Genomic DNA, 43,969 nt, shown 5'->3' on the forward strand with positions numbered 1-43,969 from the left:
ACGGCCCAAACCCCCTGTTGGGAGACCCCCGGTTATGTGGCGCGGAGGACCCCTGGCGGCCTTTCCTCCTTGTGGGGCCTTGGGGGGGAGAACCCCCCTCCCCCCCCCCCCCACCGGAGCCGTGCACCCTGGATCATCCGCACGCCGAGGACGGCCAGGGGCGCTGACTCGTCAGCAGAATCACGGGCCGCTGGGCGGCGTCACCCCGGGGAATGGTGTCGGGCCGAACGCTGTGGGCCGGAGTCAAACCCGTGAGCCTGCGGGTTCGGGCGCCGCAGCGGGCTCGGGCGCGCTTTCGCTGAGGCCGAACCGGCTGTGGAACCTGCGCAGGAAGCCGGGCGCGTACCAGGCTGAGCCGCCGAGCAGGTGCATCGCGGCCGGGACGAGGACACCGCGGATGGCGACGGCGTCGATGAGGATGGCCAGCCCGCTGCCCAGGCCGAACATCTGCATGAAGCTGAGCTTGGCTGTACCGAAGGCGAAGAAACTCACTGCGAGCAGGCAGGCGGCGGCGGTGACGATGCGCCCGGTGTGCCCGAGGCCGTTGGTAACGGCGGACTCGGTGTCCTCGCCCTGGTCGTGGAGTTCCTTGATCCGGCTGGTGACGAACACCTCGTAGTCCATCGACAGACCGAAGACGATGCAGAACATCAGCACGGTCATCGACATCTCCATCGGCTGCGCGGTGAAGCCGAGCGGGGAGGAGAGATGGCCGTCCTGGAAGATCCAGGTCATGAGGCCGAGCGTCGCCACAAGGGTGATCGCGTTCAGGGCCAGGGCGCGCAGCGGCTGCACGATACTGCCGGTGAACAGGAAGAGCAGGATGAACGTGGTCAGGACGACCAGCGCGATGGCGAGCGGGATTTGGCCGCTGATGGAGTGCTTGGCGTCGACCAGTTCGGCGTCGAGGCCGCCCACGAGCGGGTGGGTGCCGGGGGGTGGGGTGAGCGCTCGTACGTCGCCGACCAGGCTCTGTGCCGCGTCGGACTTTGGCGTCAAGGAGCTGACGATGCTTATCCGTTGGTCGTCCGGGCGGCTGAGGTTGGCGCTGCCGGGACCGGCCGCCGATTCTTTCCCGTGGGTGTACATGCCGTTGCCGGTCTCTACCCGTACCACGCCCTTGAGCTGGGACAGTTGATCGGCGTACTTATCCAACGGGGCCTTGTCCACGTTCCGGCCGATGACGATCTGGAGGGCGGCGTTCTCGTTGCCGTTGAAGTTCTTCCGGAGCGTCGCGGAGACACGGCGGCTCTCGGCGTGCTTGGGCAGCACGCGTTCGTCCGGGGTGCCGAAGGTGATGCCGAGCAGCGGGCTCGCCGCCACCAGCAGGACCGCGAGGACGGGCAGCGCGGTGAGCGCGGGCCGCCGCATGACGGTACGAGCCAGCCGCGCCCATATGGAGACGCGCGTGGCGACGTTCGCGGTCTTCGCCCAGGGCATCTGCCCCTTGTTGACCCGGTTCCCCAGGACGACGAGCAGCGGCGGCATGACGAACAGCGCGCTGACGGCCGCGATGGCGACGACGCCGACCCCGGCGAAGCCGAACGAGCGCAGGAAATACTGCGGGAAGACGAGAAGCGCCGCGAGTGCGGCGGCCACGGTGGAGGCGGAGAACGCGACGGTGCGGCCGGCGGTGTGCACCGTCTGACGCACGGCGTCCTCCACGCTCGCGCCGGTCGCGAGCTGTTCCCTGAACCGGCTGATCATCAACAGGCCGTAGTCGATGCCCAGCCCCAGACCGAGAGCCGTGGTGAGGTTGGTCGCCGTGTTCGAGACGTTGGTGACGTCGGCGAGCAGGGACAGTTCGGCGAACGACCCCAGGATGGCGATGACGGCGATGACCAGCGGCAGCAGCGCGGCGACCACGCTGCCGAAAACGAACAGCAGCAGTATGAGGGTCAGCGGGATCGCGATCAGCTCGGCCAGTTCAAGATCCTCGACCACCTGCGTCGACATGTCGTTGCCGACGGCGGCCACCCCGCCGGCCCGTACCGTGAGGGCTTTGTTGTACGTGCCGTCGTAAGCGTCGAGCAGGCTCGTGGCGTTCTTCTGCTGCTGGGTCGGGTCGCCTTTGACGTGGGCGAGGACCATGGCCTCGCGACCGTCTTCGGACAGGAGTTGGGCGCTCCGCGTGTCCCAGTACGAGAAGACGTTCGCGAGCGTCTTCTCCTTCTTCAGGCTCGCGACCAGTGCCTTGCCGTTCTGCTCGGCAGACGGGGTGTCGACCCGGCCGTGGCCGGCGCGGACCAGCAGCACGAGGTTGGTCTCGCCGCCGAAATTCTTGTCGATGAGATTGCGTGCCCGGGTGGACTGGGAAGCCGGGTCATCGAAGCCGCCGCCAAGCAGTTTGGTGAATGCGCCGCTACCGAGGGCACCCACGAGAGCTGTCGCCACGACGGCGACGACGAGTACCAGCCGGGCCCGGCGGATCGCCAGCTCGGCTATGCGTTCGAACACGCGGAATCTCCTTTACGTTCAATGATCTGCGGGAACGCGATGAAGCTAGGGGAGGCCATGGGGAGGTTGGCAGTGCGAGATTTCCTTGACAGTGCTCGGTTTATGTTCAGGTGCCAGAGGCGCACCGTAGGGTGGGTGCATGCCTGTACCCGAACGGCCGAAGACCGCCGTCCCGCCGACTCCGTACGCGCCGTCTTCTCCGCCCACGCTGCGTGAGCGGCGACGGGCCGCGGCGGTGCGGGAGATTCTGGACGCCGCCGAACTGCACGTCACCGAGCACGGTCCTGAGGGGTTGTCACTGCGGGCCGTCGCGCGCAGCCTCGGCATGACCGTGCAGGCGCTCTACCACTATTTCCCCAACCGGGATGCCCTCGTTACGACGCTCGTCACCAAGGGGTACGAGGACCTGTTCGCCGCCGTCCAGGCCGCCGTCGATTCGACGGCCGACTCGGCTGCGGGCACTGCGGCGGACTCGGTGACGGACCGGCCGTTCGGGTCGCGTCTGCTGAACGCGACCGAGGGCTACCGGGCATGGGCCATCGCCCACCCCGAACGGTTCAAGCTCCTGTTCGGGACACCGCTGCGGGGCTACGCGGCCCCGGCCGACGGCGCCTCCACCATTGCCGCCCGCCGGATGGGCACCATATTCCAGAACGAACTCTTCGGCGGCTTCAGCCCGGAGCAACTCGCGGCAGCCGACATCCCTTCGCTGTCGCCCCAGCTTCGGGCCCACCTGCACCATCTGCCCCCGGACGGACCAGGAGTCCTCCCGCCGCCCGCGATCACCCTGCTCATGGAGGCGTGGGGACGCATGCACGGCATGGTCCTCCTTGAGGTGTTCGGACACACCTCGTTCCTCGGAGACCACCAGGCCGAGATCTTCCACCTCGCGATGCGCAACATGCTCGCGGACATCCACCGCCGAATCCCGTTGGGCGCGGGCGCCGTTGAAGCCGGGGCGGTGTGAGGTGCGTCCAGGTGTGACGTCCGGGCGTGGCGTCAGACGCGCCGTTCGTGCGGCAACGGCGTGCACGGGCGCGGAGCGGACCCGAGGATGTGTTCAGCACGGCTCGCCCGAACGGGACGGGACACCGCGTGGATGTGGCCGGTGACCCGCCGGCCTGGGCGCAGCTGGCCTCTCCCAGCCGCGTTTGCCTGCCTACCAGGGCACCTCCCCGTTTTCGTCCTGGAAGGTGCCGGTCGGGCCGTCCGCGTCGAGTGTGGCGAGACGTACGACGACCCTCGCGCTCTCCTCCGGCGTCCTGCCGACACCGAAGGCCGCCGTCAGGTCCGTCGCGGTGGTGCCGGGTTCGACGGCATTGAACTTGATGCTCGGATGGGCCTTGGCGTACTGGACGGTGAGCATGGTGGCGGCGGCCTTGGACGCCGAGTACAGCGCCAGCGGCAAGGCGTACTCGGGACGGTCCGGGTTCGTCACGGCCCAGAAGGATCCGGCGCTGCTGGAGACGGTCACCACGGTGGGGTTCGCGGACTTGCGCAGCAGGGGCAGCGCCGCTTCCGTGACCCGCACGAGGCCGACCGCGTTGGTGTCGAAGGCGCCCAGGGCGGTGGGGCCGTCAAGGGCTCCGCTCCCCAAGATGCCTGCGTTGTTCACCAGGACGTCGAGCCGGCCCTCGGCTGCGTCGATGGCCGCCAGCGCGCTGTGCACGGAGACGTCATCGGTCACATCGAGCTGCACGAATCTCGCGTCCAACGTCGCCGCGGCCTGCTGTCCGCGCTCGACGTCCCGCGCGCCGAGGTAGACCACGTGGCCCTGCGCCAGCAGCTGTCGGGCGGTCTCGAAGCCGATGCCCTTGTTGGCCCCGGTGATCAGTGTGATGGTCATGCAGATCCTCGCAAGTGAAGTACCCGAGCGGATTGTTCTCGGTGTGCGGACATGTCTGAGTGGGGCAGGCGCGAACTTGCAGGTCAGCCGGTCAGCTGCCGGCGCAGTTCACCGGCGTCGTGCAAGGCGGTCATGTGCACGAACCGCCCGTCGCGGACCTGGTAGATGGCGTACTCGACGATCTCGAACGAGGCGCCGGTGGGAGCCACGCCGAGCCAGGGCTGCACGGGGGTGCCGGTGTTGATCAGGCGCGCAGCCAGACGGTCACCGTCGAACAGCAGCTCCTGCAAGTCCCAGTGCAGGTCCGGTACCGCGTCCACGTCCTGCCGTTGCACGGCCAGGAGGTCGTCGCGGGTGGCAAGCTCGCCGTTCAACGTGGTCCTGTCGTTGATGAATGCGTCCATGGCATCGAATCGGTGGGCGTTGAGCGCTTCGAGGTAGCGCCGGTAGAACGTGCGCAGATCACTGTCGGACATGTAAGGGCCTTTCAATGGGGTGGCTCCGGAGCGGGCCGCGCGTGGAGGGCCAGGGCGGATGTGCCCCGCCGCGACCGTGCCGGACGGCCGCGGCGGGGGCCCGCCGGTCAGCGTCACGTCGGAGCAAGACGCTGTGCTCGGCTCCGGTTGGCGTTGAGCTCGTCGCGCGTTTCGTGCGCCGGCGCGGTCCAGAGGGTTGACCGGGGGACGTGCGTCACAAGGCGCTCAGTGGACTGTTGTTGACGGCGAAACCGAACTGGTCGCAAAGCCGGGGTCACGAGGCCGACGGCGTCGGGACGTTGCTGGAGGTCGGAAGCGCCAGCCGGTCGGGGCGCCCGCGGGCGGCCGGCTGGCGAGGCGGGCGAAGTGACCGTCGCACCAGATCATGTAGTTGTTCGTGTCCAATCTCGCTGCTTACTTTCGAAATCGGGAGGCGGATCAAGGGCCGGCGGCACTCACCTGATCATTGATTATGATGTCTAGGTCGGTGGCGGTGAGACCGAAGGCGTCAGCCGTTTTTGACGCGTCCACGAGAAACGGGGAGTACCACTGATAGTCCATTTCGGCCATTTCACGGGCTGTCGGCACGAAGAGCCCAGCTGTGCGCATTGCCGCGCGTGGCAGCGGGATCAGCTTGACCGGGGGCCGACCCGCAGCCGCGGCGTAGCGCCGCGCCAGTTCACGGATGGTGATGGCCGACGGCGACGGCACATGCCATGCCTGACCCCACGCACGCTCATCATTTCCCAGTGCGACCAGGGCCTGAGCCATGTCTCCGTTGAAGGTGAAGGTATGTGGCGCGTCTAGATCAGCAGGCACCCAGGCTACTCGGCCCGTCTTCATTGCCGGCTCAATGATTATGGAATACAGGCCATTCGAGTCCCTACCGATGTAGTCGGACCCGCGAACCTCCACAGTGCGGACTCCGGCGTCAAGGGCCTGCTCCCACAGCCGTTTACGGAGACGGCCTTTAGGTCCAGTGGCGGCCATGGGGGTGTATTCGTTCATCATGCCGCCAGGCTGCGGGCCATAAGCGTACATGCTGCCAGTAATTGCCAGCACGGCGCTGTTTTCTTTCGCAGCTGTGATGACCGCATTCTGTATGGGCGGCAACAGCCGTTCCCACATTGTGTAGGACGTCGGGTTTGCGCAGTGATAGATTACCTTTGCGCCGCGAGACAGTTCGGTCAAGCGCCCCGGGTCGGAAGCATCTGCGGCGACCCTTTCTACCTGCGGATACATCGGGCCCGAGCCGCTGCGCGTGACGACGCGGACGCTTTCGCCGCGGTCGGCGAGTAGGCGAGCGACATTCGTGCCGATGGAACCGGCGCCAATAACGACATGTGTGGCCATGATGGGCTCTTTCGTATAGATAGGCGTCCCTCAAGCAAAGTTCGCCGAAAAGCCGTATGGAAATGGGTAAGGGCTCGTGGCAATCTCGCGGTCCGTCTTCGTACTTCGTCACCGGTGGTGTCGACGAGTCGTGACGCTAGCCGGGCCTCACTGCGATTTGGCAGGGATAGATTTTTCTAACACTGTCAGGTACCACCTCAGATCTTGTTACTGGTGATCGGTGTTGACCGTTGTCCGGTCCCGCTGATGGATGTGAGCGTGGAGCACGTTGAGGGTGGGCAGCGGAACTGGCTGCCCTGACGGGCGGGGTTGGGGGCATCTGTTCGGCCGGCCGGAGCCGCGGGAAGTGTTCGTCGATCTGATCGAGGGGCTGCTGTGACCTGGGCCGAAAGAACGGCTGGACGATGACCGGGGGAGTCGGGCATGTCGCCCCGCACCGGATCCAGAACTTTCGGGGCGAGGCGTCTTGGAGCGCGGAGGGGCCGTTGTCCGAGGTTCAGGCTTACGCAGCACGGGAGTGGGCGGCTCCGAGCGCGCTAATGCTGGACGACACTCAGGTGATCACTCGAGGTCCCCTTCGTCACCAAGCCGCAGCTCGGCATCGCCATGCTGCAGGGTGCGGTGGCCGGGCTTCCGTTCTCCTGGGTGGCTGCTGACGCGGACCCCGCTCTGAGGTCCTGGCTGCACGGGCAGAGAAGGCTCGTCGCCTTGATCCGTCCGAAGGCTCCCCGTGCGGGCACCGCCACGTCACCTGCGCGATGCTCGCCCTGGCATTCCTGACCGCCCCGCGCGCCCGCCGCCCCGGGCGCGGGGCTTCGAGGTGCAGCGTGAGCCGGTGGGCAAGCGCATCAGCTCTTTAACGTCCGCTGGCGAATGGTGCATCGAGCTTGATCATTCGCGTGTCGGCTTGTGGGGAACGCGTGTTGGCACGCGGGAGGGGTCAGCGGGTGCGTTCGTAGTGGCGGCGTGCCTTTTCGCGGTTGCCGCAGACAGCCATTGAGCACCAGCGCGCACGGTTGGCGCGGCTGCGGTCGAGCAGGAACAGCCGGCACTCGGCGTTGGCGCAGGGGCGGAGTCGGCCGGGTAGTCGCTCCTCGGTGGCGGCCCAGGCGAGGACCACCTCGACGGCCAACCGAGCGTGCGGGGCAGTCTTGACCGTCCACTGAAGGCCATCCGAAGTGATCTCCGGAATCTGGTGGACCCCTTCGAGCAGCGGGCTCAGCACGGCGGGCGGGCTTTGTCCGCGCACGACGTCTCGCAGGGCGTCCCGTGTCTCGCGCAGCAACGCCAGTTCCGCGAAGCTGCCGTCGCCGCCGCGCTCCCGCGCCCAGCGCCGGCCGTTGGCCGGGTCTCCGAGCATGTCCTGTTCCTCGCCGTTGACCAGTGGCCTGCTGTTGAGCAGGTCCAACAGCACGTCCATCGGCCGTCATCCTCTCTAACCAGATTGAATCCTTTGACAGGTTAGTTCATCTCATGCTTGCATGGCGAGGAAGGAACTAACCGGATCGAGCATCTGAAGGGGTTATAATGAGGTTAGTGCACCACCGGACCGCCACCGTCGACGGCCACGAGATCTTCTACCGCGAAGCCGGCCCGGCCGACGCCCCCGCGATCGTCCTGCTGCACGGTTACCCGACGAGCTCGTTCATGTTCCGCGAACTCATCCCGTTGCTGGCCGACAACTACCACGTCATCGCCCCGGACCACCTCGGCTTCGGCCACTCCGCCGCCCCCCTCGTAGGGAAGTTCACCTACACCTTCGACGCCCTCGCCGAACTCACCTCAGCACTGCTCGACCAGCTGGGCCTGGACCGCTACACCCTCTACGTCCAGGACTACGGCGCTCCCATCGGATGGCGCCTCGCGCTCAGGCACCCCGAACGGATCTCCGCCCTCGTCACCCAGAACGGCAACGGCTACGAGGACGGCTTCGTCGAGTCGTTCTGGACCGACGTCTGGGCCTACGGGGCGAACCCCGGCCCCGACACCGAACCCGCCGTCCGCGCCGCGCTGGGCATCGACGCCATCCGCTGGCAGTACCAGCACGGCGTGCCCGACCCGAGCGTAGTCAGCCCGGACACCTGGGAGCACGACTTCGCCCTCGTCTCTCGCGAGGGCAACGACGAGGTCCAGCTGGCGCTGTTCCGCGACTACCGGAACAACTGCCCGCTCTACCCGCTACTGCACGAGTTCCTGCGCACCCGCGAGGTCCCGGTGCTCGCTGTGTGGGGCCGCAACGACGAAATCTTCGGCCCGGCCGGCGCGCAGGCCTTCGCCCGCGACGCCAAGGACGCCGAGGTGCACCTGATCAACGGCGGTCACTTCCTGCTGGAGAGTCACCTGGACGTCGTCACGGGTTACCTGCGCGGCTTCCTCGGGCGGGTGCTGGGCTGACGTCGCGGCTCAGGCCGCCCGCTGGGGCTCTGAGGCCGACGCCACACCGCAGGGCTGAGCGCTGGCAGCGGGCACTTCCGACGGGCCGCAGTGCATCAGATCTGCGCGGTCGAACCCTCACGCGGTGTCGGGGCGTCGGGCTAGCCGATGACTTGAGTACGGTCTCACGGGAGCAGGCAGGCGACGCCGTCCGTGGACGAATACGGAGGTCAGCGGTGAGGCATCAGCACGAACCGACGGGGTCACTCCGCGCAGACGTCGGCGCGGCCCGGGCTGCGCCGATCCACATGATCGTGCTCCCCGGCGGCGGGTACGCGACACACTCGGTACACGAAGCGGAGCCGATCGCATGCTGGCTCGGTGGGCTGGACATCTCGGCGAGCGTGCTCCGGTACCCGCTCCATGCGCGCCATCCCGAGCCCCTGCTGGCGCTGAGCCGAGATTCGGCGCCGCCGGGAGCAGGGCGCCCGGCTCACCGCTACAACGGCATCGACCACAGCTGGAACGGCGTCACGTCCGGCACCGTTACCCTCCTGCCCGACCTGACCGTCTACAGGGCTGCCAATAGCAACTGACCATCCGCCTCCGACTCGCTGAACGTCGCGGCACTCGAATGCCGGAGTCGCAACGTAGCCAGACTGCAGGACCGTTCCGCCTGGGGATTCCTCTGTCATGCAGGTGTAGACGCTCAAAGAGGTTCTCTGTATGAAGCCAGGCAGTAGACCCCGTCCGGCGCTCGATTGCGGTCGCGAAGGGTGAGTCGCGAGGTCCACACAGTCGAATCCCTACCTAGATGTTGGTCGAACCGCCGTCGCGCGGCTGCCCTTCAACGGCCAGCCCGACGACATGTGAGGAGGAGCATGAAGCCGAACCGCGGCCCGGGCCAAGACCGAGTACCCAGTTTCGTGTACCCGGAGCTGACCCGCCGTCTGCCCGCCGCCCGCATACACCGTGACACCGCCCAGGTCATGGCACGCAGCGAAGCATGGTGCCGGGAACACCTGCGCTGCCTGCTCCCTGACACGCGTGATCTGGAAGCGCACCTCGCCGATCAGAACGCCCTGATGAACATGTTCATCTACCCTGACGCCTCCCCCGATCGCCTCACGACCATTGCCGAGTTCTATGACCTGGTCTTCGCTCTGGACAATCTCCTCGACCAGGTCATAGCCGCGGGCGGTGACGGAGCAGCAGGCCTGGAAGCGGTCTTCGGTCCCCTCGCTTCGCTGCTGGAGAACGCAAGCACGGTTCGGCAACCGGGCTACCTGGGCGAGGTCCAGGACATGCTGGACCGCCTCGACGCAGGGCTGTCCATCCGGCAGCGGGACCGGCTGCGCCGGGGCATCCTGGAGTTCGCCGAGGGCTGCCTGAGCGAGGCCCACCTGCGCGCCAACGGCGGTATCACCGATGTCGCTACCTATCGTCGCGCCCGCATGGCTTCCAGCTTCGGGCGTGTATCAATGCTCATGGTCGAGTACGGGCTGGGAACCGACGTCAGCCAGGACATGGAGTCCTGCCCGTCCCTGCACACCCTGTCGAAGGCCGCCATCTGGTATGCGCTGCTCGTCAATGACCTGGTCTCCTATCGCCGGGAACTCGCCGACGGTGACGACAGCTTCAACCTGCTCGGCGTGTACACCCGTCATCAACGGCTCCCCCTGCAGCAGGCCGTGGACCGCCTGTGCCAGCTCATCCACGAAGCGGAGGAGGTGTTCTACACCGACTACGACGCGGTCCTCGCCTCACCTGCCGGATCTTGCGAACAGGTGCAGGCCTATCTCCGCGGCGCCGAGATGTTCTGCTCGGGATGGGTGCGCTCCGCGCTGGTATCCAGCCGCTACCACGGCTCCGAGTACTTCTGGCGTGGCGTTGGCCCAGTCCGCGATGCGGTCACCTCCGGGACCATGCACCTCTACCCGGACCACACCGAATTCCTGCCCGCTTCATTCAGGGCGACCACCTGACATCCCTGCCGACGTCGCCTCTCGTTCCCTCGCGCACGGCCCCAGAGGTCCGAGAGTTGGGGTCGTAGCGGATACTCATGAGGGCAGACATGTAGAACACGCGTTTGAGGCCACGGTGGTAGTGGCGGCCGGTGAAGGTTGCCGGTCTTCCTCCCTGAGTCGTGCGGGGCCGGCGCCAGCCCGGCGAAGGCGGCCAGCCGGTCCGGAGTCGCGAAGAAGGCGAGGTCACTGCCGACCCCTGCGAGGAACTCGGCACCGAGAAGCGGGCCGATCCCGGGCATGCTGGTGATGATTTCCGCGAGGTCGTGGGCGCGGAAGCGGTTCTCGATAAGCCGGTCGATCTCCGCCACCTTCTCGTTCAACACTCGTACGTTGGCGGCGAGGGTCTGCACCAGCTGGGCGATGACCGCTTTGCCGGGTACCGCGCTGTGCTTCTGTTCGGCGGCTTCGACTGCCGTCGTCGCGAGGTCGCGGCGGATGCGTGCCTGGTCGGCGATCACCAGGGCATCACGGGCGTCGGTCTTGCCCTCGCCGCGGTAGCCGTCGCTGGCCCGAGTAGTTCCTTCGGGGCCCTGGTGCCATAGGCACCAGGGCCCCTCCACGTGTTCCACGGGAAGGTGTGATGACCGCAGACGATCCGTTCGGCCGTCTCGATGACGACGACTACCCCGCCTACACCATGGGCCGGGCCGCCGACATGCTCGGCACCACCCAGGGCTTCCTCCGGGCCATCGGCGAGCACCGCCTCATCACCCCCCTGCGCTCGCCGGGCGGGCATCGCCGCTACTCCCGCTACCAGCTGCGTATCGCCGCGCGCGCGAGCTCGTCGACCAGGGCACCCCGATCGAGGCGGCCTGCCGGATCGTCATCCTCGAAGACCAACTCGATGAAGCAAAGCGCATCAACGCCGAATACCGCCGCACCGCCCAATCCCCGTTCCCTCCGGCCGCGGCCTGAAGACCGGCCGGAACCGCCGTCACGCCCGGCGACCCGCCGCACCCGTCCCTGGGTGGTCGTGCGGCGGCCGTGTTGCGGAACCGATTCTGCTCCCGCTCGCCGAGAATGGGATCCACCCCGCCCCGGAAGGCCCCGAGCGTCCGGGGCGGCCCCATGTACTGCCGCGTTCCATGCAGCCGTCGGGTTTCGCCGCAGCCGGGGGAGCCGCGCCGTCCCTGGGACAACGCCGGCAGGGCCTGCCCGGTCGGTGTCGGATACGCCCGGATAAGGCGACCCCGCTGAGTGAGGTCAGCGGAGCTCTGGCCCCTCGCACCAGACGAAGACCGAGGCGAACGGTGCGTGCGTGTGCGAAGAATTCCACAGAACGGTTGTTACCCGATCGGCTACTCCGCGTGAGTGAGAGGGGTCAGGAGTGCGCCTGGTGGTGCGCCGGAGTGCACTGTCTTCGGTTGCCGTTTGCGGGGCCGGTGAGCGTGGAGGCAGCGAATGTCAGGGTCACGGCAGGTGGATGTGGGTGGGGTGTACAGGCAAGCGTGACGGAAATATCCGTAGCCGGTAACCGCCTTCACGGGGCGATGCGCCCGGGTGGGGGCGGGGTCGAGAGTGTGGGCCTCGGCTCGCTCCGGGCCGGGATTCCGCACCGGTTGCCGTCACCCGCTTCGGCGGGTCGGGCACTGTTGTTGAGGGAGCGTCACCCATGTCTTCTGCTTCTTCCTCGGTTCGTCGTATCGCCGCGACCGTTCTGGCCGCCGGGGCCCTGGTGGGGGCTGCCGCCCTGCCGGCCACCGCGCAGGACCGTGACCACGGCCGGCATCCGCGGGTGGAGATCAGCCGGGTCCAGGCCGACAGCCCCGGACGCGACGACCGCTCCAACCGGTCCCTCAACGCCGAGTGGGTGGAGATCACCAACACCACCCGCGACGCCGTCAACCTCCGCGGCTGGACTCTCCGCGATGAGGACGGCAACCGCTACCGCTTCGACAACGTCCGTATCAACGGCCACGCCACCATCCGCATCCACACCGGCACCGGCCACGACACCCGCACCGACCTGTACCAAAACCGCCGCGACTACATCTGGGACAACCACGCCGACACCGCCACGCTGCGCGATGACCGCGGCCACACGGTCGACACCGAGTCCTGGGGCCACCGCCACCACTGACCGGCGTCAAGGTGTCGGCGGCCGTCTGGGCGGCGGGTGGCCGCCGACTCTGCCTTCATGACTGACCTGCCGAAGGCGACCGAGGGCGACGCCAAGCCGAAGCCGCGCCACCAACAGCGCCGGCGCCGCTCCGACGCCATCCGCGAGCCCTACGCCGACGTCGATGGCATGCCCATTGGCATCGGCCAGTCGGTGCCGGTGCGGCCTAGAAAGAGCAGTGCTCGGGCACTGGGGATGGTGGCGTTGCAAGCGTGCCCTACCCCGGCTCCAGATGGTGGGAGGGTAGGTGTCCGCCAAGGGTGGGTACGGATGGCCTCGTCCGCTCAGAAGCGGTTCGAACGGATTCGCCGGCTGGACGTTGCACTACCAGGGGGAGGCGGCTTTATGAGGCGCGGGGGCGAATACTGGATGACCGCCGAAGACGGGGGCGTATTCGCCTTCGGCGATGCCGGCTTCTACGGCTCGATGGCTCCCAAGCCTCGACCACCGCCAACGGGAAGTATTGGCTCAACGCCTGCGACGGCGGAATTTTCACCTTCGGCAATGCCGTCTTCCGCAGGTCCAACCCCATCTATCAGTGCCGTGGAACATGATACGACCGCTCTCGCGCCACGGTAGAAAGAGCGCGGCCGGCGTCACACTCCGCGTCGTCATGGAGATCTCGAGTCGCGCGTAGATCAGCAGCACCATCGACGTGTACATACACATCCAGCAGGACACACAGCGCGAGGCCATGAGCCACATGGACCGGCTGCTCGGGAAGCGGCGTCCCGGCCCGCAGTACTGGCCTCAGCTCGTTGGGGTGAATCGACGAAGCCGGTTCTACCGACGGCCGCCCCGGGGATCCGGACGGTACGGGACGCCGCCGACGCTCCTGGTTGCTGCGGAGCGCCGGCGACCGGGGCGCCGACAGGACCTCAGTTCGAGAACCGGTCGAGCAGCCAGGGGAACACGGGGTCGAGCAGCCAGGTGAAAACGGCACGGGCGGCGCCGCCGGCAGCGGCACCGAGCACGGTCGCCGCCCAGGGCGTCTGCTCGCGCCGGGGCGGGCGGGGCCGGCTGGATCGACGGGGCCGGCGGGTACGGGGCATCGTCATCGTTCTCCTTCGGGATGGACGGCGGAGGGTGGCGTCGGCCGACGAAGAAGACGATCCAGGTCTTGGTGCCCGCGGCGGGGATGTTGGGACGCCTCGGAAAATCCAGGAGATTTGCCCTGGTCACACCAGGTGTGGATGTGGATCACCCGGGACGATCCGGGACGGGCCTGATGGTGGGGAGAGTCGACATGACGGCAATGGAAGAAGCCCGGCGGTACTTCGCGGGCACCCTGGCCGAGGTACGCCGAGATGCCGGGCCTCCCTCGCTCGCGGAGTTGGAAAGGGTCAGCGGCGGGCGACTGACGCAGTCCACCGTCAACAGGGTGCTTCTAGGCCAGTTTGTGGAACCTCCGGAGTGGGAATTCGTCGACTTCTTTCTCAAGGCATGTAGGACGTTCGCCGAGGAGAAAAGGAGGTCGGTGACCGAATCGCTGTTCGAGGAGACCTTGTGGCGACGACGCCATGCAGATCTGGTGGTCTTGTGGGAGGCGCACCGGAGAGACGAAGGGGCCGAGCTCCCTCCGGGAGTCCAGCGCTTCCCGCTGAACGACGTGCAGCCACCGGTAGTGGATCTGGGTGAACAGCCGAGCCAGTTGCTGCTGGCCCGCCACGAGGTGGTGCCGTTCACCGGCCGGGCGGACGAGCTGACCATGCTGGAGCACTGGCGGGACGGGAAGACGCCGGACGGGCGGCCGATCGTGGCCTCGGTGGCGTTGCTGCACGGAGGAGGAGGGCAGGGGAAGACCCGGCTGGCCGCCGAACTGGCCCGTCGCACTGCCGCCGCGGGGGGATGGAAGGTGTGGCAGGCCGTCCGGACCGGCACGGTCACGGCGGACACCCCCCACCCCAAGAAGTCGGCACTGGGACGCAACGCGCTGGTGGTGGTCGACTACGCCGAACGCTGGCCCGCGCCGGAACTCGATTCCCTCATGGGGAAGCTCTCCGCCCGGCGTGGCGCACGGCTCAGGGTCCTCCTCATCGCCCGCTCGGAAAGCTGGTGGTACTCCCTGGTGGACGATTTCCGCAAAAAGGGCTATGCAGACGAAGCGATCCCGCTGAAGGCACTTCCCGAGGGGGACATCGCCGCCCGGCTCGAGGCGTTCACGGTCGCCCGTGAGCGCTTCGCCGACGCCCTCGGGGTGCCGGAGAAGGAAGCCGAGACCATCGCAGAGCCAGGGAACTTGGACCACGAGGCCTACGGTTTGACGCTGACCGTGCACATGGCCGCGCTGGTGGCCGTGTACGCCCACATCTGCCGCGGCGAAGCACCACGTAATCCGGGCGCGCTCTCGGCGTACCTGCTGGACCGCGAATACAGCCACTGGGCGAAGCTGACGCAGGCTAAGAACAACTGCCTCGTACCGGCGGGCGTCATGGCGCAGACCGTGTACACCGCGACCCTCACGCGTCCCAGGCGACTCCCGGCGGCGCTCGCCGCCCTGAAGGACGCTCTGGTGGGTGATCCGGCGTCCCATCTTCAGGTCTTGGAAGAACATGCCGCGTGCTACCCCGCCGATGATGCGCAGACGTACCTGGAACCGCTCTACCCCGACCGCCTCGGCGAGGACTTCGTAGGCCTCAGCACACCGGGTGCCCCGGCCGGCGGGCGCCTGCGGATGGGCTGGGCCTGGCGGGCCGCGGCGCGGCTGCTCGGAGTCAACGCCGACGTGCCCGCTGATGCCAAGGCCGACCCCCACGCACGCGCCCGGCCGGACGCTCCGGCCGACACCCCCGCAGGCGTTCGAACCGACGCCCCCGCTCCGGAGTGGCGCCGCGATGTCCTCACCAACCTGATCAACGCCGCCGCGCGCTGGCCACACCTCGCCGCCGGCGAACTGGCTCCATTGGCCCTCGAGCATCCCGGCCTCATGCTCCACGCGGGCAACGCCGCCCTGGCCACCTTGGCCCGAATCAAGGAGATCCCCCTCGAAACGCTGGAGGCCATCGAGGCGGTCGCCCCCCCGAGGGATCCAGACCTCGATGTGGGGATCGCCGAAATCACCGATCGCTTTTCCTCCGCCGAACGAATCCGGTCCATCGCGGACCCCGCCGCCAAGACCGTCCTCTACGCGAAGAAGGCGTGGCGCCTGTCCAATTCGGGCCGACACGACGACGCCCTGGAGGCGATAGAGAACGCGGTGGCACTCCATCGCGTCCTCGCGCGCGGCGCCCAGGCGGAACAGTTGTCCTCCCTGGCGTGGGCGCTGAACAGCCTGAGCAACGAACTGCATTGGACTGGGCGCCACCGGGCCGCGCTGGAAGCGGCCGAGGAATCCGTGGCGATCTTCGTGGCGGTCGTGCAGAACCATCCCGAGAAGATCGGCAGTCTTGCGGTCGCCTTCATGACCCTGTCCCTGCGGCTCGATCAGCAGGGGCACACCGCCCGGGGCCTCGAGCTCCTGGAGCACGCGGTCGACATCACCCGGCTCACGGCAGAGGCGAGTCCGGCGGACTTCCGTCCCGACCTGGCCGGAATGCTTCACAACCTGGGATCCCAACTGTCCCACGTCGGCCGGTACCCGGAGGCCCTGGCCGCGGAAACCGAAGCCGTGTCCATCTACCGGCAGCTGATGGAGCAGGAGCCCCGGGCCTACAGCGACGACATGGCCAACGCACTCGACGGCCTGGCGGTCGCACTGGGCGGTGAAGGCCGTCACCGGGAGGCTCTGATGTCCAGCGAGGAGGCGGTCGGATTCCTCCGGGCCGGCGCCGAGGACAATCCCGGCGCCTACGGGCCGCTCCTCGCCAACGCCGTGCTGAACCTCGGTGTCGGGTTCGGCGAGTCGGGTTCCTTGCAGGAGGCCGTACGGTACTGCCGCGAAGCCGTCGGCATGTCCCGCGAGCTCGCGTTCGCAAGCCGGCCAACCCACCTGCCGCTCCTCGCCAGGTCGGTGATGAACCTCGGCATCTGGCTCGACGAGTCGGGATTCCACCGGGAGGCCGTCGGCTTCTCCGAGGAGGCGGTTGCGCTGTTCCGCGAACTCGTCGGGCTCGACTCCAAGAGCCACCTACCCGATCTTGCGGAGGCGCTGCTGAATCTCGGACCCGGTTTGGCGCACGCCGACCGGCTCGCGGAGGGCGCGGACGCCTGCGCTGAAGCCGTCGAACTGTACCGTCGGCTGAGTCCTGACAATCCCGTCGTGTACCGCCGCAAACTCGCCATCGCGCTGATCAACATGGGGAACGGGCACTCCCGGCAAAGGGATCCAGCCGGGGCCGTGGAGTGTTTCAGGGAGGCGGCCGACCTGGCCCGGGAGGTCGCGGAGGGCAACCCCGGCGCGGGCCTGCCGATCCTGGCCGGCGTCCTGACCAACCTCGCGACCCAGTTGAGCAGGGCGGGACTGTCGGCGTCGTCCGTCACAGTGGCCCAGGAAGCCGTAGCCATCCGGCGGCCCCTGGCGGAGGCCGACCCCGGCACACACGAGCCCGGCCTGGCAGCAGCACAGTTGGTCCTCTGCGACGTGCTGAGCCGGGTGGGTCGTCACGAGGAGGCAGCCAAGGAGGGCGCGCAGGCGGTCGCCGTGCTGCAGAAGCTCGCCCACACCGCCCCGGAGGCCCACCGACTACACCTGGCACTCTCGCTCAAGAGCCTCGGTCGGCCACTGACAGAACTGAACCGCCTGCATCAGGCAGTCGCGGTCGCACAGCAGGAGGTCGAAGTCTGGCGGCACTTGGCACAGGCCGACCCCGTCGGCTACGAGTTCCAGTTGGGCACGGCCCTGGACCGGCTCGGTGACCTCCTGGCACAAGTGGGGCGCCACGAAGAAGCGGTCATGGTCGGCGAGCAGGCCGTGGCGCTCTGGCGGCGCATCGATCACCCCGCCGCCGATCAGCTACTGGCGCTCGCCCTCGGCAACCTCGGCGGGCCGCTGACGGCACTGAACCGGCACGAGGACGTCATCGCCGCCGGGGAGGAAGCGCTTCCCATCTGGCGCCGGCTCGCCCGGGAAGCCCCGACCACCTATCGACCCCAGCTCGGGTATCTGCTGATCCTCGTGGTGTGGGTACGGAGCAGCCAAGAGCACGGCCTTCGCGAGGCACTGACCGAGGCGGAGGAAGCGGTGGAGGTCTTCACCGCGCTGGCCGCACAGAATCCGGCGCTGTTCCGGTCCCCGCTTAACGAGGCACTGCGGCTACGCACCCACCTGCGTGCCACCGTCCTCCCGTAACCGGGCTAGGCGTTCTGTCCTGGGAAGTTTTTGTGCAGGTGCCGGTGTGGACGGTCGGGTCGGCGGGAGACGGACGCCGATGCCGTACTCGATCCACCAGCGGAACGGCTCCGGTTGCAGACGCCGACGTGCCTGCACCTCATCGATGGCCCGGACGGCGGCGATCCTCTCGTCGACGTCGGCGAGGGTGAGCTCAAGCCAGCGTAGATGAGCACGCATAGTGCGCGTCGGACGCGGCCGAGGTCGTGACCGAGGCCGTACCGGTGGCCTTCCATCTGTGCTCCTCCACGCTGGGCCACCCGCCTGTCAGGCCTGGTGGCGGGCCAACATCAACCGATGTTCAGGACGAGAGCCACAGATACGCAGTTACGTCGAACGGTGGAACCGACTTCCGTTCGTCCGACCCCTGGCATCGACCAGAGCTGAGGCTCTACTGTCGATCCACGCCCACGGGCGGCACCGTCTTCGGACTGGCCTTCGGGCCACCTCCCCACGAGGAGTCTTCGTGATCACACTCACGCCAGATGAGAAGGCCATCCACCGTGTACTGCTGGACCGGAGCCGAGATGCTGACCCGGCGAAGCCCTTGGATGCTTGTCTGAGCTACAAGGCGCTCGGCCTCATGATTGACCCGGAGGGGATCAACACCGGAATGAGCCGACCGCCCTTCCGGACGATGTTCCCGGCCCTCGGCCACGTCAGCATGTATGAGGTCGAGCACGGCCGGCCGATGCTCTCGGCGCTGGTTGTCTCCGAAAGCTCACATGCGCCAGGCTCGGGATTCGCCGACCTGGCCCGGCATCTCAAGCTCAAGGTTGAGGACGATGCCACCTTCTGGCAGGAGGAGTTGGAGCGAACGCTCCGGTTCTGGTCAGCACAGGACTCGCTCCTCGTCCTGGATGCCGCGGTGGATCGCCTGATGGGTGAACTCCAGGCGATCAAGAACTCCTTGCGGAAGATCCAGCGATCCGCGTAGCAACTCGCGAGATCGGCGAGGCCAGGCCTCTGCCTGCCTTACCGATCCGAGGAGGATGCTAAAGGGGACGTCTCATGGTGCGCCCAACCCGCGTTCTCCCTGTCCCCGGACCGCCAAGTAGCTTCTTGACCCTCACACCGTGTCAGGCGGTCAGCTTGGAGACATCATGTTCACCATCGGAGATTTCGCCCGCCACGGCCGCGTCTCAGTCCGGATGCTGCGTCACTACGGCGCGATCGGCTTGCTGCGCCCGGCCCACGTCGATCCTGCCAGCGGCTACCGCTACTACACCGCTGCGCAACTCGCCCGCCTCAACCGGATCATCGCACTCAAGGATCTCGGATTCACCCTCCAGCAGGTCCAGGACATCGTGGACGAAAAGGTTAGCGCCGAGGAAATGCGCGGCATGCTGCGGCTGCGGCGGGCAGAACTGGAGACCGCCATGGCTGCCGCAGGAGCACGGCTGGTCCAGGTCGAAGCGAGGCTCCGAGCGATCGAGAGCGAGGGGCACATGCCCACGAACGACGTTGTCATCAAGAGCGTCCCCACTGTCCGGCTGGCGGAGCTGACGGCGACCGCCGCGAGTTTCGAGCCCGAGGACATCAGCCCGGTCATCGGGCCGCTCTACGACGAACTGTTCCGGCGCCTGGACTCGGCGGGTATCACGCCCACCGGCCCCGGTGTCGCCTACTACGAGGACGCCCCGCAGGGCGACGGCAGGATCAGCGTCCACGCCGCCGTCCAAGTCTCCGCCCCTCTCCAGGACGGCGCCTTCCGCATCCTCGACCTGCCATCCCTCGACCACGCTGCGACCATCGTGCACCGCGGTTCAATGGACACCGTGCTCCCCACCGCCCAGACCCTGGCCCGCTGGATCGATGCCAACGGCTACCGGTCGAACGGATACCCCCGCGAGGTCAACCTGGAGTGCCCCAAAAACCGTGACGACTGGGTGACGGAACTGCAGGCGTCGGTATACCTGGCCTGATCAATCACGCCCGCGCCTCACCGGTCCCCCCAGCGCTGCGCGCTCTTGGGCCGCGCGGCAGCGGTCGGCCGCGAGAGCACACAGGCCACGCTGGCCATGATGGCCGTGTGCTGCGTCCTCCCGGCCAACCTGTGTAAGTCCGTGATGCTGAGCAGTTGTACGCCGACGTAGCCGTCGGCGGCTCCGACGTCACGCGCTGCGCCCGTAGCGTACGCAGGAACGCCCATGGCCACGGTGATGGCGACACCCAACGCTGTCAGGAATCGAGGACGCCCCAGCGCAACCTCGTTTGAACTCCAACTCCCCGCCCGTGTCCGCGTCTCGCGTCGCTTCATCACGCGCCTACCCTCGCACTCGCCGGGAGCCGTCGGCGATACCCCTGACGGGTGGCGGGGGGGGGTCAGCGTCACTCGGTCGGGCCCTGCATGTGCTCACTGATCCACTGGATCAGGCCGCTGCTCTCCATGTTCGGGACGTAAGTGGCGGCATTGTGTTGGCCACCCCGAATTACGTCGTACTTGGTCTTGACCGGGCCTTTGTTGCCGAATTTCTCGACGAACGCGTCGATCGGGGGCTTGACCGGTTCCCTGGAACCCACCTGGAGCCCCAGATACACGTCGGGGCTGCCCTTGGCGATGAGCCGCTGGGCGAGCACGTTGGAGTCGTTGTCCGCCCTTTCCTTCTGGTGGCCGGCCCACAGGCGGGAGTCGGGGACGACGTCGGGACCGGAGGCGATGACGGCCTTGAACTTCTCCGGCTTCTGCAACACGGCTTTCAGGCCCGCGGAGCCGCCGGTGGAGGAGCCCATGAAGGCCCAACCGTCGCGCGACTTGATCGTGCGGAAGTTTTCCTTGATCAGGACCGGGACGTCCTCGGTGAGCCAGGTCCCCATCTTGGGCTGGCCGGGGATGTCGCTGCCGTCCCAGTAGAGGCCCGCCTGCGGGTCTTTAGGGTCCTTGTCATGGTTCTCGGGGTTGAGCACCGGCATGGCGATGATGAAGGGCAGGCTCTTGCCTTGCTGCGACCACTTGGAGATCGAGGACTCAAGTTTGAGGTCCGTACCCATCCAGTAGTTGCTCGGGTAGCCCGCGCCGCCGGGGAGGGCGATCAGTACGGGGAAGCCGCTCGTCGCGTACTTCGGATCCGCGTACTCTTTCGGTGCCCAGACCCAGACCTTGCCCGTGAAGCCGGACTTTTTGCCCCGGTAGGTTGTGACGGCGATCTTGCTGCCGTCCTCGGGGACTGTACCGGAGATCCTGAAGTTGGCAGCAGGCCCGGTGGCCATGAGGGCCTTGGCGCCGGCGGACTGCCGGCTCCCGGCACCGGAGGGGTCGACGCCGCTGAAGGTGATCGGGTCACCGTTGTCCGAGAAGACGTCGAAGTAGTACAGCGTCGGCCAGGCGACCGCACCGAGTACGGCCGTGCACGCCGCGATGAGCCCCCAGCGTTTGCCGCGGGAGGGCTTGCGGGGCCGGGACTGGCGGATGGTCGGCGAGGTGTATGTCATCGAAGGAACTCGCTCCGGGTCGCTGCATGCCGCATCGGGATGCCGCATCGGGCCTGAGTGACTGTTGTACCCGTGTAGACAGCCATGCGAAGCGAGAGGTTCCGCAGTATGGACGAGGAAAGGATTTACCCCGCGGGCCAGCGGGCGGATGCGAGGGCCCGGGCTTCCGTCAGGAACCCGTCAACGCCTGGGCCGCCGCGTGTTCCGCTCCGGTGGGGATGTCCTTGACGGTCCCGGCCTGGCGGCCGGGCCGAGGTGTCGAGTCCGGGGTCGCAGAGGTCGAGGTCCAGGCTGCGACCGACGCCGGTGCCCGGCTAACCGGCGTGGCGTTCCAGCACGTGTTGGCGGGTGACCTTGGTCAGCTCGTTCCAGAAGGGGACAGCGGTGAGATAGAGACCCAAGCCGGACATGATGCCGACCGCTACGTCCACGCTCATCCGGCCCTGCTTGGCCCAGTAGACGTCTTGGAGATCCAGGAGAAGAGCGAATTCGTCCACGATGAGCGCTGCCCCGGCGCCGTAGGCCGCCCCGACGCCAGGGTGCCCGACGAGTGGAGCGTCCCCCCGGACGGCCACCAGTCCTACGCCGGCCAGCGTGGCGATTCCGAGGTTGTAATGGTGCAGATGGGTGCCGCCGGCCGAGACGTTGCCCCAGGGCAGTCGTCCGCTGCGGATGCCGTGGGTGATCAGACGGGTGATGCCGAACGTGGCCCCGAAGGCGAGCCAGGTGGCGAGGAGGGAGCGCTGGGTGGGACCGGTGCGCTCGTCGACCGTCTCCCGCCAGCGTCTCAGCAGGCCAGAACGATGGTCGTCCCGCTCGCCGGAGCCGTGCTGCTCAGCGTTCTTCGCCATCAGGTCCCTCCCGCGTCGTGGAGTCGTCCCCACCATAGGACCATCTCGCCCAGGGCCGCGCCGGATGACTTTTCCTGGTCGGAGGAAGCCGGCCGGTGCGTCTCGTTCCCGGGCGGCGGCTGGTTGGCGCCCGGCCCGCTCACGGTGAGACGACGGGAAAGCCCACGACGTCCGCGGCCGCCAGATCGAGTCGAACGACGCCGACAAGGGCAAGACCAAGACCGTCTACGACCAGGGTGACCGGGTCACCGATGTCACCGACGCCCGCGGCGTCACCCTGCACACCGATTACGACGAGCTCGGCCGCCCCGTCGCCACCAAGCAGGGCACGACAACGCTGACCTCGATGGTGTACGACACCGTCGCCAAGGGCCAGCTCTCGAAGTCGACCCGCTTCGTGGACGGCCAGGCGTACGAGTCGGCCGTCACCGCCTACAACAGCCTCTACCAGCCCGTCGCCAGCCAGTTCACCATCCCCGCGACCCCCGACACCGGGGCCATGGCGGGCACCTACAAGTGGAACACCTCGTACAACCCCAACACCGGCCAAGTGATGTGGGTACAGCAACCCGCCATCGGCGGACTGCCGCAAGAGAAGATCACCAACACCTACACGGCCACTGCCGGCCTGCTCAACACCGTCGGCGCCGGCGCGGACCCGATCGTCTCGGCGAACACCTACGACCACTACGGACGCAGCCTCCGCCAGGAACTCGGCGACTTCGGCCAGCACCTGTGGGTCAGCAACGAATACGACGAGCACACCGGCCAGCTGCTGCGCAGCTACACCGACCGTGAGGTGGCCCCACAGCGGATCGAGGACACCAAGTACACGACCGACCCGGCCGGAAACCTCACCTCGATCGCCACCGCGTACGGGCAGGACGCCCTGCGCACCACCGACACCCAGTGCGTCAACCTCGACGCCCTGCGCCGCATCACGCAGGCATGGACCAACAAGGGCGAGACCTGCGCTGCGGCACCGACAGCCTCCGTCATCGGGGGAGAGGACCCGTACTGGACGACCTACACCTACGACGCGGTCGGCAACCGCAAGACGGAGACCAAGCACAAGACGACCTCCGGCCCGACCGCCGACACCGTCCGCACCTACGCCGCCCCCACCACCGGGAAGCACGACCTGCCCAAGGTCACCCAGACCGGCACCGACCCCCACGACGAAACGTTCACCTACAAGGAGACCGGCAACACCAAGACCCGCAAGAGCGGCACCGGTGAGACCCAGTACCTCGACTGGGACGTCGAGGGCCACCTCAAGGCCGTGAACCAGGGCCTGTCCAGCAACTCCTACATCTACGACGCCTCCGGCGACCGTCTCCTGCGCAAGGAGAAGGACTCGACGACGTTCTACCTGCCTGGCGGAAACGAGCTGAAGCTCGACAAGACCGGCACGGTTACCGGAACCCGCTACTACGGCGACGTCGCTGTCCGCACGGGCGGCAAGCTGTCCTTCACCCTCTCCGACCACCACAACACCGGCACCACCCAGATCACCGCCGACGCCACCCAGGCGGTCACCCGCCGCAAGACGGGCTTGTTCGGCGAAACCCGCGGCACCCAGCCCACCGGGTGGACCGGCGAAAAGGGCTTCGTCGGCGGCACGAAGGACTCCGAAACGGGTCTCACCCACATCGGCGCCCGCGAATACGACCCCCAGACCGGCCGCTTCATATCCGTCGACCCGGTCATGGACCTGACGGACTCCCAGCAGCTCCACGGCTACACCTACTCAAACCAGAAACCCTTCACGTACTGGGACCCGACCGGCCGCGTCCTCTCGGAATGCGCCAGCGGCGCCTGGCAGTGCCACCAGGGTCAGCCGGTCGACTACGGCCCCCGCTACGAAACCGAAGTCGACGCCGCCGGAGGAACCCTCGACAACGACTACGTCCAGAAGCGCACCCACAGCAGGCTCACGATCCAGCCGAGCGCGCCGACACGGCTCTCCCCCAAGGGGCAGAAGGTCTGGAAGGCGGCAATCGCGAAGACGCACAGGAACCTCTTCGCTCCTGGGAATCATCCCAACTTGGCGCTCTAGAACATGAGCGAGATGTTCTGGAAGGAATTCTGCGAGGGGGCGCCAGAGGAGTGCCCTAAGGAACACCCGGATGCGACTTCTGTTGAAGATTTTGAGCTCCGCGTCACGTCGAGAGGAGAGCTGCTGCGGCAGGAACCTGCCAGCGCTGCGGTGGGGCTCACGTCGGCAGCAGCGCTGAAGTTGCTCCTCGACCCCGAGCACATGCGCGGGCAGAGATTCCCCTACATTGATGCCCTTGCGAGGAAGGCGGGTATGTCAAGCGCGCCTATGCCGGTCACGGCTGCGACTGGCGGGAGAGGAGTTCGGTACTTCTTCCCGAACGACCCAGAAGTCATGGTCATGTATGAAATCGGAGATCCGGCAGCCACCTCCAAGGATTTGGTTCACAAGGGTCCCTATCTCAAGGTTCAGGTCCGAAGCGCAGGGAAAGCGGGCGCATTCCGAACGCCAATGGCGGGTAACCCCTACCCCAAACTCGGAGGATCGATCCCGACCACTACGGCCGGGAGGATCACAGATTTTCTCTTGAGGACGCGGGCTAAGTGACAGATTGGTAGTCGGTCGGGGTGGTACATAGTACTGCCCTGACCGCATATCATGGCCGAATGGTTGATTTTTCTCAGACTTCCGCTGCCGATCTCGTGAAGGCACTGCAGCGAGGCACGTCCGGATTGTGGTCCCTGGAAGCCGCAGTTTGGCTGCTGGAGCGTCATGGTGTGTGGCTACACGATCTGCGGTTGCGACCCTATATCGACGGCGGTATCGGCGAGGACGGCGACGTGTGGGCCGGCTTCGACGTCAAGCGTGTCGACGCCGCGATCGACGCAGGCGCACTTGGGGAGTGGGGTGAGGAGCTCGCGGTCCTGTGCTTTGTTCTCAGCTTGTGTGGAAACTACCCCATCGCGCTCCGCTACACGTGTGAGAACCTCTCTGAGGAGACACTCGGTCTGATGTCGAAGGCTCTGTTTCTCGCGAACGGCTACGACGAGCCGCACCGGCTATCCTGAAATACACTGAGGGGTCCGTGAGGCCTTACGGAGGCGCCTCCCGGGCGGCGTTAGGGGGGAATGCGGCAGGGCCGGCCCGGCGGGTGCGGGTCGGCCCTGTCGTGTGCGGCACTCACGCGGCAACGTGGTGCTGCCTTGTGCCCGTCTGTGACCTCACCGGCATTCGAGGGTCTCCGCCGGGGCCCTTCTTTGGATCAGCGGGCGGACCGCCTAAACCCTGCTCTACCCCTCGGCGGGTGCGCCCGGACCCGGTCCGGGCGCACCCGCCCATGTATGTACCGGCCCGTGTCGCCCGACTATGCCGAAGCTTCGGTCCCGGCGCTGGGGGCGAACCCGCTCCCCTGCTCGGCGAACACCTTGATCGCGGCGCCCAGGAACTCGACCATCCTGGGGTGGTAGGAATCGTGGAATGCCCTCATGGCCTCGTCCTCGGCGTAGAAGAGGGACATGCCGACGTAAGCCTCCCTGGAGGGGGTGTAGAACCGGCAGACGATGTCGAAGTGCCTGCGGACGAGCTCCTGGATCTTCTGGTCTCCAGGCGGGGAGCCGCCGTCCAGGAGAGGCGTCATCTCCCGGTACAGGACGTCCCAGTCCTGGTGGACCCGCTCCCTGTCCACATGTTCCCAGTCGTTGGTCTCGGCAAGGCTCTTCGCCTGCTCCTCGGCCAACGACCGGCGACACTTGTCCTCGTAATTGTTCCCCACGGCACCGGTTCCCATTGTTGCGTCGCCTCTCCGGTGGATCCCGAGAGGCCGCCGACATGTCGACATTGACCGGCCGCCGATGGTCAACTGCCGGTCCAGGCCGAACGGTGACACACGGCCACCGGGTCGGCAAACCATTTTTTGGACCCTCCGGCGGGGGTAGGGCTCTGGTCTGTCGCAGTGCATGTGTGCGAACTGCCGGTACGGGTGCGAAGAACTCCGCAGAACGGTTGTTACTTGATCAACTATTCGGGGTGGGTGAGGCGGGACTGGAGTGCGCCTGGTGGTGCGCCGGAGCGCGTTGTCCGTGTACGCCGCTCGCGGGGCGTGTGAGCGTGGGGGCCGAGGAATGTCAGGGTCACGGCGGGTGGATGTGGGTGGGGTGTACAGGCGAGCGTGACGGAAATATCGGTGTCTGGTAACCGCCCTCACGGGGTGCTGCGGCTGGGCAGGTGCGGGGTCGAGAGTGTGGGCCTCGGCTCACTCCAGGCCCGGGATTGCGCACCGGTTGCCGTCTCCTGCTTCGGTGGGTTGGGCACTGTTGTTGAGGGAGCGTCACCGATGTCATCTTCTTCCTCCGTCCGTCGTATCGCCGCGACCGCCTTGGCAGCCGGGGCCCTGGTGGGCGCTGCCGCGCTGCCGGCAACCGCACAGGACCGCGACCACCGTCAGCAACCTCGGGTGGAGATCGGCCGGGTCCAGGCCGACAGCCCCGGACGCGACGACCGCTCCAACCGCTCCCTCAAGGGAGAGTGGTTGGAGATCACCAACACCGCCCGCGATGCCGTCAACCGTCGAGAGGTAACGACCCTTCCGCACCGCCCGGCCAACCCGCCTCGGCGCCCGGCGCGCACCCACGACCGGCTGCGCCCATCGGACGCACGGTCCCTCGGCGCATCGTGGCCAAGCCCCAGACCAGCCGCTCCCGCCCGCGGGCCGGACCGGTTCCGGACTCCCCATCAGCGCTCCCCGCCGCTACACGCCGCCCGACCCTGCCCTGCGCGGATTCCTCGCCTCCTGACACCCAGCCGCCTTGGCGGCAGGATTGTGGCAAGTACCCGATCTTGTGGGATGCGCAGGCGCGGGCGATCTTCTTGGGAAGCTGCTTCTCATCGCCACGACGCCTGTCGAATCCAACTGCGGTTGTTGTTGGTCGTTCATCGGTGGGTTCGGGCCGGGCTGCCGGTCGGGTTGGGCATCGTCGTCAGTGGCGGTCCCGCCCGGGTCGATCGCTGCGATCGCGGGCGCGTGTCGGCTGGAGGGGTGTTGATGGGCGAGCAGGGACGGGAGTCGTGGGTGACGGAGGAGTTCGGTTCCTCGCACAGGGGCGGGGTCGGCGTGCTCGTCGAAGACGGGAGTGTTCCGCGGCCGGTGTACTTCGATTCCGGTTCCGGCTCGGTGGGCCGGTCGGTGTCGCAGTGGAGCGTCTACGAGGGCCACCGCGACCGCATTCCCCGGGCCGCCGCACTGCGGGCGGTGTGCTCCTGTGGCTGGAGGAGGCCGGAGCAGCGTCTCGACTGGGCGTTGATCGGTGACCGGAGTCTGGTGGAAGCGGGGGATGGCCAGGCGGAGGCGTGTGAGCGGGACTGGGACGGACACACCGCCGACGTCGAGGCCACCAGCGTTGTGTTGCCGGAGTCGGTGACGGTGTTGCTGGAGCGGCTGGAGGAGGAGATCGACCGGCTGACACGAACGTCACCGCACCGACCTGACCACCGTCCAGGCCGCAGTGGCACGGGGGCCCGACGAGAGCGGGGCACGCAGGCTGCTGTCCCGCCTCGGCTGCTGGAACCTCGACGGATGAAACTGCCTTCGCGCCTGGCACCGCGGCCGCCGGCGGTGGGGGGTGGGGGCGTGGTGCAGTGCCGTTTCAGCGGTGAACCGGCCGCCCCGGGCGGGTGAAGCAGACCGGCCTTTCGGGCGGCCGCCTGGCCGTCGCGGAGCGCACGGTGCGCGTCTACCGCACCTGATTCCGGCCGCCCTCGCGGGTGGGCCGGCCGGCCCGAGGGTCACCCGTCCGAAGGCGGCCGGCGCATCCCTGCCCGCGCGCACGATTGGGGGGAGGGTATGTGGGTGGATGCGTCGTGGATGGATCGCCTTGTGTACGGGTCGGAGCCGAACGAGCCGGCCCCCGGGCCGAAGCCTGGGCACGCCTATGTCGAGCTGGTGGGCGGATCCTTGGACGGCATGCTGCTGGACGTCACCGGATGTGACGCGCAAGAGGTCGTTGACGGGGCCATGTTGATGACGGAGTATGACCGGTTCGGGCCGGGCGGCCGGTCCGAGTACGAGCCGGCCGAAGCGGGCCCCGGTGTGGGCGGTGTCGGCCGGTTCGTGTGGCGCGGCGACGTTCCCTAAGCCGCGCACACCACGGCCAAGAGATCCGTCCAGGTCCGGAGGCCTGGAGTGGCGAGCAGTGGCAGGGGTCCCTGCGCCACGGCGCCTGAAGAGCACGGACGCTGCGGCCCACTCTTCCTTGAGGGCGAGTTGTGCGGGTTGCATGCGGCGGGTGGGACGAGCGGCGCGGAGATTACTCCGACGTGATAGTGAGTGCAGCTTCCCTTCGCCGTTAGCTCCCGCCAGTACGCGTCATCTGAGGCCTTCCCTTGCGGGTGAACGGGAGGAGCTGTCTCGCGGGGCAGGGGTCGAGTGTCTCGTCAATCCCTCCTGAGCGGTACATGGCTTCCGGTCATATGACTCCTGCACATCACTTCCTCCTGCCCTGTCCCCACGGAGGGGGCAGACGGCAAACATCACTTTTTGGAAGACTTTGATGATCAGTCACCATATTGCTCTGTTTGTGTGGCCGCTTTGTCTGCCAAGTACTCGGGTGCAACGTTCGAGACGAAGGGGATGAGCGGAAATGGCTCATTGGACAAAGATCACCGGCGGTCTGTCGGCGATCTCGGTGGGGTCTCGGACCAATGTGTGGGGCGTCAACTCCGCGCAAGGCATCTACCGGTACACGAACGATGACCAGAATCCGTGGGTGAAGATCCCCGGGGGCCTGTCGGACATCGGAGCGGCTGCCGACGGCACCGTGTGGGGCGTCAACTCCGGCGGTGACATCTACCGCTACACCGGAGACCAGCCCGGCTGATCCCACCCGATGACGCCACACGAGCGCTGCGCCGCCGGAGACCACTGACCCACTGGCAGCAGCGAACTCAGGCGACGGCACGGAGCTGCCCGGGCTACGGCCCGGGCAGCCACCGGACACGGCCGGCCCGGGCAGCGCACACGGGTCTCCACCCGCCCCGCCCCGTCACGCGTGATCTGCACCGCGCCTGTGAATGAGACTACGGAACCAACAAGTTCCCCCGTTTCCGCGCCGTCCCGGGCTCGGGGACCTGTGCACGAAGACCGGCACACCAGGCCGGTGCACGAAACCACCCACCACAGCGTCGCCACACTCCCTGCCGCCCAGGCCACGCTTCGACGTTCACACGGCCCGACTGCCCCGGCACCGGGAATTGCGGGGGTAACCGTGCGGGTCGGGTCGGCGGCGAGCCAGCCTATCCGCCTTCACACGGACGACAGCCGGGCCGCCCCGGCCCGCGGGCTGATCAGCTGCGACAAGGCGCGGGTGGGGGAGGAAGCGGGGAACTGCGAGTTCGTGCGGAGGGCCAGCCCACAGGGCATCGCGTGGGCGTTCTCGCCGAGCCGATCACCCCGGAGTCGAGGGGCCGCAGACGGGCCCCGACGGTGTAGGGCACGGCGATGGTGGTGGTGTTCGGCTTGGCCGGTGGTTTCGTCGAGGGGGATCAGGGCCTCGATGGCGGGCTCGGCACGTCCGTCGTGGCCGGTGACGGCGGTGGCCAGTTCGTGGCCGGTGGCGGAGGTGAACAGCAGCCGCTCACCGCCGAGGGGCGGCCCCGTCCTCGGTGGTGAGGCGGGCGGAGAGCCCGTTGATGTGTACGGGGACGAGCATCGGGCCGGTGTGGGTGGTTCCAGTCGGGTGGTGTGGCGCCCGGGCGGCCGGCGAAGGCGACATCGACAACGGTGCCAGGCAGCTTGGCAATGGCTATCCGGCCGCGCTGCGGGAGTTCTGTGACGGTCAGCGTGTTGTTGCTGAAGGACGCCGGCCTCCCGTCCGGGGTCCACCGGGGTCCCTCCGCGAAGGGGAGATCGAGCGAAGCAGTTACGGCGAGCGTGAGGGGATCCAGCTGATCCAACCGGTGGATGAAGCCGGTGGAGGGCTGTCCCGGATTTCGGTGGGGTCGCGGACCTACGTGTGGGGTATTGACTCCGCGGGACTTAACGTCCACTGAGTCTCCCCATGCGCAGGAGTCGTCGCTGTAGGAGGCGATCGGACCATTCTCGATCTGGGCTTCTCCGTCAGTGAGTTGCGTCATCAGTTCGACGTGGTACCGACGGGCGGCCAGCTCGGACGGACTGGCGCCGGTCCAGCGGCCCCCCGCGCCTGTCCATCGCCGACCCGTGGCGCCAAAACGGCCCGCCGGAGAATCCGACGGGCCGTCATGCAAGACCGAAGCCAGCTTACTCGTACCCGCAGATCGTGTTGGAGCCGTAATAGTATTCTCCAGTGGGGTCCGATACAGATCCCCATGCGCACGCAGCGTAGCCAGGAGCGGTGACCCAGTAGACGGGACCCGCGTACGTTTTGAACATGCCTTCCTGCCTGGCTATGGGCCAGTTGCCCTTCTGGAGGGACACTGAGGTAGGAGACGGCGTGCCCACCCAGTGAGACTTGATGGTCACAGCACAGTAGTTGACGGTTCCAGGCTGCCAGAGCAGCCACGTGGTGCCCCCGTAGAACGAAGATGATCCTTCCACCTTTGAGTACTGGTACCCACACGCCGCGCCAGGACTAGTCGCCGCGGATGCGGGAGGGGCCGAACCGACGATGACGGTCGCCGCGAGTGTGAGCACTGATGCGCCTGCTGCCAGCACAGAGCGGAAGGGTTTCACCGTGATCTCCTCCTACTTTCGGGTTGCCGATCGCATCTGGGGTTTGACCTGAGCACAGCTCACGATCGCACGGAGCATCCGATGGAGCACAGGGTTTCGGTCAGTCGGATCACCCCTGTGGTCTCGGACGCCATCTGCGATCAGGACACCGACAGGGGGGCCTATGTACCGGCCACGTCACCAGCCGGGCTGGTCGAAGTCCACCAGTCGATCACTCGGGCGGGCCATGACGTTTGGCCGCAGGCCCAGAGGGTCGAGACCGAAATGATCTTCCAGCTCGTGCCGCAGGAACTCACCGATCGCGGCCCGGTCGGCGCCGGAACGAAGCCGCTGGAGCAGAGGAGCGAGCATGCAGTCGTACTCGTCCTGCACATCGTCAGCGACGCCGATCGGATCCCACTCATTGAGCAGATGCCGCAGGTCGTCCTCGGCGGCGGTGTCCCAGGGTCTCATCGCCCTAGACTGCCACCCGCGAACGCCATCGCCCGCCCCCCTGATCCAAACGAAACCGCCTAGCTCGGGCAGATTACGGCCTCGATGTGGGCGAGTTGGGCGGCGAGGATCTCTTCGAACGCGGCGCGGCGATCCACCCCGAGGGGACGGACGTCGCGGGCGAAGTGGGCCAGGGTCGGGAAGCGTTCGGGGTCGGCGCCCAGAACCGCCACGCGGAACAGCTCCATGCCTTGTTCGTGCTCTCCGGGGGTGACAGTGCTGACCCCGGCCTCGGAGGCGATCAACGCGGCGATGAGGACCGCGATCCGGTGGTAGCGCGTGGGGATCTCCGCGTCGGGTAGCCCCGATGCGCGCAGGGCGTGCAGCACCTCTTCCATGACCAGCCGGGAACCGGTGCCGCTTGATGCGTAGCGTCCCCAGACCGTGGCGAGCTGGGGCTGCCGTCCGAAGGCCTCTCTCACATGCAGGGCCAGAGATGTGATGCGCTGCTTCCAGTCACCCTCGGGGCGGTAGTCGTCCATCGCGGCCAGAAGAATCCGGTCGGCGACCGCGCGCAGCAGTTCGGTCTTGCTGCGGAAGTGCCGGTAGAGGCTGGAGGAATCGGTCCCGAGGGTCGCAGCCAGCTTGCGCACGCTGAACGAATCCGCGTCACTCGTGCGCAGCAGTTCCGCCGCCGCGTCCAGGATCTCTTCGGTTGACCAACGTTTTCGGCCTGCCATCTTGCTCCTCTCGCCGGATCTCAGCCTAACCTATGCACTTGGTGTTGCACGCACCGCGTGCATAATGAGTGCATGAGCGTGCCGGGCGGGCCGGCGTGCCACTCGTGCCCTGTTGCCCGGGCCAGGCGACCGATGCGGAGCTCACCCCGGGGAACACGAAAGGACGCATGACGTGAATGAGAACCCACTGGATTGCGCGGCACTGAACGCAGCCATCGAAAACGTCCACCGCGTCGGGATGCCGGGCCTGTTCGCCGAGGTGCGAGACGGCGACCAGGTCTGGCGCGGCGCCGCCGGGGTCGCCGATGTCGCCACCGGCCGCCCCGTCACCGCCGAGATGCGGCACCGAGTCGGCAGCATCACCAAGACCTTCACCGCGGCCGCGGTTTTGCAGCAGGTCGAGAGCGGTCAGATCGGTCTCGACACACCGATCGGCCGGTACCTTCCGAAGCTGGTTTCCGGAGAACGCGGTAACGCGATCACGGTCCGGATGCTGATCAACCACACCAGCGGCCTCGCCGAGTACCTCCCCTATGCCTACCCCTCCCTCAAGGCGTTCCCCGCCCTCGCGGACACCGGGCCCCAGAGCCTGGACGACCACCGGCTCACGCGGTTCGACCCCGCTGACCTGATCGAAATGGGAGTCACCGCACCTGCCGTCGGCGCCCCGGGCGGTACTCCGGGGGTGTACTCCAACACCAACTATCTGCTCCTCGGCAAACTCCTAGAACGGGTGACCGGCACTACGGCCGAGCGGTACATCACTCGGAACGTCATCGAGCGCGCCGGGCTCCGGAACACCGAACTCCCCACCGGACCGTACGTCAACGGGCCGCACTCGCAGCTCTACGAGGCGTGGTTCGGCATGATCGACCCGCCGCGCGACTACAGCGTCTACGACATGTCATGGGTGGGTCCGGCGGCCTCGCTAATATCGACCGTCACAGACCTCAACCGCTTCTTCGGCATGCTGCTGGCCGGGGAGATCGTCAGTCCGTCGTCGCTGGCGCAGATGCAACGCACTGTCCCGGTCGTCTCCCAAGAGGGAAAGACGATCGACTACGGCCTCGGCCTGCACCCGATGGATGGTCCCGGTCAGGGCACCTTCTGGGGCCATGGCGGCTCGGTCTGGGGTGGTGGAGCGCTAGCCATGACCCGCGCCGACGGCAAGCGGCAGATGTCCATCGCGGTGAACCTGCAGAGGTGGAACAGGCTCGACTCCTTCGGCAAGCCGCTGCCCCATCCCATCGACGACGCGCTTGCGACTCTGTACCGCGTGGCGATGTACGGCTGACCGGGCCGCCTGCCGAACCCGTTGGCTGCTCTCATTCCTCTTCGTCCTCGTCGACACTGCCCTCACCCGGGTTGCGCAGAGGTCGCAGGCCGCCGTCGACCGGGGTGGAGGCGCGGAAGCTGTAGCGGCCGAGTACGTTGAGGTTCGCGTGCTTGAGCGGGGAGATGCGGGCGACGTCCTCGTCCAGGACGTCGTGCTCGCGCTCCTCGGTGGACAGCGCCCGCAACTCCTCGACGGCGGCGTCCAGATAGCGGGTCGGCCACAGCACGGCGGCATTGAGGACCAGGCCGAGAGCGGCGAGCTGGTCTTATCCGAACTAGCCCAGCTCGGCGGCGGGTCCGCCCGCGAGCCGTCATTCACCACGGAGAGTAGTCGCGAAGAAGTGGGGTGGACGGGTCCCGTCGGGCGTGTCGTGCACGTCGTCCGCGCGCTTCGCGGTCTTTTTCTGGTCGACCTGCAACCTGAACAAACAGCTGAGCAGGGCCAACAAGGTCTGGCAAGAAAACAAGGTAGCGATCGTCTCGTTCACCACCGAGGTCGTCGTCGGCGCTGCTTGTGTATCAGCAGCCGGGGGTGCAGCCGTTGTCACGGGCAGCGCCGGGTTCGCCCTGGTCGCCGGATGTGGCGCAATAGCGGGCGCCGCAGGCGCCGCAGTAACGAACTATATGACTCCAGATGCCGACCACAGCATCATGGGCACACTGAAAGACATTGGCGAGGGCGCTCTCTGGGGCGCAGCCACCAGCGCAGCAACTGCCGCCGTTGCTCCATCGCTCGGCACCGTCGGCAAAGCCTTGAGTCGAAAACTGGGTCAGGGAGTCGGCGAAGCCATTTCCAAGGTCGCCGCCGAGGTTCCGCGCGGGCGATGGGACGGCGGACCCCCTGCCGCTTTTTCGGGGAGGCGCGGCGCCGTCAGGAGTTCTCGTAGTGGACCGCGCTCGGACTATATCGTCGACCGGGAGGATCGCGGTGGAGGGCATACAGAGGGCTCTCGCACGCGGCGGAGTCCAGGAGGTTGCGTTCCGGGCGGAGGTCCAACGGGACGGAAGGACCACACTCGGCCTGGTCTGGCCGAGTCCGCTCGTTGAACCGGCTGTCGGCTATCCGGACCTGGGGGTGCTCCTCCTGTCTGATGGGTCCCTTCCCGAGCCCTGGCTCCGTCGTCCTGATCCAGTGCCCGGGGCGATGGCGGCACCATCGGCGGATCTGGAGTTGCTGGAGTGCACGCTCCGCGAACGGTTGCCCGACGCCATCGGCGCGACGGAGGAGGAGATCGCTGCTGCGGAAGCGCGCCTTGGGCGCCTTGGTGTCACGCTGTCTGATGAGCTCAAGGTGCTCTACCGGGTCACGCGGGTGGACTACGACGACGACTTCGAGGCGGCAGACCGCGCCGGTGAGGCGGTTGGCTGCGAGCTTTCCGGCTTGGAGCACTTGTACGCCGTCGACGGTGCAGTCCGTCACCCCGGCTGGGACCTCGGCGCCACGCAAACGATCAGCGCCGCGCCTGACGCCCCGGTGCAGGGCCTGGCCGGCTCGCCGGGCTGGATCGGCTTCGGGAGCAACGGCGGCGACGAGTTCGCAGTCGACCTGACTCCCGGCCCGGCCGGACACTTCGGTCAGATCATCCTGGTCGCTCACGAACAGAGCCTCGGCGCCGAGCTGGTGGCCGACTCCCTCACCGATTTCGTCCTGGGCCGGATGCGGGATGAACGCCGTGACCGCCTTGAAGACGACCTTCCGGCCATGGCCAGGGTCGGCACTGGATACCTCAAGTCCATTCAGGCCGCCGCGCATCCCGCTCTGGAGGCCCTGTCCATCGGCGACTGGTCCGGCACGCCGTTCAGCCTCGCGCCTGTCGCCGGACTGCCTAGCCTGCGCACTCTCACCGCCTCGCCCGGCACACTGGCCGACCCCCTGGAGGTCGCTGGGCTCACGGGACTGGAGTTCCTGGAACTCGGCGCGCAGGAATGGCGTCTCCTCCTGGACGCCGGAGCCGTCCCGCGTTCGCTGAAAGCCGCAGCCATCAAGGTCTGTGACCAAGACCACCTGCCCGTCGTGGCCCTCGCCGACGAAATCCTTGCCCTCTGGGACCAACCCCAGATCGTACAAACGCTCCTTGAGGGAGACCTCGGCCCTGCGGCCTAACCGGCTGGGGCCGAAGATGGCGAGGCAAGTCACGCTCTGACGGAACTGTGCGCTGTAGTTGGCCGAAGGGGGCAACTACAGCGCTCCTTACCGTGTTGGCGGGTTGAATTCGGTCCTTCGTACGATCGGGAGACCCAGGGGCTTGGGGGTGGCTGAAAACACTCATGCCGTACGTGTGGCTTTGACTGATTGGCCGCCCGGCGCCCCGCGACGACACGGCCACTCATTGGGATGAGCGAACAGAGATCGCTTCGTAAGGACACGTCGGCGTGGTCGTCTGCAGGGACCAGTCAACCGGACGACGAGGGAGGCTCGGGTGCCCGAGCTCTGGGCGGGGAGGGATGCCGGCAAGGCCGCGCATCACTGCACGGTGATCGACACGAACGGGACGAAGGTGCTCTCACGCCGGGTACCCAACAACGAGCCCGAGCTCCTGGAACTGATGGGCGACGTCCTCGCACTGGCCGAGGACAGCCCGGTGACCTGGGCCGTCGACTTGAACGCCGGCGGTGGCGCATTGCTGATTGCTCTCCTGACGAGCCATGGCCAGCGGCTTCTCTACATTCCTGGCCGAACCGTCCACCACGCTTCCCGTGGCTACCGCCGAGACGGCAAGACGGATGCGAAAGACGCTTACGTCATTGGCGACCAGGCACGGATGCGACGGGACCTGCAGCCTCTGCAGGAGTGGGACGAGATCGCGGTGGACCTGAAGATCCTCACCGCCCGCCGCTACGACCTCGCAGCCGACCGCACCCGCGCCATCAACCGGATGCGAGCCCAGCTCCTGGAGTACTTCCCCGCCCTGGAACGGACCTTCGACTACGCCGCCTCCAAGGCGGCACTCACCCTCCTGACCGGCTACCAAACCCCGGCCGGCCTGCGCCGGGTCGGCCCGAGCCGGCTCGCGGCTTGGCTGAAGAACCGCAACGTCCGTGGCGCCCATGGCGGATGCGGCTGTCGCCGCGGCCCAGGCCCAGCACACCGCCGTGGCCGGGGAGAGCACTGCTGCTGCCGTGGTCCGCGCCCTGGCCAGGGCGGTGCTGGCTCTGGACGAAGGCATCGCCTACCAGGCCGCACTCCACCTCGCCGCCATCCTCATCTGGGCACGGCGATGACCAAAGAGACAGAACCCAGGAGGCCGCCATCGGTCCGCCACACGCTCAGTTCGAACGAATCGCCCTGGTCCTTCCCGTCCGTGGCCACCGACAGGACCCGTGGAGACACGCCCGGTTCGGCCCACCGCGGGCACGGCCCGCCGGAGCGGGCCGCCGCCACGGCGGCGCCCGGCCCGGATGTCCACCCCGTTCTCCACCCCCGGGTCCAGGCGCGGAAGACGGCTCCGCAGCAGTCTGGAGGGCATGACAGCAACCGAGTGGATCACCGACATCGCTCTCGTCCTGATCGTCTTCCGGCAACTGCGGGAGGGCCGTCTCGACCACAAGACCTTCCTGCTCCCGCTGGCGATCGTGGCCTTCGTGGCGTACTCGTACCTGGACTCCGTCCCCACCGCCGGCAACGACCTCGTCCTCATCGGCGCCCTGACGGCCGTGGGCGCCGCGCTCGGCATCGCCGGCGGAATCTACACCCGGATCCGCAGCCTCGACGGAGATCTCCTGATCAAGGCGGGCGCCGTGTCGGCGGTCCTCTGGATCGCGGGCATGGGGGCCCGGATGGGTTTCCAGACCTGGGTGGAGCACGGCGGCGGCGCCGACGACGTCGCCCGCTTCAGCCTCGCGCACCACATCACCAGCTCCCAGGCGTGGGTCACGGCCTTCGTCCTGATGGCGCTCACCGAGGTCGTCACCCGGGTGGCCACGATCTACGTGCGCAGCCGGGTGGTGCGGGCGGCCCGTACGCGGCCCGTGCTCGGCACCACGGTCTGACCGTGCCGTATCTTCGGCCTGTGCCCGCAGACGAGAGCGTCCCGCACCACGCCGACGACACCGGCCGGGGTGCGGACCCGCGCCCCGTACCGGGGCACGACCCGCGCGTGCAGTGGGTCGTCTCCCTCGCGGTCGTTGTCGTCGGAGTCCTGACGATCCGGCCCATGGGACCGAGCGGCCGGGGCCTGGCCGTGGCCGCCCTGGTCGTGGTCAACTCCGCCGCACTGCTGGCCCGTCGGCTGCCCGAGCACATGGTTCCGCCGCGCCTCGCCGTCGTCTGGCTCTCGCTCGGGGTCGGCGCGGCGGCCGCCTTGATCGGCCTGAGCAGCAGCGGAACGGGCTACCTCTTCGCCTTCTTCCTCGCCGGCCACATCGGATACCGGCTGGACACCCGGCAGGCCCTCGTCATGGCAGGGTTGTGCAGCCTGCTCTGCGGTGCCGTGCTGTACCTGCGCCTGGGACCCGGGCACGAGGCGCTGCCATGGGTGTTCGGCCTCACCACCGGCGCCCCGGTCCTGATCGGCATCGTCAACCGCAGTCAACGGCAGGCCGTACGGGCGGCGATCGACTCGGCCGAGTCGGCCGAACGCGCCGCCCGCGCCGAGGCGCGCACCGCAGTGCTGACCGAACGGGGCAGGATCGCCCGGGACGTGCACGACGTCCTGGCGCACTCTCTCGCCGGGATCAACATGCAGCTGGAGCTGGCGGACGCGCTGATCGACACGGGGGACCTGGAGAAGGTGCGCGAGGCTCACGCCAAGGCCCACAGCCTCGTCAAGGAGAGCCTGAGGCAAGCGCAGTGGACCGTCCACGCCCTGCGTGAGGACGCGCTGCCGCTGCGGGAGACCCTGGCCTCGATGCTCGCCTCCTCGGGCCACCGGGACGTCCTCACCATCACCGGGACGGTGCGCGAGGTGCCCGCCCAGACGGTCCAGAACCTGCTGCGGATCGCCCAGGAGGCCCTGACCAACGCGGCCCGGCACGCTCCCGGAGGAGCCGTCTTTATGGAGCTGGAGTTCGCCCCGGCGTCGACCGCGCTGAGGATCCGCAACCGCCCCGCCACCCGCCCGGCGGTCCCGGGCGCGGGCAGCGGGATGGGACTGATCGGCATGCGCGAACGCGTAGCCTTGTTCGGGGGAACGCTGACCGCGGGCCCGGTCACGGAAGGCCCGCACCAGGGCGACTGGCAGGTGGAGGCAGTGATCCCGCAATGACCGGACCCGCAGCACAGGAGCAGAAGTTGAAGGTGGTCGTCGCCGACGACCAGGCCGCCGTCCGTGAGCCCCTCGCCGCGGTCCTCGCCCTGGCCGAGGGCATCGAGGTCGTCGCGGCGGCGGCGAACGGCACCGAGGTGCTGGCGGCCGTCGCCGCCGGCCCCGTGGACGTGGTGCTGATGGACTTGAGGATGCCCGTCATGGACGGCATCGAGACGACCCGTCGGCTGGCCGGGGAGCACCCGGATGTCGCGGTGGTCGTCCTGACCACCTTCGCCGACGACGACTCGATCCTCGGCGCGCTTGGCGCGGGAGCCCGCGGCTACCTGACCAAGAACGCCGGACGCCAGGACATCACCCGCGCGATCCGCGCCGCGGCCGCCGGCCAGTCCGTACTCGACCGCGAGGTCCAGGACCGCCTCCTCGCCACCGCCAGGACCCACGCACCCCCGGCCGACCGTCCCCTGCCCGAGGACCTCACCCCGCGCGAACGCGAAGTCCTCGCCCTGATCGGCCAGGGCCTGCCCAACCGGGGCATCGCCGAGCGGCTCTTCATCAGCGAGGCCACGGTCAAGACGCACATCAACAACCTGTTCGCCAAGGCCGGGATCCGCGACCGTGCGGACGCCGTCCGCCGCGCCATCGCCGCGGGCCTGGCCTGAGCTGTCACCCACCCACCCGGGAGTCGCCGATGTCCGTCCGCCGCGTCGTACCCCATGTCCGGTCGGAGGCCGTGGAGGAGAGCCGGGAGTTCTACGGCCTGCTCGACTTCGAGGAGGTCATGAACCACGGCTGGATCATGACGCTCGCCTCCCCTTCCAACCCGACGGCGCAGATCAGCCTCATGGCCGGGGACAAGACCGCACCCGTCACCCGGACCGCACCCTCCACTGCAGGTGATCCCCCCGGCGGCCCAGTAGGCTGCGATCCCGAGCTGGAAGTGGCACAAGGCGGCGCCGACCCCCTGCTCGAAGCGTGCCCAAGGCGAACCTCGCGCTATCACGAGCGGGGCTGTCCGAGGCCTGATCAAAAGAACGCGGAGTGCCACTGACCATAGGACGATGGGTTGCACCGCCCTTGCCCACTCTCCGTGCTGCCACACGATCTCGATTAGAGGTCATCTCATTTGGAACCAGCGAGAGCAGATTCGGCGGTTTCGGCGAAGCGGTCGGCTTGGCGTTTGTAGCCCCAAGGGCGTCGGCAGAACCCGCTGGGCGGTGGCGCGGTCGTCTGGATCTGCCGGCGATGCCGACAGGGTTGTGGAGCCGGGTGGTTCGCGGCGGGCCGTATGGTCTGCGCATTGTCCGGTACTGGCTGTGCTGCGGACGGCCTGCTTCGTGCCCTTGCGGGGCATGCGCGGCCGGTTGGTCAGAGCCAGCCCTTGTGGGCGGCCTTGATGCCGGCTTCGAAGCGGCTGCTGGCACCGAGGCGTTCCATGATCGAGGCCATCAGGCGGTTGACAGTGCGGGAGGAGACTCCCAGGCGCTGGCCGGCGGTGTCGTCGGTGAGGCCGCTGCCGAGCAGGCGCAGGAGTTCGCGTTCGGTGTTGCTCAGGCCGGTTCCGGGGTCTTCGGTGCGGATGGCACCGAGTGGGACGGCGGTTTCCCATGCCTGGTCGAAGAGTTCGCACAGGGCTTTGACCAGGCCGGGTTCAGTGACGTGGAGGGCGCCTTTGCGGGTGTCGGCGGGATCGATCGGAACCAGGGCCTGGGTGCGGTCGATGATGACGAGGCGTTGCGGGATGACGGGGGCGGTGCGGATCTCGCCACCGTGATCGAGTACCCAGTTGGCGTGGGTGACGGTGTGGGCGACGTTGCGGACGGCGTCCTGGTAGAGGCCCTTGACCACTATGCCGCGGGCGAGGGCCTCGGCGTTGGCGGCCCGGGCGGCGGCCAGGTCCTCGGGTCGATGGCCGGTGCCGGGGTGGACGCCCAAGCACTCGGTGGTCATCCTGCGCCCGAGTTCTTCTAGGCGGGCCTGGATGGCGTCCATGCCCAGGAGGCGTTCGCCGTGCGCGGCCCGGGTGTCGGCCCGGTCGGCCACCAGCTGGGTCACGGCGACGCGGGAGGCGGCGAGCTGGGCCTGGCGGGCGGCCAGTTCGGCTTCCTGGCGGGCGAGCATGTCCGCGAGGCCGACTTCGGGGCTGACTGCGCGCATCTGGCCGGGGTGCTCACTGGAGGCGCGCACCAGGAGCAGGGTGGCGAGTTCGTCCAGGCAGCCGTGCACCTGAGCAGCAGTCAACTGTAATTCGGCGGCGAGGTCTGCGACTGCGTCGCCGGGCCGGTCGAGCATGGCCTGGTAGACGGCCGCGGCGGCGCCGGACAGTCCCAAGGTTTCGAGCATGGCGATGCAGCCCCCCGTGATGATCCGGTCGCGTTCCGGCATCCCGGGCCACATGATGGCACCCCCGCATCCTCCCCTCAAGATCCATTATGCGGTACTTCCCTACCACCCAGAGCAATTACGGAAGTTGTCCGCAGTCGCGGGAGATGCAGCTGATGCGCCGATGTGCCCCACGCGCGAACAGGGCAGACCGGGACACTACGGACCGGCTCGCGAGCGGACTCCTGTCGGGATCCCGTCTGGCGCCTTGGCGTCAGCCCGCAGTCCTACCGGCGTGGCCGGGCGACGGCGAAGCTTGAGTCATCGCCGCCAGGGAGCACCCGGGCCGGCGACCGGACGAGGCGTCACCGCGGGACACCCGGCCGAGCATCCCATCCGTTTCTGCTACCCGAGAAGGACAACGACCGTGATCCGCATCCCCCTCGCCACCGCTGCCGCCGCCCTCACCGCCGTGTCTGTGACCCTGTTGCCCGCGGCAGCCGGCGCGACCCTTGCCGACGCGCCCACCACCCCGGCCACCGCCGTCCCGACCGCCTCCGCGGCCCCGGTGACCCCCGACGAGCTCCAGTGGGGGTGACCTGGCCTTGGACATCGTGTACCTCAGCCTGGAGCACCGCCCGGGCGCTTCCCCAGAGGTGACGGACGAAGCAGCCGAAGCCCTCGGCGCCCTGTGGGCGCACGCCGCCCCCGACGACGGACTGGAACACGCCCACGCCCGCGTCGAGACCGGACGCATCGACCTGCTCCTCTTCCTGACCTGCCCCCAGAACCCGGGAACGCCCGGCGTGCCGGGCCCCGTGCGGCGCGCTGCGAACCTCCTCGCCCGCTGCTACAGCAACTCCCCGGCATTGGGCCTGCGTTACCTGCCACCGGTGCCTACACCGAGCGCGCCGAGCCGCTGACCCAGCCAGCCGCGCACCTGCGGCCCGCCCCGACCCCTGTTCCTGCAGGACAGCCGTCCACCAGCGCTACCCCGCACACGTGGCCCAGCGGCACCTCCTGCACCTACGCCCCTCGGCAACCGACCTACCCCGAAGCCTCCGCAGCACAGCCCCCTGGCGGGTGTCACGGCAGGACAGCAACAGGCCAAGCCGAGGCCACGGCCGTAGAGCCACCACCAGCCTACGCGGTTTGCTCGTGCGACTCACAGCACGCAACTGATCCAGCCTGAAACGCCGCGATCCGCAGCGATGACAGTGCCGTGCCGGCACGCCCCGGGGGCTCCCGTACGCGCGGTGACCCTCTTCCTTTCTTTTCAGAGAATCAGGACCTCCGCCATGCCCGCTTCCCGTTTCCGCCGCAGCCTCGGCACCGTCGCCACCACCGCCCTTGCCGTCTCCCTGGTCTCCGCCTCGGTGACCACCCCGGCCTTCGCCGCCGACACCACCAGCACCATCGCCGCGATCGCCACGGGCCAGACCACCTACGTCAAAGCCGCCGGCTGGCGCGGCGGCTTCGGACCGTGCGGCGCCGGGCCCGGCTTCGCCGGCTACTACGCCACGGGCACCGGCCAGCACAACAGTTGTGCGACACCGGGCACGAACGGCGGCCCCGCCCATGCCTGGTGCGCGGACTTCGCGGGATGGGTGTGGCAGCAGGCCGGTGTACCGAATATGGACAGCAGGCTGGACGACATGGCCTACAGCTTCCTCAACTACAACGGCGGGGCGAACGTCACCAAGACTCCGGCCGTCGGCGACGCGGTCGTCTTCTCCGAACAGAGCACCTCCGGAGCTGACATACCGCCAGCGAACTGGCCCAGCAAGAGTATTGGGATCGCCCACGTCGCGATAGTCGTCGCCGTTCCCGACAGCGGCCACATCACTGTGGTGGGCGGCAACGACAACGGCGAGGTCGAGCAGGAGACCATCCCTTCCGCCATCGGGTCAGCCGGCGAAGGCCACTACGTCTACCGCTACGTCACCCCCGGGACCGCGACCCCGCCCCCCGCGCCGACACCGGCCGCGGTGACCAGCCTCGGCACCTGGAACGGCACGACTGCCGCCACCGCCTCGCCGCAGGCCGCCTCCGGCCAGATCATGCTCACCGCGACCGAGACGAACGCCAGCCGGGTCTGGTACTACCTCGACAACACCAACCCCGCCGCCGGCGGCACGGGCCTGATCAGCGCCACGGACAGCGGCGGCGCCGCCAGCCCGGCCCACAAGCTGGCCCTCAACACCGCGTCCCTGGCCAACGGCAACCACACCGTCACCGCCGCCGCCTTCGACGCGGGCAACGCGAACCAGATCGACTCGACCAAGACCATCACCATCAGCGTCAACAACACGCCCCCGGCCGCCAAGACCAGCCCGGCCCTCGCACCGCTGCCCAACGGCGACTTCGACGTGGCCTGGCAGGCCGCGGACACCAACAAGTCGCTCTGGCTGGGCACCGGCACCGGTGGAAACATGTGGAACTACGGCAACCCGTACGTGATGGGCGTCGCGCCCGGCACCAACCCCTCCATCGTCACCCAGTCCGATGGCAGCTGGGTCGCCGCCTGGCAGGGCGCGGACGCCAACCACACCCTGTGGCTGGCCACCGGCTCGGGCAGCACCATGACCAGCTACGGCAATCCGCACCAGATGGGCGTGGCCGCCGGCACCAGCCCCTCCCTCGTCGTGCTCCCGGGGGGCGGCTGGGAGGTGGCCTGGCAGGGTGCTGACACCAATCACACCCTGTGGCTGGCCACCGGCACCGGAACCGTCATGAACAGCTACGGCAACCCCTACCAGATGGGCGTCGCTGCGGGCACGAACCCGTCGCTGGCGGCCATGCCCGACGGCAGCTACACCGTGGCCTGGCAGGGCGCGGACTCCGGCCACACCTTGTGGCTGGCCACCGGCACCGGAACCGTCATGAACAGCTACGGCAACCCCTACCAGATGGGCGTCGCCGCGGGCACGAACCCGTCACTGGCGGCCATGCCCGACGGCAGCTACACCGTGGCCTGGCAGGGCGCGGACTCCGGCCACACCTTGTGGCTGGCCACCGGCACCGGAACCGTCAT

General features: G+C 68.0%; 37 protein-coding genes and 5 pseudogenes. 28 read left to right on the plus strand and 14 right to left on the minus strand.

Translation table 11 applies throughout. The features are described from left to right. Positions 1-243: 243 nt before the first annotated feature. Entirely contained in the window at positions 244-2,457 is a 2,214-nt protein-coding gene (locus tag ACZ4M3_RS29950; protein WP_467737885.1) for an MMPL family transporter, read from the minus strand. A gap of 139 nt (positions 2,458-2,596) precedes the next feature. On the opposite strand from ACZ4M3_RS29950, the gene ACZ4M3_RS29955 reads away from it, so the two are divergent. Further along, positions 2,597-3,424, plus strand: coding sequence for a TetR/AcrR family transcriptional regulator (locus ACZ4M3_RS29955; protein ID WP_467737887.1), 828 nt, complete (start codon positions 2,597-2,599; stop codon positions 3,422-3,424). Between the two features lie 192 nt (positions 3,425-3,616). On the opposite strand, the gene ACZ4M3_RS29960 is transcribed toward ACZ4M3_RS29955, so the two are convergent. From ACZ4M3_RS29960 to ACZ4M3_RS29975, 4 genes are all read right to left on the minus strand, one after another. Continuing rightward, complete coding sequence (locus ACZ4M3_RS29960) at positions 3,617-4,303, minus strand: SDR family NAD(P)-dependent oxidoreductase (RefSeq protein ID WP_467737889.1); 687 nt, start codon at positions 4,301-4,303, stop codon at positions 3,617-3,619. An 83-nt stretch (positions 4,304-4,386) separates the two neighbouring features. Further along, complete coding sequence (locus ACZ4M3_RS29965) at positions 4,387-4,779, minus strand: ester cyclase (RefSeq protein ID WP_467737891.1); 393 nt, start codon at positions 4,777-4,779, stop codon at positions 4,387-4,389. Positions 4,780-5,217: 438 nt separating this feature from the next. Further along, positions 5,218-6,132 (minus strand): NAD-dependent epimerase/dehydratase family protein, encoded by a 915-nt coding sequence (locus ACZ4M3_RS29970; RefSeq protein ID WP_467737893.1) that lies wholly within the window; start codon positions 6,130-6,132, stop codon positions 5,218-5,220. A gap of 940 nt (positions 6,133-7,072) precedes the next feature. Then, entirely contained in the window at positions 7,073-7,552 is a 480-nt protein-coding gene (locus ACZ4M3_RS29975; RefSeq protein WP_467737895.1) for a CGNR zinc finger domain-containing protein, read from the minus strand. A gap of 107 nt (positions 7,553-7,659) precedes the next feature. Between ACZ4M3_RS29975 and ACZ4M3_RS29980 the strand changes: the two genes are divergently transcribed. From ACZ4M3_RS29980 to ACZ4M3_RS29990, 3 genes are all read left to right on the plus strand, one after another. Then, a complete protein-coding gene (locus ACZ4M3_RS29980) occupies positions 7,660-8,526 on the plus strand; it encodes an alpha/beta fold hydrolase (protein WP_467737897.1) in 867 nt (288 codons plus the stop codon). A gap of 287 nt (positions 8,527-8,813) precedes the next feature. Further along, the gene (locus ACZ4M3_RS29985) at positions 8,814-9,101 is read left to right on the plus strand and encodes a hypothetical protein (RefSeq protein ID WP_467737899.1); all 288 of its coding nucleotides are present in this window, start codon (positions 8,814-8,816) and stop codon (positions 9,099-9,101) included. A 285-nt stretch (positions 9,102-9,386) separates the two neighbouring features. After that, a complete protein-coding gene (locus ACZ4M3_RS29990; protein WP_467737901.1) occupies positions 9,387-10,490 on the plus strand; it encodes a terpene synthase family protein in 1,104 nt (367 codons plus the stop codon). Here the strand turns inward: ACZ4M3_RS29990 and ACZ4M3_RS29995 are convergent. Beyond that, a pseudogene (locus tag ACZ4M3_RS29995) lies at positions 10,439-11,044 on the minus strand (transposase); the annotation flags it as partial. The gene ACZ4M3_RS29990 and the pseudogene ACZ4M3_RS29995 sit on opposite strands and share 52 nt — an antisense overlap. A gap of 68 nt (positions 11,045-11,112) precedes the next feature. On the opposite strand from ACZ4M3_RS29995, the pseudogene ACZ4M3_RS30000 reads away from it, so the two are divergent. The 3 genes and pseudogenes from ACZ4M3_RS30000 to ACZ4M3_RS30010 all read left to right on the plus strand — a co-directional run. Further along, positions 11,113-11,447: pseudogene (locus ACZ4M3_RS30000) on the plus strand (MerR family transcriptional regulator). Between the two features lie 697 nt (positions 11,448-12,144). Continuing rightward, entirely contained in the window at positions 12,145-12,612 is a 468-nt protein-coding gene (locus ACZ4M3_RS30005) for a lamin tail domain-containing protein (RefSeq protein ID WP_467737903.1), read from the plus strand. A gap of 604 nt (positions 12,613-13,216) precedes the next feature. Continuing rightward, a pseudogene (locus tag ACZ4M3_RS30010) lies at positions 13,217-13,384 on the plus strand (site-specific integrase); the annotation flags it as partial. A gap of 145 nt (positions 13,385-13,529) precedes the next feature. Here the strand turns inward: ACZ4M3_RS30010 and ACZ4M3_RS30015 are convergent. Further along, complete coding sequence (locus ACZ4M3_RS30015; RefSeq protein WP_467738017.1) at positions 13,530-13,709, minus strand: hypothetical protein; 180 nt, start codon at positions 13,707-13,709, stop codon at positions 13,530-13,532. A gap of 188 nt (positions 13,710-13,897) precedes the next feature. Between ACZ4M3_RS30015 and ACZ4M3_RS30020 the strand changes: the two genes are divergently transcribed. The 3 genes from ACZ4M3_RS30020 (at position 13,898) to ACZ4M3_RS30030 (ending at position 19,842) form a co-directional block, all read left to right on the plus strand. After that, the gene (locus ACZ4M3_RS30020) at positions 13,898-17,878 is read left to right on the plus strand and encodes a tetratricopeptide repeat protein (protein ID WP_467737905.1); all 3,981 of its coding nucleotides are present in this window, start codon (positions 13,898-13,900) and stop codon (positions 17,876-17,878) included. A gap of 505 nt (positions 17,879-18,383) precedes the next feature. Continuing rightward, entirely contained in the window at positions 18,384-18,854 is a 471-nt protein-coding gene (locus ACZ4M3_RS30025) for a hypothetical protein (protein ID WP_467737907.1), read from the plus strand. A 166-nt stretch (positions 18,855-19,020) separates the two neighbouring features. Beyond that, positions 19,021-19,842 carry a MerR family transcriptional regulator gene (locus tag ACZ4M3_RS30030; protein ID WP_467737909.1) on the plus strand — a complete coding sequence of 274 codons (822 nt, stop codon included), beginning with the start codon at positions 19,021-19,023 and terminating at the stop codon, positions 19,840-19,842. A gap of 406 nt (positions 19,843-20,248) precedes the next feature. Here ACZ4M3_RS30030 and ACZ4M3_RS30035 read toward each other — a convergent pair whose 3' ends face one another. After that, complete coding sequence (locus ACZ4M3_RS30035; RefSeq protein ID WP_467737911.1) at positions 20,249-21,349, minus strand: alpha/beta hydrolase; 1,101 nt, start codon at positions 21,347-21,349, stop codon at positions 20,249-20,251. 314 nt (positions 21,350-21,663) lie between these two features. After that, on the minus strand, positions 21,664-22,200 hold the full coding sequence (locus tag ACZ4M3_RS30040; RefSeq protein WP_467737913.1) for a hypothetical protein: 537 nt from the start codon (positions 22,198-22,200) through the stop codon (positions 21,664-21,666). A gap of 346 nt (positions 22,201-22,546) precedes the next feature. Between ACZ4M3_RS30040 and ACZ4M3_RS30045 the strand changes: the two genes are divergently transcribed. The 3 genes from ACZ4M3_RS30045 to ACZ4M3_RS30055 are packed head-to-tail and all read left to right on the plus strand — an operon-like array spanning position 22,547 to position 25,266. Continuing rightward, positions 22,547-24,259: an RHS repeat protein gene (locus ACZ4M3_RS30045; protein WP_467737915.1), complete on the plus strand. Its 1,713-nt coding sequence runs from the start codon at positions 22,547-22,549 to the stop codon at positions 24,257-24,259. 3 nt (positions 24,260-24,262) lie between these two features. Then, entirely contained in the window at positions 24,263-24,805 is a 543-nt protein-coding gene (locus ACZ4M3_RS30050) for a hypothetical protein (protein WP_467737917.1), read from the plus strand. Between the two features lie 59 nt (positions 24,806-24,864). After that, positions 24,865-25,266 (plus strand): hypothetical protein, encoded by a 402-nt coding sequence (locus tag ACZ4M3_RS30055; RefSeq protein WP_467737919.1) that lies wholly within the window; start codon positions 24,865-24,867, stop codon positions 25,264-25,266. A gap of 296 nt (positions 25,267-25,562) precedes the next feature. Here the strand turns inward: ACZ4M3_RS30055 and ACZ4M3_RS30060 are convergent, their stop codons facing one another. Further along, complete coding sequence (locus ACZ4M3_RS30060) at positions 25,563-25,970, minus strand: TipAS antibiotic-recognition domain-containing protein (RefSeq protein WP_467737921.1); 408 nt, start codon at positions 25,968-25,970, stop codon at positions 25,563-25,565. 1,269 nt (positions 25,971-27,239) lie between these two features. Here ACZ4M3_RS30060 and ACZ4M3_RS30065 point away from each other — a divergent pair. The 4 genes from ACZ4M3_RS30065 (at position 27,240) to ACZ4M3_RS30080 (ending at position 29,861) form a co-directional block, all read left to right on the plus strand. Next, a complete protein-coding gene (locus ACZ4M3_RS30065; protein ID WP_467737923.1) occupies positions 27,240-27,872 on the plus strand; it encodes a hypothetical protein in 633 nt (210 codons plus the stop codon). 186 nt (positions 27,873-28,058) lie between these two features. Continuing rightward, positions 28,059-28,328, plus strand: a complete 270-nt coding sequence (locus ACZ4M3_RS30070; RefSeq protein ID WP_467737925.1) for a hypothetical protein — start codon at positions 28,059-28,061, stop codon at positions 28,326-28,328. Positions 28,329-28,833: 505 nt separating this feature from the next. Further along, a complete protein-coding gene (locus tag ACZ4M3_RS30075; protein ID WP_467737927.1) occupies positions 28,834-29,070 on the plus strand; it encodes a tectonin domain-containing protein in 237 nt (78 codons plus the stop codon). A gap of 620 nt (positions 29,071-29,690) precedes the next feature. Next, positions 29,691-29,861, plus strand: coding sequence for a hypothetical protein (locus ACZ4M3_RS30080; protein WP_467737929.1), 171 nt, complete (start codon positions 29,691-29,693; stop codon positions 29,859-29,861). Between the two features lie 1,218 nt (positions 29,862-31,079). Here the strand turns inward: ACZ4M3_RS30080 and ACZ4M3_RS30085 are convergent. Then, positions 31,080-31,355 carry a hypothetical protein gene (locus tag ACZ4M3_RS30085; RefSeq protein ID WP_467737931.1) on the minus strand — a complete coding sequence of 92 codons (276 nt, stop codon included), beginning with the start codon at positions 31,353-31,355 and terminating at the stop codon, positions 31,080-31,082. 59 nt (positions 31,356-31,414) lie between these two features. Then, positions 31,415-32,074, minus strand: coding sequence for a TetR/AcrR family transcriptional regulator (locus ACZ4M3_RS30090; protein WP_467737933.1), 660 nt, complete (start codon positions 32,072-32,074; stop codon positions 31,415-31,417). A 238-nt stretch (positions 32,075-32,312) separates the two neighbouring features. Between ACZ4M3_RS30090 and ACZ4M3_RS30095 the strand changes: the two genes are divergently transcribed. Beyond that, positions 32,313-33,368, plus strand: a complete 1,056-nt coding sequence (locus ACZ4M3_RS30095; protein WP_467738013.1) for a serine hydrolase domain-containing protein — start codon at positions 32,313-32,315, stop codon at positions 33,366-33,368. 31 nt (positions 33,369-33,399) lie between these two features. Here ACZ4M3_RS30095 and ACZ4M3_RS30100 read toward each other — a convergent pair. Further along, positions 33,400-33,675, minus strand: a pseudogene (locus tag ACZ4M3_RS30100) (Tn3 family transposase); the annotation flags it as partial. 878 nt (positions 33,676-34,553) lie between these two features. Here ACZ4M3_RS30100 and ACZ4M3_RS30105 point away from each other — a divergent pair. From ACZ4M3_RS30105 to ACZ4M3_RS30135, 7 genes and pseudogenes are all read left to right on the plus strand, one after another. Further along, positions 34,554-35,513 (plus strand): SMI1/KNR4 family protein, encoded by a 960-nt coding sequence (locus tag ACZ4M3_RS30105; RefSeq protein ID WP_467737935.1) that lies wholly within the window; start codon positions 34,554-34,556, stop codon positions 35,511-35,513. A 370-nt stretch (positions 35,514-35,883) separates the two neighbouring features. Beyond that, positions 35,884-36,255: pseudogene (locus ACZ4M3_RS30110) on the plus strand (IS110 family transposase); the annotation flags it as partial. 202 nt (positions 36,256-36,457) lie between these two features. Continuing rightward, positions 36,458-36,631 carry a hypothetical protein gene (locus tag ACZ4M3_RS30115; RefSeq protein ID WP_467737937.1) on the plus strand — a complete coding sequence of 58 codons (174 nt, stop codon included), beginning with the start codon at positions 36,458-36,460 and terminating at the stop codon, positions 36,629-36,631. 243 nt (positions 36,632-36,874) lie between these two features. Continuing rightward, entirely contained in the window at positions 36,875-37,399 is a 525-nt protein-coding gene (locus ACZ4M3_RS30120) for a hypothetical protein (protein ID WP_467737939.1), read from the plus strand. A gap of 2 nt (positions 37,400-37,401) precedes the next feature. Continuing rightward, positions 37,402-38,613 (plus strand): sensor histidine kinase, encoded by a 1,212-nt coding sequence (locus ACZ4M3_RS30125; RefSeq protein ID WP_467738015.1) that lies wholly within the window; start codon positions 37,402-37,404, stop codon positions 38,611-38,613. Next, positions 38,610-39,275 (plus strand): response regulator transcription factor, encoded by a 666-nt coding sequence (locus ACZ4M3_RS30130; protein WP_467737941.1) that lies wholly within the window; start codon positions 38,610-38,612, stop codon positions 39,273-39,275. The genes ACZ4M3_RS30125 and ACZ4M3_RS30130 overlap by 4 nt, the downstream gene beginning before the upstream one ends. 29 nt (positions 39,276-39,304) lie before the next feature. Then, positions 39,305-39,664: a VOC family protein gene (locus ACZ4M3_RS30135; protein ID WP_467737943.1), complete on the plus strand. Its 360-nt coding sequence runs from the start codon at positions 39,305-39,307 to the stop codon at positions 39,662-39,664. A gap of 317 nt (positions 39,665-39,981) precedes the next feature. Here the strand turns inward: ACZ4M3_RS30135 and ACZ4M3_RS30140 are convergent, their stop codons facing one another. Beyond that, the gene (locus ACZ4M3_RS30140) at positions 39,982-40,998 is read right to left on the minus strand and encodes a LuxR C-terminal-related transcriptional regulator (protein WP_467737945.1); all 1,017 of its coding nucleotides are present in this window, start codon (positions 40,996-40,998) and stop codon (positions 39,982-39,984) included. A gap of 364 nt (positions 40,999-41,362) precedes the next feature. Here ACZ4M3_RS30140 and ACZ4M3_RS30145 point away from each other — a divergent pair, with 364 nt between their 5' ends. The 3 genes from ACZ4M3_RS30145 to ACZ4M3_RS30155 all read left to right on the plus strand — a co-directional run. Next, the gene (locus tag ACZ4M3_RS30145) at positions 41,363-41,533 is read left to right on the plus strand and encodes a hypothetical protein (RefSeq protein ID WP_467737947.1); all 171 of its coding nucleotides are present in this window, start codon (positions 41,363-41,365) and stop codon (positions 41,531-41,533) included. A 7-nt stretch (positions 41,534-41,540) separates the two neighbouring features. Then, the gene (locus tag ACZ4M3_RS30150) at positions 41,541-41,858 is read left to right on the plus strand and encodes a hypothetical protein (RefSeq protein ID WP_467737949.1); all 318 of its coding nucleotides are present in this window, start codon (positions 41,541-41,543) and stop codon (positions 41,856-41,858) included. A gap of 375 nt (positions 41,859-42,233) precedes the next feature. Further along, a partial coding sequence (locus tag ACZ4M3_RS30155) for a CHAP domain-containing protein (protein WP_467737951.1) occupies positions 42,234-43,969 on the plus strand: 1,736 nt, incomplete at its 3' end.

It is taken from the genome of Streptomyces sp. NPDC026522 (genome assembly GCF_055567555.1).

Bases quoted from the DNA above. Each gene is read 5' to 3' on its own strand.
- ACZ4M3_RS30005 (WP_467737903.1), top strand. From the start codon at position 12,145: ATGTCTTCTGCTTCTTCCTCGGTTCGTCGTATCGCCGCGACCGTTCTG.
- ACZ4M3_RS30015 (WP_467738017.1), bottom strand. From the start codon at position 13,709: ATGACGATGCCCCGTACCCGCCGGCCCCGTCGATCCAGCCGGCCCCGC.
- ACZ4M3_RS30045 (WP_467737915.1), top strand. From the start codon at position 22,547: ATGGTGTACGACACCGTCGCCAAGGGCCAGCTCTCGAAGTCGACCCGC.
- ACZ4M3_RS30085 (WP_467737931.1), bottom strand. From the start codon at position 31,355: ATGAGACCCTGGGACACCGCCGCCGAGGACGACCTGCGGCATCTGCTC.
- ACZ4M3_RS30040 (WP_467737913.1), bottom strand. From the start codon at position 22,200: ATGGCGAAGAACGCTGAGCAGCACGGCTCCGGCGAGCGGGACGACCAT.
- ACZ4M3_RS30135 (WP_467737943.1), top strand. From the start codon at position 39,305: ATGTCCGTCCGCCGCGTCGTACCCCATGTCCGGTCGGAGGCCGTGGAG.
- ACZ4M3_RS29985 (WP_467737899.1), top strand. From the start codon at position 8,814: ATGATCGTGCTCCCCGGCGGCGGGTACGCGACACACTCGGTACACGAA.
- ACZ4M3_RS29975 (WP_467737895.1), bottom strand. From the start codon at position 7,552: ATGGACGTGCTGTTGGACCTGCTCAACAGCAGGCCACTGGTCAACGGC.
- ACZ4M3_RS30095 (WP_467738013.1), top strand. From the start codon at position 32,313: ATGCCGGGCCTGTTCGCCGAGGTGCGAGACGGCGACCAGGTCTGGCGC.
- ACZ4M3_RS30080 (WP_467737929.1), top strand. From the start codon at position 29,691: ATGGTGGTGGTGTTCGGCTTGGCCGGTGGTTTCGTCGAGGGGGATCAG.
- ACZ4M3_RS30035 (WP_467737911.1), bottom strand. From the start codon at position 21,349: ATGACATACACCTCGCCGACCATCCGCCAGTCCCGGCCCCGCAAGCCC.
- ACZ4M3_RS29965 (WP_467737891.1), bottom strand. From the start codon at position 4,779: ATGTCCGACAGTGATCTGCGCACGTTCTACCGGCGCTACCTCGAAGCG.
- ACZ4M3_RS30055 (WP_467737919.1), top strand. From the start codon at position 24,865: ATGGTTGATTTTTCTCAGACTTCCGCTGCCGATCTCGTGAAGGCACTG.
- ACZ4M3_RS30115 (WP_467737937.1), top strand. From the start codon at position 36,458: ATGGCGGATGCGGCTGTCGCCGCGGCCCAGGCCCAGCACACCGCCGTG.
- ACZ4M3_RS30120 (WP_467737939.1), top strand. From the start codon at position 36,875: ATGACAGCAACCGAGTGGATCACCGACATCGCTCTCGTCCTGATCGTC.
- ACZ4M3_RS30020 (WP_467737905.1), top strand. From the start codon at position 13,898: ATGACGGCAATGGAAGAAGCCCGGCGGTACTTCGCGGGCACCCTGGCC.
- ACZ4M3_RS30030 (WP_467737909.1), top strand. From the start codon at position 19,021: ATGTTCACCATCGGAGATTTCGCCCGCCACGGCCGCGTCTCAGTCCGG.
- ACZ4M3_RS30050 (WP_467737917.1), top strand. From the start codon at position 24,263: ATGAGCGAGATGTTCTGGAAGGAATTCTGCGAGGGGGCGCCAGAGGAG.
- ACZ4M3_RS30090 (WP_467737933.1), bottom strand. From the start codon at position 32,074: ATGGCAGGCCGAAAACGTTGGTCAACCGAAGAGATCCTGGACGCGGCG.
- ACZ4M3_RS30070 (WP_467737925.1), top strand. From the start codon at position 28,059: ATGGATCGCCTTGTGTACGGGTCGGAGCCGAACGAGCCGGCCCCCGGG.
- ACZ4M3_RS30130 (WP_467737941.1), top strand. From the start codon at position 38,610: ATGACCGGACCCGCAGCACAGGAGCAGAAGTTGAAGGTGGTCGTCGCC.
- ACZ4M3_RS29990 (WP_467737901.1), top strand. From the start codon at position 9,387: ATGAAGCCGAACCGCGGCCCGGGCCAAGACCGAGTACCCAGTTTCGTG.
- ACZ4M3_RS30105 (WP_467737935.1), top strand. From the start codon at position 34,554: ATGGCGGCACCATCGGCGGATCTGGAGTTGCTGGAGTGCACGCTCCGC.
- ACZ4M3_RS29955 (WP_467737887.1), top strand. From the start codon at position 2,597: ATGCCTGTACCCGAACGGCCGAAGACCGCCGTCCCGCCGACTCCGTAC.
- ACZ4M3_RS30140 (WP_467737945.1), bottom strand. From the start codon at position 40,998: ATGCCGGAACGCGACCGGATCATCACGGGGGGCTGCATCGCCATGCTC.
- ACZ4M3_RS30065 (WP_467737923.1), top strand. From the start codon at position 27,240: ATGGGCGAGCAGGGACGGGAGTCGTGGGTGACGGAGGAGTTCGGTTCC.
- ACZ4M3_RS29970 (WP_467737893.1), bottom strand. From the start codon at position 6,132: ATGGCCACACATGTCGTTATTGGCGCCGGTTCCATCGGCACGAATGTC.
- ACZ4M3_RS29980 (WP_467737897.1), top strand. From the start codon at position 7,660: ATGAGGTTAGTGCACCACCGGACCGCCACCGTCGACGGCCACGAGATC.
- ACZ4M3_RS29960 (WP_467737889.1), bottom strand. From the start codon at position 4,303: ATGACCATCACACTGATCACCGGGGCCAACAAGGGCATCGGCTTCGAG.
- ACZ4M3_RS30075 (WP_467737927.1), top strand. From the start codon at position 28,834: ATGGCTCATTGGACAAAGATCACCGGCGGTCTGTCGGCGATCTCGGTG.